Origin of the sequence: Burkholderia sp. BCC1998 (assembly GCF_905339875.1) — a bacterium.
GTDB lineage: Bacteria > Pseudomonadota > Gammaproteobacteria > Burkholderiales > Burkholderiaceae > Burkholderia.
Genome location: NZ_CAJPHE010000006.1, coordinates 1 through 56,730, shown reverse-complemented (window position 1 = coordinate 56,730; position 56,730 = coordinate 1). Strand labels below are relative to the sequence as shown.

Below are 56,730 nucleotides of genomic sequence, written 5' to 3'. Positions count from 1 at the left end.
AAGTGGCTGTTCGAAGTGCAGCCGCAAGGCGCCGATTTCCACTACCCGCGCTTCGCGTTCGAGTACTACTCGGCGCTGCGTTCACTCGGCCTCGACGTCGACATCGTGTCCGCGCACGCGCCGCTCGACGGCTACCGGCTCGTCGTCGTGCCGCCGCTGCCGGTCGTGCCGGACGACTTCGCGGCACGGCTCGCCGCATCCGGCGCGCATGCGGTGTTCGGCCCGCGCACCGGCTCGAAGACCGCCGACCTGCGGATTCCGCCGACGCTGCCGCCCGGCCCGCTCGCGTCGATCCTGCCGATGCGCGTGTGGCGCGTCGAATCGCTGCGGCCGAACGTGACCGAGCGGATCGACGGCACGCTGCGCGACGGCGCGCCGCTCACCGGCGACGCGCGTCACTGGCGCGACCTCGTCGAACTGCGCGACGACGACGCGCGCAGCGTCGTGCGCGCGCGCTTCGCCGACGGTCATCCGGCGTGTGTGTCGCACGGCACGCTGCACTACTGGGCCGCGCTGTTCGACGACGCGACCACCGCGCGCCTGTTCGCCGACGTCGCGGCCGAAGCCGGCCTGACACCGTCGCCGCTCGGCGACGGCGTGCGCGTGAGCCGGCGCGGCGGCCTGACCTACGTATTCAACTACGGCAGCACGCCGCACACGATCGATGCGGTGCCGCCGTCCGCGTTCGTGGTCGGCGCCGCGCAGGTCGAGCCGCAAGGCGTCGCCGTGTATCGAAGCCGTTCGTAGCAGCCGTTCGTAGCAACCGCCCCCGGCGCCGCGATGCGCCGGTCACGCACAACGACAGACAGGAATGGAGACACCCATGACACATCGCCCCCTTCGCGTCGCCGCCCGGTTTGCGACCGCCGCCGCCATCGCAGTCGCTTCGTTCGGCGCCGCGGCGCCGGCCGACGCGGGTACGCTGACGATCAACATCGCGTTCAAGGGCGCCAGCCAGCGCGCGGTCTGGCAGTCGACGATCGAAGCGTTCCACAAGGCTCATCCCGACATCGACGTGAAGCCCACCTTCGTCGACGAGGAAGCGTACAAGGTGCAGCTCCCCGCATGGCTCACGACCGTCGCGCCCGACGTCGTGAACTGGCACGCGGGCGAGCGCATGGCGTACTACGCGAAGCGCGGGCTGTTCGAGGACCTGAGCGGCGACTGGAAGAAGAACGGCTGGGACGCGATGTACGCGTCGACGCGCAGCGCATCGTCGTACAACGGCAAGCAGTATGCGGCGCCGACCGTCTATTACTCGTGGGGGCTGTTCTACCGCAAGGACCTGTTCGGCAAGGTCGGCATCGCCGACGAGCCGAAGACCTGGGACCAGTTTCTCGATGCATGCAAGAAGCTGAAGGCGGCCGGCATCACGCCGATCGCGATCGGCGGCCGCGACGCGTGGACGCTCGCCGGCTGGTTCGACTATCTCGACCTGCGCCTGAACGGCAACGCATTCCACCAGCAGCTGATGGCCGGCGACGTGCCGTACACCGATCCACGCGTGAAGAAGGTCTACACGACGTGGAAATCGCTGATCGACTCGGGCTACTTCATCGACAACGCGCTGTCCTACGATCTCGACGGCGCGCAACCGTTCCTGTTCCAGGGCAAGGCCGCGATGATGCTGATGGGCACCTTCATCGCCGCGGGCTTTCCGCCGAACGTGAAGCAGGAAATGGGCTATTACCGCTTCCCCGTCATCGACCCGAAGGTGCCGACCGCCGAGGACGGCCCGGTCGAATCGCTGCACATCCCGACCAAGGCGAAGAACAAGGCCGACGCGCATACCTTCCTCGCGTTCGTCGAAACGCCCGAGATGGGCGCGAAGCTCGCCGAAGGGCTCGGTTCGCTGTCGGCCAACGGCAAGTCGCCGGAGCCGGCCGATCCGATCTCACGCATCGGCTTCCGGATCCTCGCCGACACCCGGGGCGGCGTCGCGCAGTTCTACGACCGCGACATGACGAAGGAAATGGCCGACGAAGGGATGAAGGGGATGCAGCAGTTCGTCGCGAATCCCGCGCAGCTCGACACCGTGCTCGCGCAACTCGAACAGACCCGCAAGCGGATCTACAAGAAGTAACCGCGTGACCCCTGCGGCGGCCGAGTGCCGCCGCGTCCGCCCAGGAGGCTTGCCGTGTCCAGTCCGATCACGTCCAGACCCGTTGCAACGCCGGCTACCCCGGCCGCACCGCCCGCCGCCGCGCCGCCGGCCCGCAGCTCGCCTGTCGCGCTGCGCGCGCGCCGGCCGTCGCCGGCCGTGCGGCGACAACGGCGCGCCGCGTGGCTCTTTCTCGCGCCCGCGTGCGCAATGGTTGCCGTCTATGTGATCTGGCCGATCCTCTCGACGCTGTGGCTGAGCCTCTGCAACTGGGACGGGATGACCGAGCGCACGTTCGTCGGCCTCGCGAACTACGCCGAGCTGCTGCAAGCGCCGACGTTCTATACCGCGCTGCGCAACAACGTGATCTGGCTCGCGCTGTTCATGCTCGCGCCGCCGCTCGGCCTCGCGCTCGCGCTGTACCTGAACCAGGCGGTCGCCGGCATCCGGCTCGTGAAGTCGCTGTTCTTCGCGCCGTTCGTGCTGTCCGGCGTGGTCGTCGGCCTGATCTTCTCGTGGTTCTACGATCCGACCTTCGGGCTGCTCGCGCTGATCGCCGGGCACGGGATCCCGGTGCTCGGCGATGCGCGCTATGCGACCTTCGGCATCGTGTTCGCCGCGCTGTGGCCGCAGACCGCGTACTGCATGATCCTGTACCTGACCGGCCTCACGTCGGTGAACCCGGAGCAGATCGAAGCGGCACGGATGGAAGGCGCGCGCGGCTTCGCGCTGCTGTGGCACGTCGTGCTGCCGCAATTGCGGCCGACCACGTTCATGGCGATCGTCGTCACGGTGATCGGCGCGCTGCGCAGCTTCGACCTGATTTCGGTGATGACGGGCGGCGGCCCGTTCGAGAGCTCGACCGTGCTCGCGTATTACATGTACGACCAGGCGATCAAGTATTACCGGCTCGGCTATTCCGCGTCGATCGCGGTCGTGCTGTTCGCGATCATGCTCGTCTACATCGTGTTCCAGTTGCGCCGCATGCTGCGCAACGAGCAGTGACCTGACCTTCCGGGGAACCATTCATCATGTTTCCGACACCCGTTGCCCACTGGAAGCCGGTATCGCGCCGGCTGTACAAGCTGTCGCTGCCCGTCGCGCTCGTGATCTGGCTGCTGCCGATGATCGCGGTGTTCGTCACGTCGGTGCGCTCGACCGAGGAACTGGTCGAAGGTCACTACTGGGGCTGGCCGCGGCACTTCTCGATGATCGAGAACTATCGCGACGCGCTGACCACGTCGCCGATGCTGCATTACTTCTGGAACAGCGTGCAGATCACGGTGCCGTCGGTGCTCGGGTCGATCGCGCTCGCGGCGATGGCCGGGTTCGCGCTGGCGACTTACCGGTTTCGCGGGAATGCCGCGCTGTTCGGGACCTTCGTCGCGGGGAATTTCGTGCCGGTGCAGGTGCTGATGATTCCGGTTCGCGACTTGTCGCTCAGGCTCGGCGTGTTCAATACGGTCGAGGCGTTGATTCTCTTTCACGTCGCGTTTCAGACGGGGTTCTGTACGCTGTTTCTGCGGAACTTCATCAAGCAGCTGCCGTTCGAGCTGATCGAGGCGGCGCGGATCGAAGGCGCGGGCGAGTGGACGGTGTTCTGGCGGATCGTGTTGCCGTTGATCCGGCCGGCGCTGGCCGCGCTCGCGATTCTCGTGTTTACGTTCGTGTGGAACGATTACTTCTGGGCGCTGTGTCTCACGCAAGGTGACGAGGCCGCGCCGATTACCGCGGGTGTGGCGGCGCTGAAGGGGCAATGGACGACTTCCTGGAACCTTGTTTCGGCCGGGTCGATTCTCGCAGCGTTGCCGTCGGTCGCGATGTTCTTCGCGATGCAGAAGCATTTCGTCGCGGGGCTCACGTTTGGGGCGACGAAAGGTTGAACTCGCCCTGACCGCCGATTGCGGATTCGGATCTCCCCCTCTTCATCGAGAGGATTGCCCGCTTCGGCGGGCTTTTTTGCGCGTTTCGGGTACGAACTACACCCCAATTTCGCCCGATTCAACCGCCTGAGCGCATGTCGCGCAGCGGCTAAACAGGTCGTGTCGGGCCACGCATCGAATAGGCCGCATCGTCAACTCAACATGCTTGACACACGTCCTGACGTCATCGGCCACGCTGGTTCAAGTGACTCAAGTCCACCCTTCGAGCCGCAACGTCGAGCGCACGAGCCGCTGCTCCTCCTCTTCGATCTCGCGCAGATACTCGACGCACTGCCGGATATGCTCGCTCGCCGCCTTGCGGGCCTGGTCGGGCAACCGCCCCGTCACCGCGTTGTAGAGCCGCGCGTGCTGGCGGTCGATCTGCTTCTTCAGCGGCTCGCGGTGATAGAGGTTGTTCACCGACGCGAACACGGAGCTGAGCAGCAGGTCGGTCAGCGACTGCAGCGTGTTGACGAGCACCGGATTGTGCGACGCCTCGCAGATCGCGAGATGGAACGCATGGTCGAGCTTCGCGCGCGCGGCCGGATCGAGATCCTGCGCATCGGCCGCCGTCATCTCTTCGTAGCGGCGCTTGATCAGGATGAAGTCGGCGGGTGTGCCGCGCAGCGCGGCGAGCCGCGCGGCTTCGGTCTCGAGCATGCCGCGCACCTCGAACAGGTCGTACAGCGTGCGCGGCTGCGAGCCGAGTAGATGCATCATCGGCGAGACTTCGCGCTGCGGGGTCAGGCTTGCGACGAACGAGCCCTTGCCGTGCGTCGTGTCGATGATCCCGCGCGCGCGCAGCAGCTTCATCCCTTCGCGCACGGCCGTGCGCGACACGCCGAGCTTCTCGGTCAGCCGCCGCTCGGACGGCAGCGCCTGCCCGGCCTTCAACACGCCGTCGACGATCAGCTGCTCGATCCGCTCGGCGACGACATCGGCGACATTGCGCGCCGGCGCTTGTCGATTCTGCATTTCCATACTGGTATGACCACTTCGGACGGATGTCGCCGATTTTCGCACAAACCCTTGTTCTGATTGCGTTTTACGTCACATCCAGCCGCCCCTCAAAGGCACTCGAACAAAAACTGGTATGACCACGGCGGCGGCATCTGGACATGCCCCCGCCGCCCGCCAAGAATGCCGTCCATCGGCGTGCCGCGCGTCCTGCGGCCGCCTGCACGATGAAGATGGTGGAGACGGAGACACACGATGAGTTTCACCTACGACGAACGGATCGACGGCCCGCTGGCGACCGTCGACCGCGACACGCTCGTCGCCGCGCTCGGCGCGGCGGCGCCCGGCCTCGACGTGCTGCACGAGCGCGAGGCGCTGAAGCCGTTCGAATGCGACGGACTCGCCGCGTACCGCACGGTGCCGCTCGCGGTCGTGCTGCCCGACACGGTCGAGCAGGTGCGCGCGGTGCTGCGCGTCGCGGCCGCGCACGGCGTGCCGGTCGTCGCGCGCGGCGCGGGCACCGGGCTGTCGGGCGGCGCGATGCCGCTCGAAAAAGGCATCCTGCTCGTGATGTCGAAGTTCAACCGGATCCTGGAAATCGACGCCGACGCCGGCATCGCGCGCGTGCAGCCGGGCGTGCGCAACCTCGCGATCTCGCAGGCCGCGGCACCCTACGGCCTCTACTACGCGCCCGATCCGTCGTCGCAGATCGCCTGCTCGATCGGCGGCAACGTCGCCGAAAACGCGGGCGGCGTGCACTGCCTGAAATACGGGCTGACGGTGCACAACATCCTGAAGGTCGAGATCCTGACGATCGACGGCGACACGCTGACGCTCGGCGCCGACGCGCTCGACGCCCCCGGCTTCGACCTGCTCGCGCTGTTCACCGGCTCCGAGGGGATGCTCGGCATCGTCACCGAGGTGACGGTGAAGCTGCTGCCGAAACCGTCGAGCGTGAAGGTGCTGATGGCGAGCTTCGACGACGTGGCCGAAGCCGGCGCGGCGGTCGCGCGGATCATCGGCGCGGGCGTGATCCCCGGCGGGCTCGAGATGATGGACAACCTCGCGATCCGCGCGGCCGAGGACTTCATCCACGCCGGCTACCCGGTCGACGCGCAGGCGATCCTGCTGTGCGAACTCGACGGCGCCGCGACCGATGTCGACGAAGACGCCGAACGCGTGGCCGCGCTGCTGCGCGACGCCGGCGCGTCGGAGATCCGCGTCGCGCGCGACGAAGCGGAGCGGCAACGCTTCTGGGCCGGCCGCAAGAACGCGTTCCCGGCGGTCGGCCGCATGTCGCCCGACTACTACTGCATGGACGGCACGATCCCGCGCCGCGAGCTGCCGCGCGTGCTCGAAGGGATCGCCGCGCTGTCCGCGCAATACGCGCTGCCGGTCGCGAACGTGTTCCATGCGGGCGACGGCAACATGCATCCGCTGATCCTGTTCGACGCGAACCGTCCCGGCGAGCTCGACCGCGCGGAAGCGCTCGGCGGCAAGATCCTCGAACTGTGCGTCGCGGCAGGCGGCAGCATCACCGGCGAACACGGTGTCGGGCGCGAGAAGATCAACCAGATGTGCGTGCAGTTCAACGCCGACGAAATCACGTTCTTCCATGCGGTGAAGGCCGCCTTCGATCCGCAGCGCCTGCTCAACCCCGGCAAAAACATCCCGACGCTGCACCGCTGCGCCGAGTTCGGCGCGATGCACGTCCATCACGGCAAGCTGCCGTTTCCCGAACTGGAGCGCTTCTGATGCGACGCGAACGCGAAATCGAATCGATCGACGACAGCGCGGCGCTCGTCGCGCAGGTCGACGCCGCGATCCACGCGCGCCAGCCGCTGCACATCCGCGGCGCGGGCACGAAGGCGTTCGTCGGCCGCGCGGTCGAAGGCCGCACGCTCGACGTGCGCACGCACCGCGGCATCGTCGCGTACGACCCGACCGAACTCGTCATCACCGCACGCGCGGGCACGCCGCTCGCCGAACTGGAAGCGATGCTCGACGCGGCCGGCCAGATGCTGCCGTGCGAGCCGCCCACGTTCGGCGGCACGGCAACGGTCGGCGGCATGTTCGCGGCGGCGCTGTCGGGGCCGCGCCGCCCGTGGGCCGGCGCGGTGCGCGACTTCGTGCTCGGCTGTCGCGTGATCACCGGCCATGCGAAACACCTGCGCTTCGGCGGCGAGGTGATGAAGAACGTCGCGGGCTACGACGTGTCGCGGCTGCTCGCGGGCAGTTTCGGCTGCCTCGGCGTCGTGACGGAAGTGTCGCTGAAGGTGCTGCCGAAGCCGCGCGCGACCGGCGATCTCGCGCTGACGCTCGGTGCCGGCGAAGCCGTGCAGCGCGTCGCGGCATGGCGTCGCGCGGGGCTGCCGCTCGCGGGTGCGTGCCACGCGGACGGCGTGCTGCGCGTGCGGCTCGAAGGCGGCGAGGGCTCGGTGAAGGCCGCGCGCGACACGATCGGCGGCGAGCGGATGGACGATCGCGACGACGGGTTCTGGGCGCGGCTGCGCGACCTGTCGCTGCCGTTCTTCGACGATCCGCGCCCGCTGTGGCGCGTATCGGTGCCGGCGGCCGCGCCGCTCGATGCGCTGCCCGGCGCGCTGCTCGTCGACTGGGGCGGCGCGCAGCGCTGGCTGAAAAGCGACGCCGCGCCGGCCGACGTGCAGCACTTCGCCGCGCAGTGGGGCGGCCACGCGAGCTGCTTCACGCCCGGCACGACGCCCGAGCCGTTCCAGCCGCTGCCGCCCGCGCTGCTGCGCGTGCATCGGCAGCTGAAGGCGCAGCTCGATCCGCATGCGATCTTCAATCCCGGCCGCCTGTACGCGAACGTCTGACGCCAACCCGACTTCGAACCGCCGATATGCAAACCAATCTCAGCGAAGCCAGCAAGGCCCTCGACCGGGCCGACGAAGCGGAAGCGATCCTGCGCGCGTGCGTGCACTGCGGCTTCTGCAATGCGACCTGCCCGACCTATCAAGTGCTCGGCAATGAGCTCGACGGGCCGCGCGGACGCATCTACCTGATCAAGCAGATGCTCGAAGGCGAGCCGTGCGGCGAGCGCACGCAGCAGCATCTCGACCGCTGCCTGACGTGCCGCAACTGCGAGACGACCTGCCCGTCCGGCGTGCGTTATCACACGCTGCTCGACATCGGCCGCGCGGAAGCCGAGAAGCGCGCGCGGCGGCCTGCGCGCGAGCGCCTGCTGCGCGCGGGCCTGCGTCACGTGGTGCCGCGGCCGGCAACCTTCGCCGCGCTGCTGAAGGCCGGCCGCGCGCTGCGCCCGCTGCTGCCCGGCACGCTGCAGGACAAGATTCCGGCCGCCGTGCCCGCCGCCATGCCGCGCCCGCCGGTACGCCATGCGCGGCGCGTGCTGATGCTGGAAGGCTGCGTGCAACCTTCGCTGTCGCCGAACACGAACGCGGCCGCCGCGCGCGTGCTCGACCGGCTCGGCATCAGCGTGACGCCCGCGCGCGAAGCCGGCTGCTGCGGCGCGACCGAATATCACCTGAACGCGCAGGATGCCGGGCTCGCGCGCGCACGCCGCAACATCGACGCGTGGTGGCCCGCGATCGAAGCCGGCGCGGAGGCGATCGTGCTGACGGCGAGCGGCTGCGGCGCGTTCGTGAAGGAATACGGCGACCTGCTGCGCTCCGACCCCGTCTATGCGGACAAGGCGCGGCGCGTCAGCGCACTCGCGCGCGACCTCGCGGAAGTGATCGCGGCCGAGCCGCTCGACGCGCTGGCCGAATCGACGCGACGCCGCGTCGCGGTCCACTGCCCGTGCACGCTGCAGCACGCGCAGCGGCTCGGCGGCGCGGTGGAAAGCATCCTGACGCGGCTCGGCTTCGATCTGACGAATGTCGCCGACGGCCATCTCTGCTGCGGCTCGGCCGGCACCTATGCGCTGACGCAGCCCGAGCTGGCCACCCAGCTACGCGACAACAAGCTCGACGCGCTCGAAGCCGCGCGGCCGGACCTGATTGTCACGGCCAACGTCGGCTGCCAGACTCACCTGAACGGCGCGGGCCGCACGCGCGTGCGCCACTGGATCGAGCTCGTCGACGACCGACGGGTCGACTGATTCCACCGACCGCTGATTCCGGAGGAACATGATGCAAACCAAACCCGAACTCCAGCTCGCCGACGCCGAACGCATGCTCGCGGCCGCCCGCGTGGAGGCCGCACGGCACGGCTGGGCCGTATCGATCGCCATCGTCGACGACGGCGGCCACCTGCTCGCGTTCGCGCGCCTGGACGGCGCGTCGCCGGCCAGCGCCGTCATCGCGCAGGACAAGGCGCGTGCGGCGGCGCTCGGCCGGCGCGAGACGAAAGCGTATGAGGATATGATCAACGGTGGCCGCACCGCGTTTCTCAGCGTGCCGCTGACGGGCTTGCTCGAAGGCGGCGTGCCGGTAGCGTTCGATGGCCGGATTGCGGGCGCGATCGGCGTGTCTGGCGTAAAGTCCGAGCAGGACGCGCTGATCGCCCGCGCCGGCGTACAAAGCGTCGCGACATGAGTCAGCCAAGCCGCGCGCGAATTTTTTCCCCGGGAGGAATCACGATGATCGACCAAGCAGGACTGCAAGTCGCGCCAGCGCTGAGCCAGTTCATTGAAAACGAAGCACTGCCGGGCACCGGTATCGACAAGGCCGCGTTCTGGAGCGGTTTCTCGGCCCTGGTACACGACCTCGCGCCGCGCAACCGCGAGCTGCTCGCGGAACGCGACCGCCTGCAGCAGGAACTCGATACGTGGCATCGCGCGCACCCCGGCCCGGTGCGCGACCACGCCGCGTTTCGCGCATTTCTCGAAGAGATCGGCTACCTCGTGCCGGTCCCGTCGAACGTCGCGGCAGCCACCGCGAACGTCGACAGCGAGATCGCGACGCAGGCCGGCCCGCAGCTCGTCGTGCCGCTGTCGAACGCGCGCTATGCGCTGAACGCCGCGAACGCACGCTGGGGCAGCCTGTACGACGCGCTGTACGGCACCGATGCGCTGCCGGAAGACGGCGGCGCCGAGCGCACCACGGCATACAACCCGACGCGCGGCCAGCGCGTGATCGACTACGCGCGCGGCGTGCTCGACAACGCGGCGCCGCTCGCGAGCGGCTCGCACCGCGACGCGCTGCGCTATCGCGTGGAAGACGGCCAGCTCGCCGTCGAAACCGGCAAGGGCGTCGTGCACCTCGCGCAGCCGGCGCAGTTCGTCGGCTACCAGGGCGCGGCCGGCGCGCCGTCCGCGATCCTGCTGAAGCACAACGGCCTGCACCTCGAGATCCAGATCGACGCGTCGACCCCCATCGGCCGCGCCGATCTCGCGAACGTGAAGGACGTCGTGCTCGAAGCCGCGGTAAGCACGATCATCGACTGCGAGGATTCGGTCGCGGCGGTCGACGCCGACGACAAGGTCCAGCTCTACCGCAACTGGCTCGGCCTGATGCAGGGCACGCTGGTCGAGGAGGTCGCGAAGGGCGGCAAGACCTTCACGCGCCGCCTGAACGCCGATCGCGAGTACACCACGCCGGCCGGCGGCACGCTGGTGCTCCACGGCCGCTCGCTGCTGTTCGTGCGCAACGTCGGCCACCTGATGACCAACGGCGCGGTGCTGGACCGCGACGGCAACGAGATTCCGGAAGGCATCCTCGACGGTGTCGTCACGACGCTGTGCGCGCTGCACGACCTGAAGGCCAAGCGCAACTCGCGCACCGGCTCGATCTACATCGTGAAGCCGAAGATGCACGGCCCGGTCGAAGTCGCGTTCGCCGACACGCTGTTCGCGCGCATCGAGGATCTGTACGGCCTGCCGCGCAACACGCTGAAGATGGGCATCATGGACGAGGAGCGCCGCACCAGCGTGAACCTCGCCGCCTGTATCGCGGCGGCGGCCGCGCGCGTCGCGTTCATCAACACCGGCTTCCTCGACCGCACCGGCGACGAGATGCACACCGCGATGGAAGCGGGCCCGATGATCCGCAAGGGCGACATGAAGTCGTCGGCGTGGATCCAGGCGTACGAGCGCAACAACGTGCTCGCTGGCCTGTCGGCCGGCCTGCGCGGCCGCGCGCAGATCGGCAAGGGCATGTGGGCGATGCCGGACCTGATGCACGCGATGCTCGAGCAGAAGATCGCGCATCCGCGCGCCGGCGCGAACACCGCGTGGGTGCCGTCGCCGACCGCCGCGACGCTGCACGCGCTGCACTACCATCTCGTCGACGTGCAGGCCATCCAGCAGGAACTCGAGAAGACGCCGTACGCAAGCGAGCGCGACACGCTGCTCGAAGGGCTGCTGACCGTGCCGGTCGTCGAGCGCGCCGCGTGGAGCGAGAGCGAAATCCTGAGCGAGGTCGAGAACAACGCGCAGGGCATTCTCGGCTACGTCGTGCGCTGGGTCGAACAGGGTGTCGGCTGCTCGAAGGTGCCGGACATCCACGACGTCGGCCTGATGGAAGACCGCGCGACGCTGCGCATCTCGAGCCAGCACATCGCGAACTGGCTGCGCCACGGCGTGATCACCGAGGCCTTCGTGCTCGACGTGTTCAAGCGGATGGCGCGCGTCGTCGACCAGCAGAACGCCGGCGACCCGAACTATCGCCCGATGGCGCCCGGCTACGACCAGTCGACCGCGTTCAAGGCCGCATGCGCACTGGCGCTGCAGGGCACGTCGCAGCCGAGCGGTTATACCGAGCCGCTGCTGCATCGGTTCCGGCTCGCGTACAAGGCGCAACAGCACGGCGCGTAAGCCTTCGCATGCGGGCTTTCCCGCATGCGGTTTTCACGAAGCGGGCAGCCATTACGGCTGCCCGTTTTTACATTCGAATTCATGCAAACGCTGAAACGGATAATCGATCCGAATCGCACGATTTAAGGTTCCGCGTCCGCCTGCCGTTAAAGCATGTAAATCGGCGACGCCGGTATGCGCGCTGCCCCCTCCTGGCGCAAAGCCTTGCGCTGCAACGTTCCGCACCCGACTGGCAAGTCTCTGCCAGAGCGATAATTTGATCCGGATCAACGGTCCGCAACATTTTCCGCGTGCACGAATGCGCGCGTTATACTCGGACCAATCCGCGCCGCCCGATTCGTCGGATCGTCGAATCGCGGCAATTCTTGCCGGTCGGCAGGTGATGCAGCGGTTTATCAGGCCGCCATCGCCGATCATCGGCACCGTGTTCCAGGTCGGTCGGGCGGAATGCGCACCGGGGGGTGCATTCCGGATCATCGCCGGCAAATCATACGAACAATCGCATCGGCCTGCCGCCCCGGCGACGATGCCCATCGATCCACGGACCATGGCAGAAACCGACTACGCAATGCCCAGCGAATCCGGCCTGACAAGCCGCGTCGCCGCCCAATTGCGCCGGTTCCTGCTGCCGCACCTGATCTTCTATTCAGGGCTGCTGATCGCACTGATCCTGTTGTTGCTGTGCGGCATCCTGCTGTACGAAGGCCGGATCGACGCACGCGATCGCGCGCGCACCACCCAGCAGAACATCGCGCTGATGGCGTCGTGGGACATCGAGCGCAACATCGAGTTCTATGCGCTGTCGCTGCAGGCGGTCGTCGAAGGCGAGAACGATCCCGCCGTCCTCGCGCTGCCGATGCCGCTGCGCCGCCAGGTGCTGTTCGATCGCGCGACGACGGCCAAGTATCTCGGCGGCATCTACGTGCTCGACTCGAACGGCGACATCGCGGTCGACGGCAAGAGCGACGTGCCGCGCAAGGCCAACTTCGGCAACGAATCGTTCTTCACGGTGCACCGCGACAGCCCGGACGTCGGCCTGTACGTCAGCGACCCGTACCGCTCGCGCTTGCGCGGCGGCTCGCCGAGCATCGCGCTCAGCCGGCGGATCACGCGGCCCGACGGGTCGTTCGGCGGCGTCGCCGTGATGTCGATCCGGCTCGAATATTTCCAGGACCTGTTCTCGCGCCTCTCGCTCGGCGATCGCGGGTCGATGGCGCTGATCAATACGAAGGGCCTGATGCTCGCGCGCCAGCCTTACGATCCGGCGATCGTCGGCCGCAACATCAGCAAGGCCAGCACGTTCCGCCGGTTCATGACCGCCAACGAAGGGAGCTTCGCCGATACCGCGTCGATCGACGGCGTGCGGCGCCTGTACGTGTTCCGGCACCTCGACCACCTGCCGCTGATCATCATGGTCGCGCGCTCGGAGGCGGACACCTACGCCGCCTGGTACGACCGCGCGATCCCGATCGGCTCGGCGATGGCCTTGCTCTCGCTCGGCTTCGTCGGCCTGTCGATGCTGCTCGACATCCAGCTGCGCAAGCGTCACCGCGCGGAAACCGAGCTGGAAGCGCTCGCGCGCACCGACGGCCTCACGGGCCTCGACAACCGCCGGATGCTCGACGTCACGCTCGCGCGCGAATGGCGCCGCGCGGCGCGCTCGCAGCACGCGCTGTCGCTGCTGTTCGTCGACGTCGATCACTTCAAGCGCTACAACGACACGCAAGGCCACCAGGCCGGCGACGATGCGCTCGCCGCGGTCGGCCGCTGCATCGCCGGATGCCTGCGCCGCCCGGCCGACTATGCAGCGCGCTACGGCGGCGAGGAGTTCGTCGTGGTGCTGCCGGACGTCGACACGCCCGGCGCCGTGACGATCGCCGAATCGATCCGCACCGCCATCCTCGATCTCGGCATCCTGCACGACACGGATGCGTCGGACCGCCTGACCGCGAGCATCGGCGTGACGACCTGCTATCCGGAACTCGACGACAGCATCCAGGCCGCACTGAAGCTCGCCGACGACGCGCTGTACCGCGCGAAGGAAGGCGGGCGCAACCAGGTCGTCGTGCAGACGGCCCCGTCCGCCGAGCGCACGCTGCGGCGCGCCTGAGCCACGGCTGGCCGCCCGGCCGCCACAGCGCCGGCCGCGGGCGAAATCGCCGACAATGTCGGCTCGCCCGGCCGCCGCGCGACACGCGCGCCCGCTTCACACCACCATGAGACTCAAGGCAAAGATTTTCCTTCTGGCCATCGTGCCGTTCCTGCTCGCGATCGCCGGCATCGGCTTCGGCGTGCGCCAGCAGGCGACGTCGCTCGCGCGCACGCAGCACGCGACGATCCAGGCCGCCTACCTGTCGAGCAAGGAAGTCGAGCTGAAGCATTACGTCGAACTCGCGACGAGCGCGATCATGCCGCTGTACGACGCGAGCGGCCGCAATGCGCGCGACGACGGACTGCTGCGCACGCAGGCGCTCGCGATGCTGCAGAAGATGGATTTCGGCCCCGACGGCTATTTCTTCGTGTACGACCTGCACGGCAATGCGCTGATGCATCCGCGCGAGCCCGAGCGCGTCGGCCACAACTACTGGTCGATGCGCGACCCGCAGGGCGCGCTGACGATCCAGCAGCTGATCGGCGCCGCGTCGCACGGCGGCGGCTACGTGCGCTACACGTGGCAGCGGCCGTCGACGGGCAAGCCCGCGCCGAAGCTCGGCTACGTCGTCGCGCTCGAACGCTGGGGCTGGATGGTCGGCACCGGCATCTATCTCGACGACGTCGACACCGCGCTGCAGCGCATCGACGCGCGCGCGTCCGCGAACATCGAGCGCACGATGAGCTGGCTCACCGCGATCGCGCTGACCGGCGCGGCGGCGATCGCCGTCTGTGCGCTGGTGCTGAACGTCAGCGAGTCGCGCAGCGCCGACGCGAAGCTCAAGCAGCTCGCGCAGCGCGTCGTCGAATCGCAGGAGCAGGAGCGCGAGCGGCTGTCGCGCGAGCTGCATGACGGGATCAGCCAGATGATGGTGTCCGCGAAGCTGATGCTCGAATCCGCGCTCGCGCGCTTCGAGCGCGGCACCGCGCGCATGCCCGAGGCCGAGCAGGCGCTCGCGTCGGGCGTCGGGCGGCTCGGCGACACGCTGCGCGAAGTGCGGCGCATCTCGCACGCGCTGCGCCCGGCGATGCTCGACGATCTCGGCCTCGCCGCCGCGCTCGAACAGCTCGTGCGCGAGCTCGGTGCGGAAAGCGGCATCGACATCGGCTATACGCAGGTGGCGCACAGCGGCGCGCGGCCGCTGCCCGCGCCGGTCAACACGGCGCTGTTCCGGATCGCTCAGGAGGCGCTCAGCAACATCGTGCATCATGCGCAGGCGTCGCGCGCGGCCGTCACGCTCGACGTCGGCGCGCATGCCGTCACGCTGACCATCGCCGACAACGGCTGCGGCTTCGACGCCGAGCGTACGCAGACCGACGCGCGCCGCGGCATCGGGCTGCGCAACATGCGCGAGCGGCTCGACGCGCTGGGCGGCATGCTGACGATCACGTCGCAGGTCGGCCACACCGTCGTGGCCGCGCGCGTGCCGCTGCGCGCCGCCTGAACACGATCCCCATAACCGGAGACCTTGCCCATGAGCGCCCCCGACACCGCCCGGCCCGCTGCCCGCCTTCTGCTGGTCGACGATCATCCGCTGGTGCGCGACGGCCTGCGGATGCGGCTCGAGGCGGCCGACCTGTCGGTGGTCGGCGAAGCCGGCAACGCGGACGAGGCACTTGCGCTCGCCGCGTCGCTCGAGCCCGATCTCGCGCTGATGGACGTCGGCATGAACGGGATGAACGGCATCACGCTCGCCGGCGTGTTCCACGAGCGCTTTCCCGGGATTCGCGTGCTCATGCTGTCGATGCACGACAACATCGAATACGTGACGCAGGCCGTGCGCGCCGGCGCGAGCGGCTACCTGCTGAAGGATTCGCCCGCGAGCGAGATCGTGCGCGCGATCGGCTCGGTGCTGGCCGGGCAGACGTTCTTCAGCGAAGGGCTCGCCGCGCGGATGATCCAGGCAAGCGCGACCGCGTCGCCGCTCGACCGGTTGACGCCGCGCGAGCGCGACATCCTCGACGCACTGGCCGAGGGGCTGTCGAGCAAGCAGATCGCGCAGCAGACGGGGCTGTCGGTGCGCACGGTGGAAACGCATCGGCTCAATCTGAAGCGCAAGCTCGAGATCGAAGGGCAGGCGGAGCTGATCAAGTTCGCGGTCGAGCATCGGCGGCGGTAGGGCGGCGACGTGCGGCGCCGCAAAAGGCACTCGCCTCGGTCACATTGATTAGCCCTACGATGCTGTTTTTTCTCGCTTCGCATGTGATTCGCCGAGTCGGCATCGCGCAGTGGAATCACCGCTCGACCGCTCGACTGACCACGAACGAAAAAGGCGCCCGGAGGCGCCTTTCACTCATCCAAAATCCTGACTGCGCGCAGCGACGCTCAATTCGTCCGCGAATTGTGCTTCTGCAGATACGCGATCAGGCCGTCGATCCCGCCCGACGCGAGCTGGCTCTTGAACTGCCCCTGGTAGACCTGGATCAGCCACGCACCCGACATGTCGATGTCGTAGATCTTCCAGTCGCTGCCGACCTTGCCGAGCCGGTAGCCGACCGACTGGCTGTCGCCCGGCGTCGTGACCGTCGACTGCACCAGCGCATCGGCACCCGACGCGCCGCCGGCCTTGAACGAGAACTTCGCGTCCTGGCTGCCGAGCTGCGCGAGCGACGCGGCATAGGTACGCGTCATCAGCAGCTTGAACTGCTTGTACAGCTCCTGCTGCTGTTGCGGCGTCGCCTGCTTCCAGGCATCGCCGACCGCGATGCGGGTCGTGCGCTCGAAGTTCGTCGCGGGCAGGAAGCGCTGCTCGACGACTTGCGTGACTTTTGCCATGTCGCCGCCGCGCGCACCCGGATCGGCCTTCATCGCGTTGACGGTGCCTTCGACCGCATTACGGACGATGTCGACCGGCGCGCTCTGCGCGAAAGCGGAAACCGACACGGCGGCCGCCGCGACGAAAGCAAACAGATGACGTTTCATACGGATATTCGCACTCGGTGAAAAAAACGGACGGCGGATTGCATCGATCGCATCGGCCGGTGGGTCGAAGTATAGCGGCCCGGCGGCCCGCCTGCCGCGCGGTGACCGACTGTTACCTTTCAGCCCCTTTTGTCACAGGGTGCCGGCCGCTGCGCGATCGGCGCCGATTATGTCAATTTCTGCCGCCCATTCGTCCGACGATTCGCGGCGATTCCCTCCCGGCGCAGCAAATATCCTTCCCGCCCCTTTACGCTCCAACGTGGCGACCGACGTCACGTGGCGCCGGTATACTCTTTGCCTTGTCCTTGCCAGCCCCTCCCCACCGCCACATGGTGACTTCTCTCATCGTCCGACTCGTCGCATTGTCGGTACGCCGCCCCGTCTGGGTCGTCGTGCTGTCGCTCGTCATCGCCGTCTTCAGCGGCGTCTACGTCGCGCAGCACTTCAAGATCAACACGGACATCAGCAAGCTCGTCGACGCGGAACCGCAGTGGGCCGCGCTCGGCCAGGCCGTCGACAAGGCCTTCCCGCAACGCAACGGCACGATCCTCGCGGTGGTCGAGGCACCGGCCCCCGAATTCGCGACGGCCGCCGCGCACACGCTCACCGAAGCCCTGCGCAAGCAGGCCGACGCCGGCCGCATCGGCCAGGTCGCCGAACCCGGCGGCGGCCCGTTCTTCGAGCACAACGGGCTGCTGTTCCTGTCGCCGCAGGAAGTGTCGGATACGACGTCGCAGCTCGCGAGCGCGCGGCCGCTCGTCAACGAACTCGCGAAGAACCCGAGCCTGACCGGGCTCGCGACCACGCTGTCCACCACGCTCGGCCAGCCGCTCCTGACCGGCCAGGTGAAGCTGCCCGCGATGGCGAAGCTGCTCGCGCGCAGCGCCGCGACGGTCGACGACGTGCTGGCCGGCAGGCCCGCCGCGTTCTCGTGGCGCGGGCTGGTCGACAGCGATGCCGCACGCCAGCCGGCACGCGCGTTCGTCACGGTGCAGCCGGTCGTCGACTATGGCGCGCTGAAGGCCGGTGCCGAAACGACCCGGGTGATCCGCGACACGGCGAAAGCGCTCGGCCTCGAGCAACGCTACGGCGCGGTCGTGCGCCTGACCGGCGAACAGCCGCTCGCCGACGACGAATTCGCGTCGGTGCAAGACGGCGCCGCGCTCAACGGCGTGCTCACGCTGCTCGCGGTGCTCGTGATCCTGTGGCTCGCGCTGCGCTCGAAGCGGATGATCGGCTCGGTGCTCGTCACGCTGTTCGTCGGGCTCGTCGTGACGGCCGCGCTCGGCCTCGCGATGGTCGGTTCGCTGAACATGATCTCGGTCGCGTTCATGGTGCTGTTCGTCGGCCTCGGCGTCGACTTCTCGATCCAGTACGGCGTGAAGTACCGCGAGGAACGCTTCCGCGATCCGCGCATCGATCACGCGCTGATCGGCGCCGCGCACTCGATGGGCATGCCGCTCGCGCTCGCCACCGCGGCGGTTGCGGCGAGCTTCTTCTCGTTCATTCCCACGGCCTATCGCGGCGTGTCCGAGCTCGGCCTGATCGCGGGCGTCGGGATGTTCGTCGCGCTGCTGACCACGCTCACGCTGCTGCCCGCGCTGCTGCGCCTGTTCGCGCCGCCGGGCGAATCGAAGACGCCGGGCTTTCCGTGGCTCGCCCCCGTCGACGACTTCCTCGATCGCCATCGCAAGCCGATCCTGATCGGCACGCTCGCGGTCGTGATCGGCGCGCTGCCGCTGCTCGCGTTCCTGCACTTCGATTTCAACCCGCTGCACCTGAAGGATCCGAACAGCGAATCGATGGCGACGCTGCTCGCGCTGAAGGATTCGCCCGAAGCGGCCGTCAACGACGTCACGCTGCTCGCGCCGTCGCTCGCCGAGGCCGACGCGGCCGCGAAGCGCCTCGACGCGCTGCCGGAAGTCGGCCGCACGACGACGCTCACGACCTTCGTGCCGGCCGACCAGCCGGCCAAGCGCGCGGCGATCGCCGCGGCCGCGAGCGAGCTGCTGCCCGCGCTGACGCAGCCGGCCGCGCCGGCCGCGACCGATGCGCAGCGCGTCGCCGCGCTCAAGCGCGTGTCGGACCTGCTCGGCTACGCGGCGGAAGATCACCCGGGCCCGGGTGCCGCCGCCGCGCAGCATCTGTCGGCATCGCTCGCGAAGCTGGCCGCCGCCGACAGCGCGGCGCGCGATCGAGCCGAACGCGCGTTCTCCGACGCGCTGCGCATCGCGCTCAACCAGCTCGCGACGCTGCTGCAGCCGCAGGACATCACGCGCGAATCGCTGCCGCCGCAGATCGTGCGCGACTGGGTCGCGCCGGACGGCCACGCGCTCGTGCAGATTTCGCCGAAGGTGCCGAAGGGCGTCGACCCGAACGACGACACGATGCTGCGCCGCTTCGCGAAGACGGTGAAGGCGGCGGAACCCGGCGCGACCGGCGGGCCGATCTCGATCCTGCATTCGGCCGACACGATCATCAACGCGTTCCTGCACGCGGCGCTGTGGTCGATCCTGTCGATCACGATCCTGCTGTGGATCACGCTGCGCCGCTTCGGCGACGTGCTGCGCACGCTGGTGCCGCTGCTCGTGTCGGGGCTCGTCACGCTCGAGATGTGCGTCGTGCTCGGCATGTCGCTGAACTTCGCGAACATCATCGCGCTGCCGCTGATGCTCGGCGTCGGCGTCGCGTTCAAGGTGTACTTCGTGATGGCGTGGCGCGCGGGCCAGACGGGCCTGCTGCATTCGAGCCTCACGCACGCGGTGCTGTTCAGCGCCGCGACGACCGCAACCGCCTTCGGCAGCCTGTGGCTGTCGCATCATCCGGGCACGTCGAGCATGGGCAAGCTGCTCGCGCTGGCGTTGACCTGCACCCTGATCGGCGCCGTGGTGTTTCAGCCCGTCCTGATGGGCAAACCGCGCGTCAAACGCGCCAAGAACCAATTGCAAGGAAACAATGAATAAGGTGCGAATCATTGCGGCGACCGTCGCTGCCAGCGCAGTGCTGAGCGGCTGCGCGACGGGCCCGAACCGCAACCCCAACGACCCGCTCGAGCCGATGAACCGGGCGATGTACAAGTTCAACGACACGGTCGACACGAACATCGCCGTGCCGATCGCGAAGGGTTACCAGAAGATCACGCCGACGCCCGTGCGTACCGCGATCAGCAACTTCTTCTCGAACCTCGGCGATCTCGGCAACATGGCGAACAACCTGTTGCAGCTGCGCATCACCGATGCAACGCAGGACCTGATGCGCGTGGCGATGAACTCGGTGTTCGGCGTCGCCGGCCTGATCGACATCGCGACGCCGGCCGGGCTGCCGAAGCACCACCAGGATTTCGGGCTGACGATGGCGCGCTGGGGCATGCCGTCCGGCCCGTACCTCGTGCTGCCCGTGTTCGGGCCGAGCACGATCCGCGACGGCGTCGGCCGCGCGGTGGACGTCCGCTTCAACCTGCTCAACTACATCGAGCCGGCCGTGCGCAATCCGATGTACATCGCGCAATTCATCAGCGCGCGTTCGGATCTGCTCGGCGCGACCGATCTGCTGAAGCAGGCGGCACTCGATCCGTACTCGTTCGTCCGCGATGCGTATCTGCAGCAGCGCAAGTCGCTGACGTATCACGGCCAGTCGGCGTCGGCCGCGCCGCCGAACTACACGGAGCCGGGTGAAGCGGGAGCGGTGCCGGCGGCCACGCCGGCCGTGCCGGGCTTGCCGAACTACGAGGATCCGGGCGAGTCGGGCGGCGCGCCGAACAACGCGCCGGCGGCGCCGGGCTTGCCGCAGTACGACGATCCGGGTGCGGACGGCGCGATGCCCGCGAGCGCGCCTGCCGCGGCCTCGGCCGCTGCGCCCGTGACGGCGCCGAGCGGGGCGACGACGGCGCCGGCCTCCAACGGCGCGCCGATCGCGCCAGCGATGCCGACCCTGCCCGCGAGCGCACCGGCCGCGCAGTAACGCGGCACGGAACCCGCCGACAAGCCGAAGCGCGCTGCATCACGCAGCGCGCTTTTTTTGTGCGTCCGGAAAACGGGAACGGAAGGGGGAGAGGAGAAGCGGCGAACGCCGCTCAGACGATCCGCATCGCGCCCGCACGCTCGAATGCGTGCCGCGCCTGGATCAGCGTCGTGCGTGCCGCGCGCGCGTCGCCTGCGACCTGCAGCAGCGGGCCGAGCTGCGACGGCTGCTTCAGCAGTTCGCGCAGGATCGGCAGGATGGCCGTGCTGCCGTCGTCGCGCAGGCCGGCCGTCGCCGCGCGCGGCAGCGTGCGCCACGCCGGGTCGACGATCGCGCGGCACACCGCGAACGGTACGCCGCGCGACGCCGCGAAGGCCGCGGCGATATGCGATTCCATGTCGACGGCGAGCGCGCCCTTCGCGCGATGCAGCGACGTCTTTTCCTGTTCGCTGACCACCGGCGCGCCGACCGCCGCCATCGTGCCGCGCGTGACGCGTGCCCATACCGGCGTGTCGTGCAGTGCGGCGACGAGCCGCGCGCTCCAGCCCGGATCGGTCTGCACGCGGCCGAACGGCCCGTCGATCGCGTCCGCGATCACGAGCGCGCCGGGCGCGAGATCGGGCGCGAGCCCGCCTGCCGTGCCGAAGCTCACGATGCCCGCGCAACCGCGCGCGGTCGCCTCGGCCAGCGCGCGCTCGAGGCGGTCGGCCCGCGCGGCGAACACGGCCTCGACGCCCTGACCGCGCGCGATGCGCGCCTCGAACGCCATTCCCGTGACGGCGATGACGGGCAACGTGCCGTTGTGCTGCGTCGGCGCCACGCGTTACATCCCGACCGTCACGCGCGTCGCGTTGGCGCGCTTCAGGTTGCGATAGCGCGCGAGCGCCCACAGCGGAAAGAACTTGCGATAGCCGTGATAGCGCAGATAGAACACGCGCGGGAAGCCGGTTGCCGTGAAGCGCGTTTCGTCCCACAGGCCTTCTTCGTTCTGCTGAGCGATCAGGTAGTCGACGCCGCGTGCAACGGCCGGGTTGTTCACTTCGCCGGCCGCCATCAGGCCGAGCAACGCCCAGGCCGTCTGCGACGCGGTGCTCGGCGCCTGCTCGAAACCGCGGTAATTCAGCTTGTAGCTGTCGCCGTCCTCGCCCCAGCCGCCGTCCTTGTTCTGGATCGACAGCAGCCACTGCGCGCCGCGCTTCATGCGCGGATCGTCCGGCGTCAGGCCGGCCGCGTTCAGCGAGCACAGGGCCGTCCACGTGCCGTACACGTAGTTCATCCCCCAGCGGCCGTACCAGCTGCCGTCCGGCTCCTGCTCCTTCAGCATGTAGTCGAGCGCGCGACGGGCCGGCTCGCTGTTCAGCGGCGTCTCGCCGAGCTGCGACAGCATCGACAGGCAGCGGCCCGACACGTCGGCGGTCGGCGGATCGAGCAGCGCACCGTGATCGGAGAACGGAATGTTGTTCAGGTAGTACTGCGTGTTTTCCGGTTCGAACGCGCCCCAGCCGCCGTCGCTGCTCTGCATGCCGACGACCCATTCGCGCGCGCGCGCCATCGAGTCGCGATACGTGTCCGTCTGCCTGAGCTTCTGCGCGCGGTCCATCGCCATCACGACCACAGCCGTGTCGTCGACGTCAGGGTAGTGCGCGTTCGCGTACTGGAACGCCCAGCCGCCGGGACGCACGTGCGGGCGGCGCGAGATCCAGTCGCCGCGCACGTCGAGGATCTGCAGCGGGCGCAGCCAGTCGAGGCCGCGCAGCACGGCTTCCTCGGCACGCGCGTCACCGGTCTCGAGCAGCGCATGCGCGGCGAGCGACGTGTCCCACACCGGCGACAGGCACGGCTGGCAATACGCTTCGTCCTCGTGCACGACGAGCAGCTTCTCGAGCGCCTTGCGCGCGATCGCGCGGTTCGGATGATCTTCCGCATAGCCGAGCACGTCGTACATCATCACCGCGTTGGCCATCGCCGGATAGATCGCGCCGAGGCCGTCCTCGCCGTTCAGGCGCTCGTCGACGAACGACACGGCCTGGCGGATCGCGCGTTCGCGCGTGTAGTTCGGGAACAGGCCGTCGACCGCGCGCAGCGCGTGGTCGACCACACGGAAGAACGCGAACCAGCCGGGGCTCTGGTGGCCCTGGCGCGGCAGCAGGCCGGCGTTGACGGGCGGGTCGATGAACAGCTCGTCGATGCGCACGCCGCGCGGGTTCTTCGCGATCGGGCGCTTCGCGTTCAGCACCAGCAGCGGCACGATCACGGTCCGCGCCCAGTACGACACCTTCGACAGGTGGAACGGGAACCACTGCGGCAGCAGCATGATCTCGACCGGCATCATCGGCACCGCGCGCCACGGAATCGCACCGTACAGCGCGAGCTGGATGCGCGTGAACACGTTCGACATCTCGGCGCCGCCCATCGCGTGGATCGCACGGCGCGCACGCTGCATGTGCTCGGCGTTCTCGTCGTCGCCGATCACCTTCAGCGCGAAATACGCCTTCACGCTCGCGCTGATGTTCGGCGCGCCGTCGGTGAACAGCGGCCAGCCGCCGTCGGCCTGCTGGATGCGGCGCAGATACTTGCCGATCTTCCGTTCGAGCTCGAGGTTCGGCGTCTCGCCGAGATAGTGGACGAGCAGCACGTATTCGGCGGGAATCGTCGAATCGGCCTCGAGTTCGTAGACCCAGTGTCCGTCCGCGTTCTGCGCGGCCAGCAGCGCGTCGGTCGCGCCGGCGACGGCCGCGTCGAGCCCGGCCGGCACGGTGCCGGCGGACAGGGTGGCCATTTCGGTGAGATCGTTCATCGGTCCCTCTGTTGCTTACTGTGTCTGGAGCACGTCCGCGGCCAGCTGGCCGGAACGGATCGCGCCCTCGATCGTGGCGGGCAAGCCGGTGGCAATCCAGTCGCCCGCCAGCACGAGATTGGTCCAGCGCGTACGCACGGCCGGACGTTTCATTTCCTGCGACGGCACCGCCGCAAACCCCGCGCGCGGCTCGACCACGAGCTGCCACGCGGGCATGGTTTCCGGGTTCGCGCCGGTCACGCGCGCGACGTCTTCCCAGATGCGCCGCGCGAGCGCATCGCGCGGCATGTCGAGCCAGCGGCCCGCGTCGCGGATGGTCGCCGCGAGCGGACCGCCGCCGGTGCGCACCGCGTCGACGACGCCGTTGACGACGGTCGTCTGCAGCGGGCCGTCGGCCGGTGCATCGACCGCGAAATACGCGGTCACGACCGCACTGAACGTGTCGGGTGCGGTGAGATCCGGGACGAGCGGCTGCGCGACCTCGGGCGGCACGGCCAGCACGACCGCGTCGCCCGGTGCGAGATCGACGCGCTCGCCGCCGATCGCGACCGCATCGACCGCGTTGCCGTGCGCGCCGAATTCGAACGCATCGAGCCGCGAATTCAGCCGGATCTGCGCGCCGCCGTGCTGCAGCATCCGCAGCGCCGGTTCGACGAATGCGCTGCCGAGCCCGTGGCGCGCGACGAGCGGGCGCCATCCGGGGCCGCCCGCGGCAAACGTGCCGCACAGCGCCGCGCGCGCGAGCTCGGCGCTCGCGTGGCGCGGCTCGACGTTCAGCACCCCGAGGAAATACGGCCGCAGCCAACGGTCCCACAGCACGCCGTCGCAGCGCATCGTCTGTGCGAGTGAGCGGCCGGTGCGCGCGAACGCGAGCGAGGCCAGCGCAAGATAATCGAGCGGCGTGGTGCCCGGCGCGCGCGATGCGGCGTCGAACAGCCACGACGGCCAGCGCCCGTTGCCGAAACGCAGCGTCCAGCGCTGCTGCGACGCGACGTCGACCACCGGACATTCAGGCAGCGCGGGCCCCGTGAGCCGATCGGCGGCGCCGATCGCGCGCAGGTAGCGCTGGGTCGCGGATTGCCCCGCGAAAACCTGATGCAGCCCGCTGTCGAGCGTCGTGTTCAGCACGCCGTCGAACCACGAGCGGCAGCGGCCGCCCGCATGCGCATGCGCGTCGTGCAGCACGATGCGCCGCCCGCGGCGTTGCAGCTCGACGGCGGCCGACAGGCCCGCGAGTCCTGCACCGATCACGTGGACGGTTCTGGGCATCGGCTCAGAACAGCGCGTAGCGCGCGGCGATCATCAGCATGCGCGCCTTCGGCTTGCGCAGCGGCGCGCGCGGGGCGGCGAAGCCGCGCGCGATCGCGGCGTCCAGGATGCAGCGATACGCGCCCGACATGATGCGCGGCGCCTTCACCTGCGCACGCGTGCACGTATCCATCACGGCGTCCGCTTCGCGGAAGTGCTCGAGCGCGCGCTCGACGAGCGTCGCGCACACGCGCGGCAGCGCCGGGTCGCGCACGATCGTCGCCGGATCGGTGATCGCGATGCCTTCGCGCGCGAGCAGCTCGCGCGGCAGGTAGCAGCGGTTGATCGCCGCGTCGTCGTCGATGTCGCGCAGGATGTTCGTCAGCTGCAGCGCGCGGCCGAGGTGGTGCGACAGCTTGATGCCTGCCGCCTCCGGGATCCCGAAAATCCTCACCGACAGCCGGCCGGCCGCGCTCGCCACGCGATCGCAGAACAGGTCGAGCGTCGGTTCGTCCGGCGCGCAGATGTCCTCGGCGGCGTCCATCGCCATCCCGTCGATCATCGCGTGGAAGTCCTCGCGCTTCAGGTCGAACGCGCGGATCTCGCGCTCGAGCGCGACCAGATGGCGCGGCGGCTGGCCGGCGAAGCACGCGTCGATGTCCGCGCGCCAGCGATCGAGGCCCGCGTTGCGCTCGGCGCGCGGCAGGTCGCTGTCGGCGATGTCGTCGACCGCACGGCAGAATGCGTAGACCTGGAACATCGCATCGCGCTGCACGGCCGGCAGGATGCGCATCGCCAGATAGAAAGAACTGCCCGATGTGACGGCAGCGGCGTCGGTTTCTTGTTCGTCCACGACGAGATTGGAAACGGCCAAGACGAGCTCCACGGAGACACCCACGCGGGGCGATTGAAGAAGCCATGCCCGGCTGGGTTGGTCAGGGCGTCAAATGCGTGCGAGATATGCGAACGATCGACGCAGACAGGCACAAATTACCGGCCGGAAGCCGGAATTGGGCGAAAGTATAGCAATCTTTGACGTTCGATGGCGGACACGCGCCGCGCCCGGCGGGCCGCGCGGGGCCTGGCGGGCCGGCGTGGCCCGCCGCGGCGGGGAGCGGCACCGCGCCGCCCGTCAGCCGTAGACGATGTCGCGCTGCAGGTCGAGCGCGATGAGCCCCATTTCGCGGGTCAGCTGCAGCATCGAGCGGCGTTCGAGCCGCGAGCCCATGAAGCTCGTCACGCGCCCGTCGGGCTCCGCCGTGAACTGGAACGACGGGCCGCCGGTGCCGAACCACGCGCCCGGCACGTCGGGCGATTCCTGCCAGTCGATCTGCTCGAACACGCGCGCGATCCCCGCGCGCACCATGTCGCTCGGGCCGATCGGCGGCGCGGTCTCGCCCAGGTCGTCGAGGGAATAGGGGCCTGGTTTGTCCGGCCGCCGGTAGAAGAGGTAATCGACGTTCATGGGGCGCAATCGGGAGCAAAGCGTCAAATTAGCGCGCTTCGGCGCAAATTCAAATCAGATCGAGACGAAATGTGGCCTGTACGAGACAAAAGCGCCGCATCCCGACAGCCGGTGCGAGCCCGCGCACGCTCTGGCCGTGCGTTCATGCCGGGGCGCGCAGCTTCGTCCACGCGGCTTCGTCTAAGATGAACATCTTTCTCGAAAAAACACACGGACACCATGGAGACGAACGTAACCGCCACCGCGCCATCCGACCATCCCGTTTTCGTGCTGGTGCACGGCGCGTGGCACGGTGCGTGGTGCTACGCGCACGTCGCGGCCGCGCTCGCCGCGCGCGGCTACCTGTCGATCGCGCGCGACCTGCCCGCGCACGGCATCAACGCCCGCTTTCCCGCATCCTATCTCGAACGGCCGCTCGACAAGGACGCCTTCGGCGCCGAGCCGTCGCCGGTCGCGAACACCACGCTCGATGATTACGCGACGCAGGTGATGCAGGCCGTCGACGACGCGTACGCGCTCGGCCGCGGCAAGGTCGTGCTCGTCGGGCACAGCATGGGCGGCCTCGCGATCACCGCCGCGGCGGAGCGTGCGCCGGAGAAGATCGCGAAGATCGTCTATCTCGCGGCGTTCATGCCCGCGTCGGGCGTGCCGGGCCTCGACTACGTGCGTGCACCCGAGAACAAGGGCGAAATGCTGGGCCCGCTGATGCTCGCGAGCCCGCGCGTCGCGGGCGCGCTGCGGATCGATCCGCACAGCGGCGATGCCGCGTATCGCGGGCTCGTGAAGCGCGCACTGTATGACGACGTGCCGCAGGCCGACTTCGAGGCGGTGGCGAACCTGATGACCTGCGACGTGCCGGCCGCGCCGTTCGCGACCGCGATCCCGACGACCGCCGCGCGCTGGGGCGCGATCGACCGTCACTACATCAAGTGCCTGGCGGATCGCGTGATCCTGCCCGCGCTGCAGCAGCGCTTCATCGACGAAGCCGACGCGTTCGTGCCCGGCAATCCGACGCACGTGCACCAGCTCGACAGCAGCCATTCGCCGTTCGTGTCGCAGCCGGCCGTGCTGGCCGGCGTGCTGGCGGATATCGCGAAAAGCTGACGGGGGCGCGGCACGCGCGGTGTGCGGTGTGCGGTGTGCGGTGTGCGGTGTGCGGTGTGCGGCACGTAGCCGCGGCACGCCGCGCTTACGCGTACGCGATCGACCGGTCGCGCCCGAGCCGCTTCGCGCGATAGAGCGCGGTGTCGGCCTCGTTCACGAGCACGTCGCACGCCAGCGCGCCGGCCGTCGCGCACGCGCCGCCGACGCTCGCCGTCACCGGCACGCTGACGCCTTCCGCGTCGACCGGCGTGCTGCCGATCGCGTGGCGCACCTTGTCCGCGACCCGCATCGCTTCGTCGAGATTCGTGCACGGCAGCAGCAGCGCGAATTCCTCGCCGCCGAAGCGGCCGAACGTATCCTGCGCGCGCACGATCGACGCGACGCGGCGCGCCGTCTCGCGCAATACCGCATCGCCGGCCGCATGCCCGAACCGGTCGTTGATCGTCTTGAAGTGGTCGAGGTCGAACAGCAGCACCGACAGGTCGCCGCCGTAGCGCTGCCAGCGCGCGAACTCGTCACTGAGCCGCGCCTCGAAGAAGCGCCGGTTCGCGATGCCGGTGAGGCCGTCGAGATTCGCATGCTCGCGCAGTTTCGCGACCGCCTCCTCGCGCTCGCGCTGCATCACGCTCACGTGCGTGACGTCCGAGATCGTCACGCACACGGCCTCGACTTCCCGGCCGCGCGTGAGCGGCATGAACGTGCAATCCTGCTGCATGTAGTCGACGCCGCCCGTGATCGGCCGGTCGTGCTCGAAGCGAAACAGGTAGGGCCGCTGCTCCCAGGAGCTGAACGCGAAGCTGCCGAGCTGGAACACGCTCTCGAGCTTGCGCTCGAGCCACGCGCGCGGCAGCGCCGGAAAGCAGTCGAACAGGTTGCGGCCGATCACGTCGGCGGCCGGGATGCCGCTGTGGTCCTGCATGAAGCGATTCCACATCAGCACGGTCATCGCGCGGTCGAGCACGAACAGGCCGAAGCCCACCCGTTCGATCACGAGGTCGCTCAGCGACGCGGCAGTGGCGGTGGCGGCGGGGGTCGCGTTCATAGCGCGGACAGCAACGCGTCGAGCGCGTCGCCCATCAGCCGGATCGAGTCCTCGGCCATCAGCATCACGAAATGTGCGCGGAACGCGTGATCCTCGAGGCCGAAGTTCACTTCGAGCAGCAGCGCGACGCTCCAGGCGAGCGCGGTCGGCTGGAACACGTCGTCGAACGACACGTTCGCGCCGAGCAGCCCCGGCGGGAAAAACACGGGCTTGCGGCCGAGCTCGTCGAGGATCGACGCGACGCATGCGCTCATCAGCACGTTCGAGACATCGAACACGAGTTCGTCCTGCGTCGCCATGCCGGCATACAGGCCGTCGCCGAACGTGCGCTCCATCAGCGACATGAGCCGCGCGACGCCCGCGCTGCGGCACAGCACGATCGCCTCGCCCTTGATGTCGGAACGGAATCCCTGGCGCACGGCCGTCACGTTCTCGTGGATGCCCGTCATCTCGCGCAGCGCGTCGCCCGCATCGGCGGCCTTCACGACGCGCACGCGCGGTACCGACAGCTCGATGAAGTGCCCGAGCAGCAGCGCAAGCCGTGCGGCGGCACGGCCCATCGCGAGGTTGGCGATTTCCTGCAACGCGTCGCGTTGCTCCGCCGTGAACACCGATTCAGGCATACAACCCATACTCCTTGAGAATGGGCAGCAACGCCTCCGACGTCACGGGCTTGGCAACGAATGCGATCGCACCCAACTCGCGCACGCGTGCTTGCGCCTGCGGCTGGATATCGGCGGATACCACGATCACGAACGTGTTCAGGTCTTCGTGGCGCAGTGTCTCGAGCACCTGATAGCCGTTCATGTCGGGCATCGTCAGGTCCAGAAACATCACGGAAGCCTTGCCGTCACGATAGAGCGCCAGGGCCTCACGACCATTCGCCGCATACGCGACGTCGACGTCCCAGTCCCCCGGGAGTGCCTTTGTCAGAAGTTTGCGAGCGAGCAAGGAGTCGTCGGCGATCACGATCGGCAAAGGCATGGCGGCGAAGCGGTATACGGAATGGTCTCTCTCGCGTTAACGACCGCGCGGCGCGCTTCTTTAGGCGCCATGCGATCAAGCGCGGCCACCGCCGTGCGGCCGCGCGCGGGCGCCGCGGCGCGAGGCACGCGACACACCGCGCCGCAAACGCCGGCGGGCGCATATATCTGTCATGGGGAAAGCAAGGCGCGATTCTCTGAGTAAACCGAAGGCGGTGCAACTCGCCATTTTCACCATTTCGAACAAAATCGATTCATTCGCCCTGCATTCTGAAAACAGCCGCGACCATTTTCGAGATAAGCACGCAAAATTTTTCTTTGTGTACGTTTGCGCTGCCGGATTCATAGCGTTTTCAAACTTTCACCGTGCCCCTGTCGGAATCACCAGGTTGCACATCGGTGCGGCGGTACGGCGCACGTGCGCAACTCGTTTATGATGGAACACCTCCGCTTCACCCGCTTTCTTCGATGACGTCCGAACGTCCCGCCGACTCCCGCACGCACACCGCACCGCCCGCCGACGACTGGCAGGACGACGGCAACTATGCGTCCGGCGCGCCCGAGCACGATTTCGCGGTCCGGCGCGTGACGCTGATCGTGCTGCTGGTCGCGGCGATCGTGCTGCCGTGCATCTACGTGTCGGTCATGGCGTACAACGACCTGAAGGCCCGCGAAGCCGCGGCGAGCGACGTGACGATGCGCACCGTGCGCGTCGCCGAGGAACATGCGCTCAAGGTGTTCGACCTGAGCGAGACGCTCGATGCGCGCATCGTCGACCTCGTGCAGGACATGGACGACGCCACCGTGCGCCGCCACGAATCCGACATCCACGAAGCGCTGAATACGATCGGCGGCGGCTATCCGCAGGTGGCCGCGGTGTCGATCTTCGGTGCGAGCGGGATGCTGCTCGCCAACAGCCTCTACTATCCGGCGCCCTATGCGTCGATCGCGAACCGCGACGACTTCGCCGGCATCCGCGACGGCCGCGTGATCGAACACATCTCGAAGCTGATGATGGGGCCGCTCAAGCTCGAGAACATCCCCGTGTTCAACACGGGCGTCGCGCGACGCCATAGCGACGGTTCGTTCGCCGGCATGGTGTCGATCGCGCTGAAGTCGTCGTATTTCAACGCGTTCTACCGCGACCTGCTCGGCGGCGCGGCCACCCCGATGACGATGGCGCTCGCGCGTTCCGACGGCGCGGTGATCGCGTCGTATCCGCCGCCGCCGTCGCTCGCGCACACCGATCTCACGGCCACCTTCGGCAACGCGCAAAGCGATCCGCGCGCGGGCGTCGTGCGGGTGCGCCACGACGGCGCCAGCAGCGAGATCGTCGCGTACCGCCAGGTCGGCAGCTACCCCGTGTACGTGACCTGCGCGTACCGCACGTCGGCGATCTGGCGTGAATGGTACGAACACCTGAGCGTGCTGTTCATCTCGATGTTCGCGCCGTCGATCGCGCTGTGGTCGGTGATCTGGCTGTCGCTGAAGCGGCTGAAGGCGGAAGAGGAGGCCTGGGACCGCTGGCAGGCCGAAGCGTCGATGCGGCGCTCGATCGAATCCGCGTACCGGCAGTCGCGCAAGATGCAGGCGCTCGGCAACCTAGTCGGCAGCGTCGCGCACGACTTCAACAACCTGCTGATGATCATCTCCAGCAACGTGCAGATCGCGCGGCGACGCGGCGTCCAGCATCTCGACAAGGAACTCGGCGCGATCGAACGCGCGCTGAAGAACGGCCAGTCGCTCACGCGCCAGCTGCTCGGCGTCGCGCGCAAGCAGCCGCTGCACAGCGAGACGATCGACGTCGGTCAATGGCTCGGCACGTGCCGCGAACTGCTGAAGACGTCGCTCGGTTCGAAATCGCTGCTGGTCGTCGCGATCGAGCCCGGCGTATGGCCGATCCGGGTCGATGTCGCGGAGCTCGAGCTCGCGGTGATCAATCTCGCCGTCAACGCGCGCGATGCGATGACGGTCGGCGGCCGCTTCACGGTCGGCGCGCGCAACGTGACGCTGCGCCGCGAGGACGGCTTTCCGCTGACCGGCGACTTCGTGCAGATCTCGCTCGACGATACGGGCTCGGGCATGCCGCCCGACGTGCTCGCGCGCGCGTTCGAGCCGCTCTTCACGACGAAGGCGCAGGGGATGGGAACGGGGCTCGGGCTGCCGCAGGTGTTCGCGTTCTGCGAGCGCTCGGGCGGACTCGCGACGATCGACAGCGCGGTCGGCGCCGGGACGTCGGTGCGCCTCTACCTGCCGCGCGCACGCGTCGAGGACATCGTCGCGCGACCGCAGGCCGCCGTGCACGACGCGGGCGGGCTTGCCGGCCTGCACGTGCTGCTGGTCGAGGACAACAGCGAAGTCGCGGCCGGCACCGAGGCGCTGCTCACGCTGCTCGGGCACCGCGTCACCTATGCGCCCACCGCCGACGACGCACTGCGCCTGATCGAAGGCGCGGCCGCGAACGACGCATTCGACCTGGTGATCTCGGATATCCACATGCCGGGCCGCCTGAACGGCATCGATCTCGCCGAAGCGATCGACAAGCGGCCGGGGAAGCTGCCCGTGATCCTCGTCACGGGTTACGCGGAGGAACTCGACCGTACGCGTACCGTCGACGTGCGCGTGCTGTCGAAGCCGTTCGACATCGCGCTGCTCGACGAGATCCTGCTCGGCATCCGGGAAGCGCGCGACGCACGGCACGCCGGCGCCTGACCCGCGGCATGCGGGCCGGTGCCGGCGGCGGCAAGGAAACGGCGATCAGGCCGCCTTCAGCACGCGCACCCAGTCGACGTAGCGGTCGACGAAACCCTGCAGGAACTTGCGGGTGTCTTCGCTGACGATCTGGCCCTCGTCGTCGATACGCGCCGGGTCGTGCTTGATGAACATTTCCGGCTGGCCGAGCGTCTTTACGTCGAGATACGCAAGCACGTTGCGCAGGTGCTGCTGCGCGAGCGCGGTACCGGTCGCACCCGGCGACGTGCCGAGCACCGCACCCGGCTTGCCGGACCACGAGTTGTGCCCCCACGGGCGCGAGCCCCAGTCGAGCGCGTTCTTCAGCACGCCCGGGATCGAGCGGTTGTACTCGGGCGTCACGAACAGCAGCGCGTCGGCCGCCTCGATCGACTGCTTGAAGCGCTTCGCGACTTCCGGAAAGTCCGCGTCGTAGTCCTGGCTGTAGAGCGGCAGTTCGCCGATCTCGACGAATTCGAACGAGAAATCGGCGGGGGCGAGCGAGATCACGGCTTGCGCGAGCGCGCGGTTCCAGGAACCGCGACGCAGGCTGCCGACGACGACTGCAACACGATAGGACATGGCTTTCTCCTTCCGGTGAGTAAGGAATCGGGTCGATTGATTCTGGACAGGCGACAAAGGTCTGTTTATAGGCAAGCCAGCCCGCGAGCCGTCCCACGGGGCCGACCGGCCGACTTTCCACAAGGTTTTCCACAGAAATTGTGGATAACTTGACCGTTATGGTCTGATGTTACAGACCGCCCGCGTCGCGATTTCGCGGCGCGCGACGCCAGGCTTCGGCAAGCATAGCGCAGCGCGCCGGCCGGCTTCGTGAATTCGCGACGGAACATGCGTTGCAGCGCAGCGTCTCGCCCAGTAAGCTGCTCGCACACCGCGATGCGCCCGCCCGGTGGCGCGCACGCGAGCGCTTTCGCTTCGTAAGGCTCCCGACCTGCCATGCTGTCCGCGTACGACGATCCTGCCTATCTCGCGCAACTGCGGCGCGACCTGCTGCGCTTCGCGCGACTCCAGCTCCGCGACACCGATGCGGCCGAGGATGCCGTGCAGGAAGCGCTGACCGCCGCGTGGTCGCACGCGGGCGAGTTCGCGGGACGGTCCGCCCACAAGACCTGGGTCTTCGGCATCCTGCGCAACAAGCTGATCGACATCCTGCGCGCGCGGCAGCGGACGGTGAGCCTGTCCGCGCTCGATGCGGAACTCGACGGCGAATCCGCGCTCGATCGCGAACTCTTCAAGGAAAACGGGCATTGGGCGCCGCACACGAAGCCGCGGCCGTGGCCGCGGCCCGAAACGCTATTGCAGCAACAGCAGTTCTGGATGCTGTTCCAGGTCTGCCTCGACCACTTGCCGGAACACATCGGACGCGTGTTCATGATGCGCGAATTCCTCGACGTCGAGATTGCCGACATCTGCAGCGAACTGACGTTGACGACGAATCATTGCAGCGTGCTGCTGTATCGGGCGCGTACGCGCCTGCGCACCTGCCTCAGCGAAAAAGGAATGACGACCGAAGATGCTGCCGGGGAAATGTAGGGACGTGACGCGACTGCTGTCGGATGCGCTCGACCGGTCCTTGACGCTTCATGAGCGCATGCAGGTGCATGTGCATCTGCCGACTTGCAGCGGATGCCGCGTGTATCGCGGGCAGATCGCGCTGCTGCGGACGGCAGCGCATGCGGCGGCGGGGCGGGGGACGGGGGATGAAGCGGGTGGCGATCGGGATGAGTCGTCGGGCGACGGGCAGGGCTGAGTTGCTGCCTTGTGATTTCTGCTACGAGCGGTTCATTTGATGACGGCTGGGAGCGTAGCCACGGTGGATGGGTGCGGTATACGAATTCAGTCGGTCGATCCGGCGCGTCTCGTGATTGCTGCTGCGAGTGGTTCGTTTGATGACGGCTGGCAGCGTAGCCACGGTAGACGGTTGCGGTATTCGAATTGAGTCGGCCAATCCGGCACGTCTCGTGATTGCTGCTGTGAGTGGTTCCATCGATGACTGCTGGCAGGGCAGCCACGGTGGACGGTTGTGCTACTCGAATTCAAGCGGTCGATCCGATGCGTCTCGTGATTTCCGCGACGCGCGGCTCATTTGATGACCATCGGCAGCGTAGCCACGGTGGTCGATTGCGGCTCGCGAATTCAGCCGCTTATTCCCGGCGCGCTCGCGCCGGGATCATGCGATAAGAAAAATACGCCGAACAACAATTATTCGAACAGCGCGCGCACCAACTCGGGCGGACGGCCGATGGCCGCCTTGCCTCGATACACGACGATCGGACGCTGCAGCAGAATCGGATGAGCCGCAATCGCTTCATAGGCCTCCGCGTCGGTCAGGCTCGCACGGGCCAGATCCAGCGTCTTGTACGGCTCTTCGCCGTCGCGAAGCATGTCGCGCACCGGGCGCCCGAGCTGACGATGCAACGCTTCCAGTTCCTCGACCGTCGGCGGCGTCTTCAGATACTCGACGACATTCACCTGCGTGCCGGCGGTGTTCAACGTCTCGACCAATGCGAGCGTCTCGCGGGACTTTGAGCAGCGGGGGTTGTGGTAGATCGTGATCATCATTCGGACCTGGATAGGAAAGGCACGTATTGTAGCCAGTCTGGTTGCGTGCGTTTCGGCGGGGACCGGCGCGCGGGCGAAAGGGGAGTTGGAGTACGGTGCGGCGTGCAGGGGGAATCGTTCGCGCCGACGAGCGGGCAGAGCGCGTGATGCCTTTATGCGCATAAAGTGCGTTGTATGGACCATCGCCACGGCCGTCTGCGGTGGCGAGCGCAGATGAACGACGACTCATCGCTATGGCGTGTTGCAGGTTCTCACGCGAGGGCCACCGTACGGTTTTATCCGTCGCCGGGTTTATGCGCATAAAGCTGTCGCTTCGCGAGGTGGGGAGGTCCACTGATATCGCGACTGGCCCGGACACTTCGATGCCTCGAACGATCAGCGGGGCGATACGCGATTGCGTCCATCCGGGGCGTTGTCTCGGGGCATATTGATGCGCGCTTGCCGACGTGGGGCCGCCGATCGCTGCCGAGCCTCTCGATGGTTTATGCGCATAAACGCTGGGGGCGGCCAGCGCTTCACCGCTTCACCGCTTCACCGCTTCACCGCTTCACCGCTTCACCGCTTCACCGCTTCACCGCTTCACCGCTTCACCGCTTCACCACTGCACGGTGCACGGTGCACGGCACACGGCGCGAGTATCGCGCCGGCCTGAGCCGCGCCGCGTTCGTCATCCAGGCTCGTGCTCAAGCGAGGACGCCGACTCGCAGATGCTCTCCAGCACCGCCGAAGTTTATGCGCACAAACTCCTCCGTCACCAAGGCCCCGTGCGTTCGGCTATCGAGAGGGTAGGCGCCAACACATTGCGCCGATCAGCTTCTCGAATGACGGGCAGAAACGCCTGTCGTCACGACGATCCATCGGCTCATCATCCACCGCAGCAATCTCGCCGCCATCCGCTGCAGTCAGCCAGCGTCCCCATTCGTTTATGCGCATAAACCGATAGCCCGAATGGCTAACGCGTAGTTGGCAAACGACAATTTCATTGAAATATAAATATCGTCCTGTAAAATTCCAACGACCAAAAACAGGAGTGAAAATTGGCCGCGGAAATCATTGCAGTCACTCAACAAAAAGGTGGCGTCGGCAAAAGCACGATTGCCATGCACCTCGGCGCGGCATTCCATGAGAAAGGGAAGCGCGTCCTCGTCATCGACGCCGACGGTCAAAACACACTGGTTCACTGGTCGAGCGCATCCGGTGACAGCGACGCCGGCATCCCGTTCCCGGTCGTCAATCTCGCCGAAGCCGGCGGCCAGATCCATCGCGAGATCAAGAAGTTCATCAACGACTACGACATCATCGTCGTCGATTGCCCGCCGTCGATCACCGAGAAAGTCTCCGGCGTCGTGCTGCTGGCCGCATCGATCGCCGTGATTCCGACTTCGTCGTCGCCAGCCGATTACTGGTCGAGCGTCGGGCTGGTCAAGCTGATCCAGCAGGCGCAGGTGATGAACGAAGACCTCCGTGCCGTCTTCCTGCTGAACAAGACCGAAGAGAAGCGCATGCTGACCCGCGAGCTCAAGCGTGCGCTCGAGGAACTCGGCTTCCCGTTGCTGAAGACGCAAATCCCGACCCGGGAAGCGTACAAGCAGGCAATGGCGCTCGGTCAGACCGTGCTGCAGATGAACGATCGCGGCGCCAAGCTGGCCGCCGCGGAAATTCGCGCATGTGCCGACGAAATCGTCGCCATGCTGCCCTGACTTTATGCGCATAAAGGAGTCACATGAAACCCTCCCAATTTGCAAAAGGATTCCAAGCGCGCCCGGATATCACGACGAGCGAGAAGCGCACGGCGCTTGATCGGCTGAATGCCATCGACGGCATCGTCAAATCCGAGACGGCCACGCCGGCCCCGACGAAGTCCGCCAAGAAGGACATCACGCCGCCACCGTCTCCGGACGTCCTGCTCGATCCGTCGATCGACGAGTCGCCGCAATATCGCGCGTGGCGCCTCGAGAACCGCTATGCGCCCGGCCAGGTAATCGAACTGCCGTTGAAGGCGATCAAGCATAGCCCGTTCAACCCGCGGCACTTCTATCTGAAGTCGTCGATTGCCGAACTCGCGGTCAACCTCGCGAAGCAGGGGCAGCAGCAGGCGATCCACGTGATTCCGGACTACGACAATCCGGGCTCGTATTTCGTCAGCGACGGCGGCCGCCGCGTGCGCGCGCTGAAGGAAGCGAACAAGGAGTCGGTGAAGGCGATCGTGATCGACGTGCCGATCGGGATCCAGAGCTACAAGCTCGGCTACGACCTGAACGTGCAACGCGATTCGCAGACGGTGTTCGACAACGCCGTCGTATGGCGCCGCTTCCTCGACGACAAGCACTTCCTGAGTCAGAAGGAACTGTCCGAGCATCTCGGCCTCGACGAGTCGACGGTCGCGGTCGCGCTGTCGATCGGCAAGCTGCCGGAAAGCGTGATGCAGGAGATGGTCGCGCGTCCCGATCGTTTCGGTTCGAACATGGCGTATCAGGTCGGCCGTTATCACGGCGCGCGCGGCACCGAGGCGACGCTGCGCCTGATCAACAAGATCGTGTCCGACGATCTCAGCACGCGTCAGGTGTCGGACATCGTCAAGGGCCGCGTCGCGGCGCAGGAAACGCCGAAGCCGGCGGGCCGCCAGCGCTATGCGCAGCGTCTCGAGATCAAGCTCGGCGGAAAGTCGGTCGGCGACCTGAAGTCGTATGGCGAAGACCGCATCGAACTGCGCCTGCGCGGCCTCCCGAAGGACAAGCGCGACGCGATCCTCGAGCAGCTCGAGCGGATGCTGTTGTCGGACTGATGGAAACGGCCGGCAGGGCCTGGCGATGCGCCGGGCTCGCCGGTTGGGCGGGCAACCGGCGGCGGCCCGTCAGAGGGGCCTGAACAGGCCTCAGGCGGCCCGCGATTGATTCAGGGTGAATGACAGCAGGTCGCCGTCGGTCGGCTCGCCCCAGGTCTTCTGGGCCAGCCAGTCGAAAAACGCCGTCTCGGCCAGCTTCGAATCGAGGCCGCGCTTGCGCCAGTCGTCACGCAGGTGCGAGCCCATCGTCGGCAGCACTTCCGACTCGAACGACTCGCGCGCCACTTCGCGCTCCGCGTCGCCCTGCTCCTCGTACAACACCTTCGCTTCCTTGCGGCGGAACGCCGCGAATTCGCTCAACAGACGCGCCTTCAGATCGTCCGGCTGCGCCGCGACGACCTTCGCGGCAGGCGTGCCCGACGGCAGCGCGTCGACGGACTCGACCGGCGGCGCATAACCCTTCTTCAGCGCATCCTTGAACAACGCGGGCGCGCTGCGCACCGGCGGCAGCGTCGTGCTGCGCATCCGTTGCTCGGTCATCTGCAGCGCGGCGCGAATCCGGTTTTCCTCGCTGTCCGCATAGAGCGTCTGCGCTTCCTTGAGCGGAATCCCGAGCTTCACCATCCGGTCGACCAGCGTGCTGTCGAACACGTTCGGATGCTCGTCGAGCGCGAGCATCGGCTGCTTGCGCTCGGTCACGCGGAACTGGATCTCCGCGACCCGGCGCCCTTCGCGATGTTCGATCAGTTCGACGAAGATGTTGGTGACCGCATTGACCTCGGCGATCGCCGGACGCAGGTAGTCGCGCTTGAAGTACTTGTACTCGCGCTTCGCCTCGTCGCCGGCTTCCGTATCGGGCGTGCCCGACAGGATCGGCCGCCACCATTCCCACGGCTCGCGCATCGTCAGGTGGCTCGGGTTCGTCAGGTAGCGCACGCAGATCTCGTAGAGCGCGAGACCGGCGCTGCTGCGCAGCTGGCTCTGGAACTGCAGGCTCAGACGCGCGTACTGGACCGGGTCGAGCAACTTCTTCTTGATCTTAGGTGCGAACGAGAATTCGACCCACACGCGGCGGGTAGCCGGATCCTCGAGAATTTCGGCATCGGCGATCAGCGTCGAGATCCCCCACTTGCGGCCCGGCTTCTGGCTCGACGTCCCCGTGCTCCATTCAACCTGGACCGACACCATGCGGCGCAGGTGTTCCTTCACCAGCGCGGTGTCGTTCGAATCGAAGGCGGAGTTGGCGACGATATCCGACAGCAGCGCGCGATACGTATCGCCCGAGTCGTCGGCCTGCTGCGCGACGGCGAGCAGGACGTTGAACAGCTTGCGGGTCAGGAGCGTGATCTTGCCGCTCTTCGGCTGAATTGCGATCGCCTCGACGGCCTTACGCAATTCGGCTGAACTGGCACTCACCACATCCACATCGGTTTTCTTGGCGCGCTTCGTGGCCATGCGTCGGGTCGGAGGAGAAGTTTCACGGAAGGATAGCGCCTGTGGTGATGTGCGTCCAGAACGACATGCTCACCATAGCGGGTGAAGTGCGCGTGTGAAACGGCACTCACCCCAACCCTCTCCCGAAAACCCTCACCGGTCCGGATTTACAGCGTTTCGGACTCGTCCAGACGTGTCGCGGGATGCGCGGATTCACAGATTTTTGCCTGTGCTCGACACGTGCGAAACTTGCTCCCGTATCGGCTCACCTTTCGATTTGTCGTAATTTTGCGACTGCGCTTCCGGGTCCTCGTCACAGGGTCGCCACTGGACGTCGCGACATCGAGTGGACAGGCCCGCACCGGCCTGTATGCATGTACAGGCGCGGCTGACCGGGGCGACCGCAACCACGCCCGGGACCCGGAAACCGCGCCAAAAAGGATGCGCCGCGAGGCCATCGAAGCCGATTCACAGGCCCGGGCGCGCATTGTACAGCGCACAGAAACCGTTCGGTCCCGAAAATTCTCACCTCAACGGCTCGGAATTCTGTGCCCCGGATCCAGACGAGTCCCCGGCACACGCGGGATCGCCAGCCAGGACCTCCCGAAAAGCCTCACCTTATTGAAAAAAGCGGCGCTCCAACGGATGCGGATACGGCTCCCGAAAAACCTCACCGTAACCGCCGCGGTATCAAAAATGTCAATGCCGTCCGATACTTATGTGCAGCAGGCGTTCCGCTGTGTCCGGCGATCGTCCCCCGAAAAGCCTCACCTTTGCGGCAGGCGAACGTCGGCGGCAGCTGTGTATCGACTCCTGAAAACTCTCACCTGTGCCAAAAAGTGGCACAGCAAAAATCAGATTTCTGCCAGTCCCGGCGGGCTTTTCAGCGAATTCGCCCCGTTATGGGTCCCGAAAAGCCTCACTTTTGCCCTATTTTCGAGCAAATGGCGCTCCCGAAAAGGCTCACCTATCAGGCAAACGGCAGCCGTGATCGATGTCCCGAAAAAGCTCACCTCAACGGGATCCGGGCAGGAAAACCCGGATTTCGCTCCCGAAAAGCCTCACCTTTCAGGCTTCACAGGCCCCACAGGGCACTTTTGCTGTGCAAAATGACCGTTGTTTCCCGGAAATCCTCACAGCAAATCCCTGTGGAGTCCCGTGAAACCTCACCTTTAATGAAAACTGCCCAAAAGATGGGCAGAATAGGGGCGCGACTAAGGTCCCGCAAATTCTCACCTATGTCTGCACAGGCAGAAAACTGTGCGCGCAGGCACAGCGCGGGTTCCATGGCTGTGCAGCCCCGAAAAACCTCACCTTTGGGAAATCTCGCATTTCACTGTGATCCCGAATCCGCTCACGACCTTTCCTGCATCGGCTCACGCAGATCCCCGAACCCCATCACTTCAGCTCCCGCAGAAGATCACCTTGGTTCCCGTAAAACTTCACCTTCTCGGCCGGAAAGCCTTGCTACATAAGGCTGTGCCGTGGCGTTAACGTTTTTAACTAAGGGTTCAAGGGTGTTTACTTCTAATACTCTCAAGACATCGGTCGTCGAGTTTTCCACAGAGACCCCAACCCCTGAACACCGACAGCGAGCGTGACGCCCATCATGTGAAACAAATGCCCTTTTTCGGGGCTTGCTAAAAAACGCTTTCAGCACAAGTACTTGGCCCGCTTTCTTCGCTTTGTTTCACGGAATCGGGACGTTGGCTCATCCAGATCGGCTCACAGCGCCGATTTCTGTGCACGACGACGTAAATTCACCGCGGCCGACAAAAACAGGTATCAAAAAATACGTATTCCGTTATGATCACAACATTTCAATGTCTGTGAGTCCTGCCATGACGCTGGATGAAATACGTGAAGCCATCCGGGAAGAACTCGAATCGCTACGCGCGAGCGGCGCGCGCCGCCAGGAGTTGTCGCTGCATGCCTGCAAGCGCCTGTTTTTCGATCTCGGCATCCGGCCGTCGGCCGCCAATGTCCGCGATCTGACCCAGACCGGCAGTGCCAGCGACATTCCGAAGGACATCGATCATTTCTGGGAACGGATCCGTGCCGCGTCGAAGGTTCGGCTCGACGGTGCGGCGATTCCGAAAGCGGTCGAGGAAAAGGCCGGCGCATTGCTCGGCGCGCTATATGAAGAGGCGTTGAAAGCGGCCAGGGAAAGTCTCGATGTCGACCGCGAGCAGATCCGCGCCGGCGTGACCGATGCGGAACAGCGGCTGCGCGACGCCACGGTTCGCCAGGAAACCCTCGAAGGCGCGCTGACGCGCAGCGAAGCCCGCAACGAGCAGCTGCAGGCGCGTGTGACCGAGCTCGAGGTACAACTGGCCTCGCAATCGACGCACGGTTCGGCAAACGAGGCGACGCTGCTCACCACAGTCGCCCGACTCGAAAAGGAACTGGCCGCCATGGCCGGCCGCGTCGATGCCGAACAGACGCAGAACGCGGCGCTGCGCGACCGTATCGACACGCTGCAAGCCGAATTGCAGCAGCGCACCGAACACTATGCGCAGCAGATCAAGGATGCGGTGGCCGAAGCCGAGCGCCGCGTCAAACCGATGCTGGTCGAGCTGGACTCGCTGCGCAGCATGGCCTCGACCTATCAGAGCGGTTTGCGCGACGTGCAACGCAAGGAATTCGATTTCCTTCAGCAACTGAGTGCGACCAAGGCCCGCGCGGACCGGCTCGAGGAACAGCTTCGCAGCCAGGGCGACGAGTTGGAGCGCGCGACGCGCGAGGTGAATACGCTGCGCGCGAGCCGCGGGATGAACCCCGAGATTTCCGCGCTGATCCGGCGCCTGGCCGATGCCGGTCAGCTGGATGCCGATGCGTTTTCCGCGATCGGGACGTCACTGGACCATGAAATTCCGGTGCCGACCCAGTGCCCGCATTGCGACGGCGAACCGGAGTTGTCGCACGGCGACGACGGGTTCGAAGTATCGTGCCCCGAATGCGAACATGCATCGGGGCCCTGGCCTTCACGATTCGAAGCGATCGCACGCTTTGCACGCGATTGACGCGCGGGTCGGCACAGCGATCGCACAGGTGAGGTGATTCGGGACGCGTGAGGTGAGGTTTTTCGGGGGCCGCGAAATGGTGAGGCTACGCCACACAAGGCTGCTCACGGATCACGTCGCGTGAGCAGCCGGTTCGGCATCAGTGAGTTTCGTCCTGGTCGGAAGCGTCACCATTCGCGAGATCGTCACGCCAGTTTTTCCACGCGCGGTGCAGCCGGTTCGACGAGATCGGCCGCACGAAGCCGAGCCATTTGCCGACCCGCTCGGGCGGTACGTCGTGTTCGAACAGCTCGGCCGCATAGGTGTTGCGCAGCGTTTGCGGACTCGCGCGCGCGGTGCGCGACGACGTCAGCCCCGCGGATTCGACGATCGCGTCGATCGCGCGCAGCATCGTCGCCTTGTGCATCGGCCGCCCGGCATGCGATGCGGGAAACACGAGCTCGCCGGGAATCTCCTGGCGCTTGCGCTCCACGAGCCATGCTTCGAGCAACGCGATCGCGAACGACGCCAGATGGGTTTCGCGCGCGAAATCGGGATGCGTCGACGGGATCTGCAGCGACGTTCCGCTCGTATCGATGCAACTAATCGTGAGCACGCGTGCTTCGCCGGTCTTCACGCCGGCGCCGAGAAACGCGGCGACGAGCGCGCGGTCGCGCCGCTCTTTCCAGTATGCTGAGCCCGACACGCCGATCGGCGAAAACAGGTAGGCCAGCAACTTTGCGCGTTCGGCCGGCGTCAGGAAACCGGTTGGCTCGTTGTCGCGTGCCTGACGCCAGTTCGCTTCGCCATCCTGAGCAATGAAGCGGGCCGGGTTGGTGGACGCGAACTCGGTGCGCCGGATGTGGTCGAGCACGCGTTCGATCAGCCGCAAATAACGCATTCGCTGCGTTTTCCGGATCGGAAGCTCGCCGACGAAGTTCGCGATCGTTGCGGTATCGACGGTGGCCAGGTTTTTCTGGTTTGCACGCAGCCACGCAAGAAAGGCGCCCCATTGCGCGCGGTAGACGTCGGCCGACGAACGGCGGTAGTCCTGCATGGCAAGCCACGCGTCGAACGCGGCTTCGGGCGAGATGATCCAGTCGGACGCGCCGCGGTCGAACAGATCCTTTTCTTCCGGGCGTGCCGGGGTGTCGGAGGGCGTGGGAAGGGACATGTCATTTATTCCGTTAGTTGCGTATATGGTAGCCCTTTCCGCAACGTCGCGGACAGCAGGATGCGGGAGCCGCCCACCGTGTCGGACGCTCGGGGCCTGACGTCAGTCGCCCCACGCCTTTGACGGGCGGTGAACGCGCTCGCGGGGCGCCGCTTCCTGCGATTTGGCCGCGGCTTCATACGCGAGGACCGCGAACGAGAACACGGCGGGCAGCGCGTTCGATCGGCCGAAGTCGATCGGATCGTCCGTTTCGGGAAAGGTCATGTCCGACGGCCGTTCGAACAGTTGACGCATGCCGGCCTCGTGCCGGCTGGCAAAACCGAGATCGGCGAGCGCCTCGGCTTCGATCGCGTGCAGCAGGCGCCACGACAGCGGGACGCGCTGACGGATGTAGCGCCCGGCTATATGGCGAACGATCAGTTCGAGGTCGTGCGCGGCAGCCTTGAAGCTGAGCGCGGCCAAATCTTGTTCTTCTGTCATCGCAGGCTCCTGTCGACCGGCGCGGCGCCTCGGTGCGCCGCCCCGGCCATGCATGGCGGAATGTCCGTATACTGTACAAATATACAGTGTCTTCCGCAACTGGCCTTTCGGCCAGCTACCCGCATCGTCAGCGATGAATCACGATCAGCAGTGCGCGTGCCTCGGCCTTGCCGGGGTTGCGGATCGCATGCGGCGTGTCGGCCGGGTAGCGCGCGGTGTCGCCCGCCTTCAGGCGTCGGCTCGCCGCCGCGGCTTCGATTTCCATCGCGCCCTGCAGCACGGTGAGGTGCTCGCGCGTGCCGGGTTCGTGCGCGTTCGACACGAGCGCGCCGCCGCTCGGCAGCGTCAGTTCGTACCACTCGAACTTGCCGGCCAGGTCGATCGGGCCCCATACGCGCAATTGATAGCGGCCGTCGTGGCCGGCGAGCGTCGGGATGTCGTGCGGGCCGTCCACGCGGATCGTCTCCGGCGCTTTCGGCTGAGAGAACAGCTCGTCGAGCGTGATGCCGAGCGCATTCGTGAGCCGCCATGCGACCGCGATCGTCGGATTGGCCTTGTCGCGCTCGATCTCGGAGAGCATCGACTTCGATACGCCAGCCGCACGCGACAGGTCGTCGAGCGTCAGCTTGCGCTCGTTGCGCAGGCGCTGGATTTGCTCGCCGACGCGCGGCGGCGTCACGCCCGGCGCTTGCGGTGCGGCGCTGGCAGGCGTGCGCCGCGACGCGGAGGAACTTGCCATTTGGTTTCCGTTCGCTTAGAGTTGTTCGGTATTTCGAATTCTAGTTCGGAATATCGGATAAATGCGGTCAACCGAACGACCGACTATAACAGTAGCAGGCCGTTGCGCCGCCGCCACGAGTGGCGCGCGACGGGATGCGAATCCCTGTCAGGAGCTTTGCGATGCGTGATGCCTTTCTCGCCCAGGTGCGCGGGACGCTCGACCAGATCCGCGCGGACGGTTTTTACAAGACCGAGCGCGAGATCGCGAGTCCCCAGGCGGCGGCCGTGCGGCTCGCCGGCGGTGCCGGCGTGCTGAATTTCTGCGCGAACAACTATCTCGGTCTGGCGAACGATCCGCGCCTGATCGCCGCGGCGCAGGCCGGTCTCGACCAGGACGGCTTCGGCATGGCGTCGGTGCGCTTCATCTGCGGCACGCAAACCGTGCACAAGCAGCTCGAAAGCGCGCTGGCATCGTTTCTCGGCACCGAGGACAGCATCCTCTATTCGAGCTGCTTCGATGCGAACGGCGGCCTGTTCGAGACGCTGCTCGACGAGAACGACGCGGTGATCAGCGACGAGCTGAACCACGCAAGCATCATCGACGGCATCCGCCTCTGCAAGGCGAAGCGTTTCCGCTACAAGAACAACGACCTGTCCGACCTCGAGGCGAAGCTGAAGGAAGCCGACGCCGCGGGCGCGCGCAACAAGCTGATCGCGACCGACGGCGTGTTCTCGATGGACGGCATCATCGCCGACCTGAAAGGCATCTGCGACCTCGCCGATCGTTACGGCGCGCTCGTGATGGTCGACGATTCGCACGCGGTCGGCTTCATCGGCGCGCATGGCCGCGGTACGCCCGAGCACTGCGGCGTCGACGGTCGCGTCGACATCATCACCGGCACGCTTGGCAAGGCGTTGGGCGGCGCATCGGGCGGCTACGTCGCGGCCCGCCGCGAGATCGTCGAATTGCTGCGCCAGCGTTCGCGCCCGTACCTGTTCTCGAACACGCTGACGCCGAGCATTGCCGCGGCGTCGCTGAAGGTGCTGGAACTGCTCGGCAGCGACGAAGGGGCGAAGCTGCGCGAACGCGTGCGCGAGAACGGCGCGCGTTTCCGCGAGCAGATGACGGCCGCGGGTTTCACGCTCGTGCCGGGCGCGCATCCGATCATCCCGGTGATGCTCGGCGACGCGCAGCTTGCGACCAACATGGCGGACAAGCTGCTGGCCGAAGGCGTCTACGTGATCGGCTTCTCGTTCCCGGTCGTGCCGCGCGGTCGCGCGCGCATCCGTACGCAGATGAGCGCCGCGCATACGCCCGAACAGATCGATCAGACGGTCGCCGCGTTCGTGCGCGTCGGCAAGTCGCTCGGCATCGTCTGACGGAGGCGCGACCATGAAAGCACTGGCAAAGCTCGAACGCGGCCCGGGCCTCACGCTCACGCGCGTGAAGCGCCCCGAAGTCGGACACAACGACGTGCTGATCAAGATTCGCCGCACGGCGATCTGCGGCACCGACATCCATATCTGGAAGTGGGACGACTGGGCGCAGAAGACGATTCCCGTGCCGATGCACGTCGGTCACGAATACGTCGGCGAGATCGTCGAGATGGGGCAGGAAGTGCGCGGCTTCGCGATCGGCGATCGCGTGTCCGGAGAAGGCCACATCACGTGCGGCTTCTGTCGCAACTGTCGCGCGGGGCGCCGGCATCTGTGCCGCAACACCGTCGGCGTCGGCGTGAATCGTGAAGGCGCATTCGCCGAGTACCTGGCGATTCCCGCGTTCAACGCGTTCAAGATTCCGCCCGAGATCTCCGACGATCTCGCGTCGATCTTCGATCCGTTCGGCAACGCGACGCATACGGCGCTGTCGTTCAATCTCGTCGGCGAGGACGTGCTGATCACCGGCGCGGGCCCGATCGGGATCATGGCCGTCGCGATCGCGAAGCACGTTGGCGCGCGCAACGTCGTGATCACCGATATCAACGACTACCGGCTCGAACTTGCGCGCAAGATGGGCGCGACGCGCGCGGTCAACGTCGCGCGCGAGTCGCTGCGCGACGTGATGGCCGACCTGCGCATGACGGAAGGCTTCGACGTCGGTCTCGAGATGTCGGGCGTACCGAGCGCGTTCACGAGCCTGCTCGAGGCGATGAATCACGGCGGCAAGGTCGCGCTGCTCGGCATTCCGCCCGCGCAGACGGCGATCGACTGGAACCAGGTGATCTTCAAGGGGCTCGAGATCAAGGGCATCTACGGTCGCGAGATGTTCGAGACCTGGTACAAGATGGTCGCGATGCTGCAAAGCGGTCTCGATCTGTCGCCGATCATCACGCATCGCTTTGCGGCGGACGATTACGAGAAAGGCTTCGCCGCGATGCTGTCGGGTGAAAGCGGCAAGGTGATTCTCGACTGGACGGTCTGAGTGCCGGCGGGGCGGTTCGGTACGTTTGCCGGCTGCCCCGCTCGTGCGGGCATGAGCGTTTGTCGGGGCTGGGCCGCTTCGACAAACGCGTAAGGTGAGAATATTCGGGAGCTGTATTTGCGTACCGAACGGCGGCTCGATCATGCTGCCGCGTGTCGCGCAGGCGTGGAATTCAACGGGCTGCACGTCGTTTCCCGTCAGCGATACGAGGGCGATCGCACTTCGATTCCGCAGCACTCATCGGTGACATGCAATCGCGCATGCACCTCACCCATCAGCGCCGCTCCGCTGCCCACTCCGTCGCGTCGCTCGGCGCGTGCCTTTCTTCCTGCCCTTCCGTTTTCGCTTGTCGTGCCTGAATAGCGGGCCCTTGCCGCATCATCGCGTGTCATGGTTTTGCCCTGCGTCAGCGCCAGCACGTCACCACGCAACCCGGTCACGGCTCGGCCGCGAGGCGTGAGCCGATCACCGCCGTGCAACTCACCCATCAGCCCGCCAGCCGGCATCGATCGGTGCGCTGCCTGCTATTCGATCCGCTCACCATTCGACCGTCGCGGCTCGAGTTGCAGACTCAACACGACGAGCCAGCGTTTCGGGCATTGCGGTGCGATTTCGATCAGATCGCCATGCGCGCCGGACACCGTCACGAGTCCGTGTTGCGCTGCATGCCGATACGCGCGCGATGCGTCCGCCTGAAGCCAGAAGCTGACCAGCGCGCACGTGACGAAGCGGAACAGCAGCAATGTCGCGGCTTCCGGCGTGTCGCCCAGCAACACGAGCAGGCCGTCGAACGCGAGCGTCAGCATCTGCGTGACCGCGATCGTGATGACCGTCAGCTTCGCCAGCCCGCGCATGCGCAGTGCTGCCCGCGTGCGGGCGTGACGTAGTGCGAGCCGCGCGCGATCGTCGTCGCTTTCGCGTCTCACGACGCCGCTCCGGCGCGCTGCGCGACGTCGATCGATGTCGTGTCGGATACAGGCATCGGCTCGCCTGCTACGCCAACCGCCTTGCACAGGATCGCGCTGTCGTAGCTGTGTCCTGCAAACCGCATCACGTCGATCAACCGAAACCCTTCGCGACGATAGAAGTCGACGAGCCGGACAGCCGCATGCGGCGCATCGAGCGCGATGTGCGTCGCGCCACGCGCGGCAGCCCGCCGTTGTGCGAACGCGAGCAGCGCACGGCCGATTCCGCGGTCCTGCCAGACCGGATCGACGGCCAGCTGGCCGAGCGTCGCGACGCGTCGGCTGCGATACGGATCGCAACGTGAATCGGGATCGTGCGCTTGCATCGTGATCGTCGCGACCAGATGCGCGTTGCCGAGCGCGACGAAACACTCGCTGGTGAGCATGCGTTCGCGCGTCGCCGACGCCGGCTGGTCGACCCCCGGACAGTTGAAGCCCGCGGCGCCGAGTGGCGCGTACGCACGATGCAGCAACGCGGTCAGCGACTCATACGAATCGCTGCGCGGATCGAAACGCCTTACCACCACGCGGCCGTCGAGCCGCTTCGCATAAGCCGCATAGGCACGCGCGGAGCGTGCGGATTCCGGTCGCTGCATGATGTCCTTTCGGCCAGACAGGGTGACCGAAGTGTAGTGAGCACCCCGCGCCAGCTTCAAGAAAAAATGTCGTAAACGCCGGCTGCAATGCGCCGCTCGCCATCGAGACCATGCGGCGATCGGCCCTTCCGACGGCAGGGCCTTTTCACGCGGCTGTTGACGAGGGAGAACGATCGTTCTACCGTAAACCCATGAACACACATGATGACCTCTCCGGCGAACCGGCCGTTCGCGACCGGCTGCTCGACGCGGCCGAAGCGCTGATCTACTCGGGCGGCATCCATGCCACGGGTGTCGACGCGATCGTGAAGCGATCCGGTGCCGCGCGAAAGAGCTTTTATTCGCATTTCGAATCGAAGGAGGCGCTGGTCGTGGCCGCCCTCGAGCGCCGTGACGTACGCTGGATGCGCTGGTTCGTCGACGCGACGCTGGCGCGCGGCAAGTCGCCGCGTGCGCAGTTGCTCGGCATGTTCGATGTGCTGCGCGACTGGTTCGTGGAACCCGATTTTCACGGCTGCGCATTCCTGAACGCGTCCGGTGAAATTGCCGACGCCGACGATCCGGTGCGCATCGTCGCGCGCATGCACAAGGCGCGCTTGCTCGCGTTCGTGCGCGAGCGGTTCGACGCGTATGCCGACGCAGCCGGGATCGAGCGCCGCGGGCTGGCCCGCCTCGCACGTCAATGGCTGGTGCTGATCGACGGCGCGATCGCCGTGGCGCTCGTCAGCGGCGATGCCGTCGCGGCGCGCGATGCGCGCGCAGCCGCCGAATGCTTGCTCGATACGGTGTCTCGAGCGTCGCAGTAACGCGTCCCAACCGGCTGCGTTCGTGCGCAGCCCAACCTTGAACAGGAGCATCCCATGTCCGCTTCCCCGGAAGTTCGTCCGCCCGTTCCGCCCTTCACGCTCGACACGGCGCGCCAGAAAGTGCGCGCCGCGGAGGATGCGTGGAACACGCGCGACCCGCAGCGCGTGTCGCTCGCCTATACGCCGCAGAGCCGGTGGCGCAATCGCGCGGAGTTCGTGACGGGCCGCGACGAGATCGTCGGCCTGCTGCAGCGGAAATGGACGCGCGAGCTCGACTACCGGCTGATCAAGGAGCTGTGGGCGTTCGGCGGCAATCGCATCGCGGTGCGATTCGCGTACGAATGGCATGACGACGCCGGCAACTGGTTCCGCTCATACGGGAATGAAAACTGGGAGTTCGACGAAAACGGCTTGATGGCGCATCGCCACGCGAGCATCAACGATCTGCCGATTCGCGAAGCGGATCGCCTGTACCACTGGCCGCTCGGCCGCCGTCCGGACGATCATCCCGGCCTGTCCGATCTCGGGCTGTGACGCAGCACGATGACGACGCGTGAACGCGTTCGATCACGCATCGAGCGTGCCGCCTGTGCTCAACGGTGAGGAAATTCGGGAGCCGTGTATTGAGGTGAGAGTTTTCGGGAGAACGAGCGATTCCGTGCGGGACGGTGTGATTCTTCACGTCCCGCGTCTCACCGATCATTCTTCGCAGGAAACGGCGCGATTGCGCTGACGGAAGCGCCGTGCGCATTGCAGTGCTCGCGCTTTCGTTGCGTTGCCCGCGCGCGAATCGAATGCGACATCGACACTGGCGGGATTCGATCGGTGTGTAGCGATGCGTGATGCAACTCACCGCTCGACTTCGACGTGATGCCGGTTACGGCGATGGATCGACACGTGACCGTGCGTGTCACCGCATCGCGTTGCTCACCGTTCGAAATCGACATCGATACCGACACGCGCGCATCCAGGCCCGCGTATCGGAATCAACCAAGGTGCGCGGCAGCCGGTCGTGTTGCTCACCCCTGAACACGCATTCATCGACCACCTGCGCGCACCCTGCGCATCGTTCCGTCAGCCGGCGATCCGCGCCGCGATCGCTTCACCCACTTCCTGCGTCCCTGCCTGGCCGCCGAGATCGCGCGTGCGCGGCCCGGTGCGCAGCACGTCCTCGATCGCCGCGACGATCGCATCGTGCGCTTCGCGTTCGCGGCCCGCGCCGTTGCCGAGGAAGTCGAGCATCATCGCCGCCGACCAGATCATCGCGATCGGGTTCGCGACGTACTGGCCCGCGATGTCCGGCGCGGAGCCGTGCACCGGTTCGAACAGCGACGGAAACGTGCGATCCGGGTTCAGGTTCGCCGACGGCGCGATGCCGATCGTGCCCGTGCAGGCCGGCCCGAGGTCGGACAGGATGTCGCCGAACAGGTTCGACGCGACCACGACGTCGAAGCGGTCGGGCTGCAGCACGAAGCGCGCGCACAGGATGTCGATGTGCTGCTTGTCGACGGCGATCTCGGGATAGCGCTCGCCCATCTCGGCCGCGCGCGCGTCCCACCACGGCATGCTGATCGCGATGCCGTTGCTCTTCGTCGCGACGGTCAGGCGCTTCGCGCGGCGCTGCGCGAGCTCGAACGCGAACTTCAGCACGCGCTCGGTGCCGTGACGCGTGAAGATCGACTGCTGCATGACCACTTCGCGCTCGGTGCCTTCGAACATCGTGCCGCCGACCGACGAATATTCGCCTTCGGTGTTCTCGCGCACGATCATGAAGTCGATATCGCCCGCGTTGCGGCCGGCGAGCGGCGACGGCACGCCGTCGAACAGGCGCGCGGGCCGCAGGTTGATGTACTGGTCGAACTCGCGGCGGAATTTCAGCAGCGAACCCCACAGCGAAATGTGGTCGGGCACCGTCGCGGGCCAGCCGACCGCACCGAACAGGATCGCGTCCATGTCCGACAGCTGGGCCTTCCAGTCGTCCGGCATCATCTTGCCGTGCTGCGCGTAGTAGTCGCAGCTCGCCCAGTCGATCTGTTCGAACTGGAAACGGATGCCGAAGCGCGCCGTCACGGCGTCGAGCGCGCGCAGGCCCTCGGGCATCACTTCACGGCCGATGCCGTCACCGGGGATGACGGCAATCCTGTACGTCTTGTCGCTCATGCAAGCCTCCTTGGCTGTTCGGGCCGCCGGCAGCGTGCGCAGCGGAACGTGACGCCATTTTATTTATTTCCATTCAGATTAAAATCGTGCGAAAGGTTAATCGACTTTCCACGAATCGTGAACAAATCGCCGAATCTCGACGACCTGCGCGTCTTCAGCCTGGTCGTCCGCCTGACGAGCTTCAGCGCGGCCGCCGAGCAGCTCGCGGTGTCGCCCGCGTACGTGAGCAAGCGCATCGCGCTGCTCGAGGCGCAGCTCGGCACGCGGCTGCTGCATCGGTCGACGCGCCGCGTGACGGTCACCGAGGCCGGCGAACGCGTGTTCGCGCGTGCCGAGAAGATTCTCGACGACGTCGATCATCTCGTCGAGGATGTCTCGACCACGCGCACGGTGCCGCGCGGCACGCTGCGCATTTCGAGCAGCTTCGGCTTCGGCCGCCATGTCGTCGCGCCGGCGTTGCTCGACTTCTCCGCGCGCTATCCGCAGCTGAACGTGCGGCTCGATCTGTTCGACCGGCTCGTCGACGTCGCGGGCGAAGGCTACGACCTCGACGTGCGCATCGGCGACGAGATCGCCGATCACCTGATCGCGCGCCGCCTTGCCGCGAACTATCGCGTGCTGTGTGCATCGCCCGACTATCTCGCACGACGCGGCACGCCGCGCACGCTCGCGGATCTCGCGTCGCACGACTGCCTCGCGATCAAGGAGCGCGACCATCCGCTCGGCGTGTGGCGGCTGAACCTGCGCGGAGAAACGGCAACGGTGAAGGTCGGCGGCGCGCTGTCGACGAACCACGGCGAGGTGGCCGTGCAATGGGCGCTGGCCGGGCGCGGGATCGTGCTGCGCTCGATCTGGGAGGCGGGGCCGCTGATCGAACGCGGCGCGCTGCGGCGCGTGCTGCCGGACGTGATTCAGCCGGCGAACATCTGGGCGGTCTATCCGGAACGCGTCGCGGCTTCGGCGAAGGTGCGCGTGTGCGTCGATTTTCTGGCGGAGGCGCTCGCCGGGTTGAATGCCGCGGCGAGCGACGATGCGGGCTGAAATCGGCGAAAGGTGAGCTTTTACGGGGGCATGTCTGCGACGTCGGCACATGCCCGTTTTGGGCTTGCCATCGCGTCATGGGCCGACACGATGCAACAGGCAGCGATACGTCGATGGCCGCGAGGCACGGGCCCGACCGACGATGATGCCCGCACCCGCACCCGCACCCGCACCCGCACCCGCACCCGCACCCGCACCCGCACCCGCACCCGCACCCGCACCCGCACCCGCACCCGCACCCGCACCCGCACCCGCACCCGCACCCGCACCCGCACCCAAACCGCGGCTCACACCCGCGGCTCCGGCGTTCAAGCCGCTTGCGCAGCGCTCGCCGCGCCGAGCATCAGGTCGAGATTCTGCACGGCCGCGCCGGATGCCCCTTTGCCGAGATTGTCGAACACGGCGGACAGCAGCACCTGACCGTGATCGTCATTGACGAACACGCTCAGCCGCAGGTCGTTCGTACCGTTCAGCGCCTGCGGATCGAGATGCGTGATCGTGCGCGTATCCGCGAGCGGCGTCACCTCGACATGGCGCGCGCCGGCGTAATGGTGCGCGAGACACGTGTGCAGCAACTCACCGGTCACGCCGGCCGGAAGAAGGCGCAGCTCGATCGGCACCGTCAGCACGATGCCTTGCCGATAGGCGCCGTAAGCCGGCACGAACAGCGGACGATGCGCGAGCCCGGCATGCAGCTGGATCTCGGGCGCATGCTTGTGCGCGAGCGCGAGGCCGTAGACCTGCAGCGGTTTCGCGCGCGCGGCGTCGTTCGATTCGAATGCGTCGACGGCGGCGCGGCCGCCGCCCGAGTAACCGGACACCGCATGGATGCTCACCGGGTAGTCGCGCGGCAGCAGGCCGGCCTGTTGCAGCGGCCGCAGCAGCCCGACCGCGCCTGTCGGATAGCAGCCCGGATTGGTGACGCGCCGTGCACGTGCGATGGTCTGCGCGTGCCCGTCGGCCATCTCGGGGAAACCGTAGACCCATTCCGGTTCGGTGCGATGGGCCGAGCTCGCATCGATCACGCGTACCGCCGGATTCCGGATGAAGCCGACCGCTTCGCGCGCGGCGGCGTCGGGCAGGCACAGAATCGCGATATCGGACGCGTTGATCGCTTCGCCGCGCCGCGCGGGGTCCTTGCGCTCGGCATCCGGCAGCGTGACGAGCCGCAGGTCGGTGCGATCCCGCAGGCGCTCGTGGATCTGCAGTCCGGTCGTACCTTGGTCGCCGTCGATATAGACAGTAGGGAGGCTCATGATGGTCGCGTTCCTCGTTTCGGGCATCGGGAAAGCCGTATCGTCCATCGAACGCCTAGAATAGGAAAAGTTGAATTTCCTGATGACCGGATTCAGTTTTCCTGAACGAGAGGTGGGCATGCGCGAGATCAGTCTGGACCGGCTGCGTACGCTGGTCGCAATCGCCGACCAGGGATCCTTCGTGGCCGCCGCGCAGCTGCTGCATCTTGCGCCGCCGACGGTCAGCCTTCATGTCGCCGAACTCGAAAGCCGCATCGGTGCGCCATTGCTGTCGCGCACGCGCGGCAACGTGCAGCCGTCGACGATCGGTGCGGTGCTGGTGGAGCGGGCACGCCGTCTGCTGGCCGAGGTCGAGTCGACCCTCGACGACGTCGAGCGGCAGGTGCAGGGGCTGACCGGGCGCGTGCGCCTCGGCGCGTCGACCGGGGCGATCGCCCATCTGCTGCCGCAGGCGGTGGCCCGGCTGCGCGAGCAGCATCCGGACATCGATGTCCAGATCGCGGTGCTCACGTCGCACGACACACTGGCGCGGCTTGCGCAGGGCTCGCTCGACGTCGGGCTGGTCGCCCTGCCGCAGGCGGCGGTCGCGGGGCTGTCGATCCGCGCGTGGCGGCGCGATCCGGTGCTGGCCTTTCTGCCCGCGGACTGGCGGTTGCCGGCACGCGTGACGCCGGCCTATCTGGCCGCGCGCCCGCTGATTCTCAACGATGCGACCACCCGCCTGTCGCGGCTCACGACGGAATGGTTCGCGCTCGGCGGCCACCGGCCCGAGCCGCGCATCGAACTCAACTACAACGATGCGATCAAGAGCCTGGTCGCCGCGGGTTACGGCGCGACGCTGCTGCCGCACGAGGCGGGCGCCCCGTTGCCCGACCCACGCATCGTCATGCGGCCGCTGCGTCCGGCGTTGTGGCGCGAACTGGGCATCGCCCATCGGGCCGGCCCGGTCGAGCGGTCGACCCAGCACGTGCTCGACGCGTTGTGGGCGCTCGGCGCGCGCTAGGGCGCTCAGGGAACCGCGCCGCCGTCCTACAGCCGGTTGTCCTTCGCGAGCATCAGCACGCGCGCCCAGCGCTGCGCATCGCGCTTGTCCATCATCGGCAGTTTCCATTCGCCGCGCACCGTGTCGCGCACGCGCACGACGAGATGCCAGCGGCCGCCGATCGGCGCCGCCTCGCAGCCGTCGAGCTGCGACAACGTATAGCGGCCGTCCGCGCCGTCATGCGACAGCCACAGCAGCCCCTGCGTCGCGGACACGCGCAGCTCGCCCCACGCGCGATGCACGATGTGGGTCCAGCCTTGTTCCTTCGTGTTCGGTGCGATGTCGCGGCGGCGCTTGATCCACCATGCGATCAGCGCGATCAGGATCGCGGCGGCGAGCACGGCGGCCGCGATCGCGACCGGCTGGCCGAACTGCGCGGCGATGACGTGAAACAGGTGGACGGCGCCCCATCCCAGGGCGATGAGCGCGAACAGCGCAATGAAGATCGGCATGTCGAATCGGAACAAAGGACGGACCGGCGCAGCCTGCGCGCCGGTCCGTCGCATACGGCATCACCGGCGGCGGTGAATGTCGTGCGTGACGAAGCCCGCGTCGTTGGTGGGCAGCGCGAGGCCGTCCTTGACCGCGAGCGTCTTGCGGATGTCGTCGAGACCCGCGCACCAGTGGTCGCGCATCGTCGACAGACCGAACTGATAGTCCTTGTAGTGGTGCTCGTACGCCTTCTGCTGATAGATCAGGTGCTGGATGTTGTATTTCTTCCCGCTCGACATCGCTTCGGCCTCGATGCACCACGGGTCGTTCTTGCGCTGCTCTTCCGGCACCTGCTCGAGCACGTGGCGCAGCACGTTGCGGTAGCGCTGTTCGCGCTGCAGCGTATCGGTGACGAAACGCGTGCGGCTCGAATACTGCACGTCCTTCGTGCGTTCCGCGACGTCGGCCATCGTGCGCGGCAGCGGCCCGCGTGCGCTCCACAGATCGACCTGGAACGCGAGCGTGTCGCGCCGCGGACGCGCGCGCAGCACTTCCATCAGCGGCGTGTTCGACACGACGCCGCCGTCCCAGTAATACTCGCCGTCGATTTCGACCGGCGGAAACGCGGGCGGCAGTGCGCCGGACGCCATGAAGTGCTCGGGTTCGAGGCGGATGCGCGAGTTGTCGAAGTACACGAAGTTGCCGGTGCCGACGTTGACCGCGCCGACCGACACGCGCGTCTCGCCCGAGTTGATCCGGTCGAAATCGCACAGCTTGAGCAGCGTCGCGCGCAGTGCCGACGTGTCGTACCAGCTGATCTTTTCCGGATGATCGGACACGCCCGGCAGCGGCGGCGGGAAGCGCGGCGAGAAGAAGCCCTGCTGGCCCTGCATCATCGCGCTTGCGGCCTGCGATGCGGTGAAGAACGTGCGGACCTGGTCGATGCTGTTGAACAGCGCGAATTCGAACGCGGCCGGAATCGCGGGAAAGAACGCCGGCTGGCAGATCGTTTCCCAGAATTGGCGCAGCCGCTCGACGCGATGTTCGGGCGCATTGCCGGCGATCAGCGCGGTGTTGAGCGCGCCGATCGAGATGCCTGCGATCCAGTCGAGCGGAACGCCCGCTTCGTGCAGCCCTTCGAACACGCCGGCCTGATACGCGCCGAGCGCGCCGCCGCCCTGCAGGACGAGCGCGATGGTTTCGTACGGCAGCGACCGCGCAGCGGCCGGCGCGCCGGCTTCGTGATGCAGGTCCGCCGCATCGACGGCCTGCTTTTCTGTACGCGCGTGCGGTTTCATCAGTTGCTCCGAGAAATCCCGCCGTGGACGGCGGAGACGGATGGCGTGGCGTCGACCGACGGCACGCCGTCCTTGGTATGGATGGTGGTGTGGAAGTCGCCTCCCGTTACAGAGGCGAGGACCTTACTGCATGAACCAGCCGTGGCTGACGACGAACGACTGGCCCGTGAGCGCGGCGCTCGGGAACGCCGACAGGAACAGCACCGTCTGCGCGACGTCCTGCACCGTCGTGAACACGCCGTCGACCGTGTTGCCGAGCATCACCTTCTTCACCACTTCCTCTTCGCTGATGCCGAGCTCCTTCGCCTGCTCCGGAATCTGCTTGTCGACCAGCGGCGTGCGCACGAAGCCCGGACACACGACGTGCGAACGCACGTTGTGCTTCGCGCCTTCCTTCGCCAGCACGCGCGCC

The 56,730-nt window shown here is 67.0% G+C and carries 52 protein-coding genes (1 of these 52 only partly in view); 27 read left to right on the top strand and 25 right to left on the bottom strand.

The window, feature by feature from the left end:
• From U5A56_RS12955 to U5A56_RS12940, 4 genes are all read left to right on the top strand, one after another.
• Positions 1-747: the final stretch of a beta-galactosidase gene (locus tag U5A56_RS12955; protein ID WP_321922689.1), read on the top strand. The gene continues 1,248 nt to the left of window position 1, outside the view; the window shows 747 of its 1,995 coding nt (coding positions 1,249-1,995); its start codon lies off the left edge, out of view; the stop codon is at positions 745-747.
• A gap of 76 nt (positions 748-823) precedes the next feature.
• Positions 824-2,083: an ABC transporter substrate-binding protein gene (locus U5A56_RS12950; RefSeq protein WP_321922687.1), complete on the top strand. Its 1,260-nt coding sequence runs from the start codon at positions 824-826 to the stop codon at positions 2,081-2,083.
• Between the two features lie 54 nt (positions 2,084-2,137).
• Positions 2,138-3,106, top strand: a complete 969-nt coding sequence (locus U5A56_RS12945) for a carbohydrate ABC transporter permease (RefSeq protein WP_415749128.1) — start codon at positions 2,138-2,140, stop codon at positions 3,104-3,106.
• Positions 3,107-3,132: 26 nt separating this feature from the next.
• Positions 3,133-3,984 carry a carbohydrate ABC transporter permease gene (locus tag U5A56_RS12940; protein WP_039318652.1) on the top strand — a complete coding sequence of 284 codons (852 nt, stop codon included), beginning with the start codon at positions 3,133-3,135 and terminating at the stop codon, positions 3,982-3,984.
• 249 nt (positions 3,985-4,233) lie between these two features.
• On the opposite strand, the gene glcC is transcribed toward U5A56_RS12940, so the two are convergent.
• Complete coding sequence (gene glcC, locus U5A56_RS12935; RefSeq protein ID WP_044848878.1) at positions 4,234-5,004, bottom strand: transcriptional regulator GlcC; 771 nt, start codon at positions 5,002-5,004, stop codon at positions 4,234-4,236.
• Between the two features lie 231 nt (positions 5,005-5,235).
• Here glcC and glcD point away from each other — a divergent pair, with 231 nt between their 5' ends.
• Genes glcD through U5A56_RS12910 form a run of 5 tightly spaced genes read left to right on the top strand, consistent with a single transcriptional unit; the run spans position 5,236 to position 11,719 of the window.
• Positions 5,236-6,735, top strand: coding sequence for a glycolate oxidase subunit GlcD (gene glcD / locus U5A56_RS12930; RefSeq protein WP_321922686.1), 1,500 nt, complete (start codon positions 5,236-5,238; stop codon positions 6,733-6,735).
• The gene (gene glcE / locus U5A56_RS12925; protein WP_321922684.1) at positions 6,735-7,817 is read left to right on the top strand and encodes a glycolate oxidase subunit GlcE; all 1,083 of its coding nucleotides are present in this window, start codon (positions 6,735-6,737) and stop codon (positions 7,815-7,817) included. The genes glcD and glcE overlap by 1 nt, the downstream gene beginning before the upstream one ends.
• A 26-nt stretch (positions 7,818-7,843) precedes the next feature.
• Positions 7,844-9,064, top strand: coding sequence for a glycolate oxidase subunit GlcF (glcF, locus tag U5A56_RS12920; RefSeq protein ID WP_321922682.1), 1,221 nt, complete (start codon positions 7,844-7,846; stop codon positions 9,062-9,064).
• 31 nt (positions 9,065-9,095) lie between these two features.
• The gene (locus U5A56_RS12915; RefSeq protein ID WP_044848880.1) at positions 9,096-9,500 is read left to right on the top strand and encodes a GlcG/HbpS family heme-binding protein; all 405 of its coding nucleotides are present in this window, start codon (positions 9,096-9,098) and stop codon (positions 9,498-9,500) included.
• 44 nt (positions 9,501-9,544) lie between these two features.
• Positions 9,545-11,719 carry a malate synthase G gene (locus tag U5A56_RS12910; RefSeq protein WP_124520162.1) on the top strand — a complete coding sequence of 725 codons (2,175 nt, stop codon included), beginning with the start codon at positions 9,545-9,547 and terminating at the stop codon, positions 11,717-11,719.
• 51 nt (positions 11,720-11,770) lie between these two features.
• Here U5A56_RS12910 and U5A56_RS12905 read toward each other — a convergent pair whose 3' ends face one another.
• Positions 11,771-12,253 (bottom strand): hypothetical protein, encoded by a 483-nt coding sequence (locus U5A56_RS12905; RefSeq protein ID WP_321922680.1) that lies wholly within the window; start codon positions 12,251-12,253, stop codon positions 11,771-11,773.
• Between the two features lie 13 nt (positions 12,254-12,266).
• On the opposite strand from U5A56_RS12905, the gene U5A56_RS12900 reads away from it, so the two are divergent.
• The 3 genes from U5A56_RS12900 (at position 12,267) to U5A56_RS12890 (ending at position 15,990) form a co-directional block, all read left to right on the top strand.
• On the top strand, positions 12,267-13,829 hold the full coding sequence (locus tag U5A56_RS12900; RefSeq protein WP_321922679.1) for a sensor domain-containing diguanylate cyclase: 1,563 nt from the start codon (positions 12,267-12,269) through the stop codon (positions 13,827-13,829).
• Positions 13,830-13,935: 106 nt separating this feature from the next.
• Entirely contained in the window at positions 13,936-15,315 is a 1,380-nt protein-coding gene (locus U5A56_RS12895) for a cache domain-containing protein (RefSeq protein ID WP_044848872.1), read from the top strand.
• Between the two features lie 30 nt (positions 15,316-15,345).
• Positions 15,346-15,990, top strand: coding sequence for a response regulator (locus U5A56_RS12890; protein ID WP_044848871.1), 645 nt, complete (start codon positions 15,346-15,348; stop codon positions 15,988-15,990).
• A gap of 206 nt (positions 15,991-16,196) precedes the next feature.
• Here U5A56_RS12890 and U5A56_RS12885 read toward each other — a convergent pair whose 3' ends face one another.
• Positions 16,197-16,793: a phospholipid-binding protein MlaC gene (locus U5A56_RS12885; protein ID WP_124485984.1), complete on the bottom strand. Its 597-nt coding sequence runs from the start codon at positions 16,791-16,793 to the stop codon at positions 16,197-16,199.
• Positions 16,794-17,122: 329 nt separating this feature from the next.
• Here U5A56_RS12885 and U5A56_RS12880 point away from each other — a divergent pair, with 329 nt between their 5' ends.
• Both U5A56_RS12880 and U5A56_RS12875 read left to right on the top strand, forming a co-directional pair.
• Entirely contained in the window at positions 17,123-19,756 is a 2,634-nt protein-coding gene (locus U5A56_RS12880; RefSeq protein ID WP_321922676.1) for an MMPL family transporter, read from the top strand.
• Positions 19,749-20,753 (top strand): VacJ family lipoprotein, encoded by a 1,005-nt coding sequence (locus U5A56_RS12875; RefSeq protein ID WP_044848868.1) that lies wholly within the window; start codon positions 19,749-19,751, stop codon positions 20,751-20,753. The genes U5A56_RS12880 and U5A56_RS12875 overlap by 8 nt, the downstream gene beginning before the upstream one ends.
• A gap of 112 nt (positions 20,754-20,865) precedes the next feature.
• Here the strand turns inward: U5A56_RS12875 and U5A56_RS12870 are convergent, their stop codons facing one another.
• The 5 genes from U5A56_RS12870 to U5A56_RS12850 form a co-directional block, all read right to left on the bottom strand.
• Entirely contained in the window at positions 20,866-21,573 is a 708-nt protein-coding gene (locus tag U5A56_RS12870; protein ID WP_082088758.1) for a phosphorylase, read from the bottom strand.
• Positions 21,574-21,576: 3 nt separating this feature from the next.
• A complete protein-coding gene (gene shc, locus U5A56_RS12865) occupies positions 21,577-23,550 on the bottom strand; it encodes a squalene--hopene cyclase (RefSeq protein ID WP_044848866.1) in 1,974 nt (657 codons plus the stop codon).
• A 15-nt stretch (positions 23,551-23,565) separates the two neighbouring features.
• Positions 23,566-24,819 (bottom strand): hydroxysqualene dehydroxylase HpnE, encoded by a 1,254-nt coding sequence (gene hpnE, locus U5A56_RS12860; protein WP_321922674.1) that lies wholly within the window; start codon positions 24,817-24,819, stop codon positions 23,566-23,568.
• 4 nt (positions 24,820-24,823) lie between these two features.
• On the bottom strand, positions 24,824-25,672 hold the full coding sequence (gene hpnD / locus U5A56_RS12855) for a presqualene diphosphate synthase HpnD (RefSeq protein ID WP_321922671.1): 849 nt from the start codon (positions 25,670-25,672) through the stop codon (positions 24,824-24,826).
• A 258-nt stretch (positions 25,673-25,930) separates the two neighbouring features.
• On the bottom strand, positions 25,931-26,263 hold the full coding sequence (locus U5A56_RS12850) for a hypothetical protein (protein ID WP_044848863.1): 333 nt from the start codon (positions 26,261-26,263) through the stop codon (positions 25,931-25,933).
• 219 nt (positions 26,264-26,482) lie between these two features.
• Here U5A56_RS12850 and U5A56_RS12845 point away from each other — a divergent pair, with 219 nt between their 5' ends.
• Positions 26,483-27,367 carry an alpha/beta fold hydrolase gene (locus tag U5A56_RS12845; protein ID WP_321922670.1) on the top strand — a complete coding sequence of 295 codons (885 nt, stop codon included), beginning with the start codon at positions 26,483-26,485 and terminating at the stop codon, positions 27,365-27,367.
• An 85-nt stretch (positions 27,368-27,452) separates the two neighbouring features.
• On the opposite strand, the gene U5A56_RS12840 is transcribed toward U5A56_RS12845, so the two are convergent.
• Genes U5A56_RS12840 through U5A56_RS12830 form a run of 3 tightly spaced genes read right to left on the bottom strand, consistent with a single transcriptional unit; the run spans position 27,453 to position 29,393 of the window.
• Positions 27,453-28,409: a GGDEF domain-containing protein gene (locus U5A56_RS12840; RefSeq protein ID WP_044848768.1), complete on the bottom strand. Its 957-nt coding sequence runs from the start codon at positions 28,407-28,409 to the stop codon at positions 27,453-27,455.
• Positions 28,406-29,032, bottom strand: a complete 627-nt coding sequence (locus U5A56_RS12835) for a chemotaxis protein CheC (RefSeq protein WP_321922668.1) — start codon at positions 29,030-29,032, stop codon at positions 28,406-28,408. Before U5A56_RS12835 ends, U5A56_RS12840 begins: the two co-directional genes overlap by 4 nt.
• On the bottom strand, positions 29,025-29,393 hold the full coding sequence (locus U5A56_RS12830) for a response regulator (protein ID WP_040138947.1): 369 nt from the start codon (positions 29,391-29,393) through the stop codon (positions 29,025-29,027). The genes U5A56_RS12835 and U5A56_RS12830 overlap by 8 nt, the downstream gene beginning before the upstream one ends.
• Before the next feature lie 467 nt (positions 29,394-29,860).
• Here U5A56_RS12830 and U5A56_RS12825 point away from each other — a divergent pair, with 467 nt between their 5' ends.
• Positions 29,861-32,104 carry a hybrid sensor histidine kinase/response regulator gene (locus U5A56_RS12825; RefSeq protein ID WP_044848765.1) on the top strand — a complete coding sequence of 748 codons (2,244 nt, stop codon included), beginning with the start codon at positions 29,861-29,863 and terminating at the stop codon, positions 32,102-32,104.
• Positions 32,105-32,149: 45 nt separating this feature from the next.
• Here the strand turns inward: U5A56_RS12825 and U5A56_RS12820 are convergent, their stop codons facing one another.
• Positions 32,150-32,704: an NADPH-dependent FMN reductase gene (locus tag U5A56_RS12820; RefSeq protein ID WP_044848764.1), complete on the bottom strand. Its 555-nt coding sequence runs from the start codon at positions 32,702-32,704 to the stop codon at positions 32,150-32,152.
• Positions 32,705-33,079: 375 nt separating this feature from the next.
• Here U5A56_RS12820 and U5A56_RS12815 point away from each other — a divergent pair, with 375 nt between their 5' ends.
• Both U5A56_RS12815 and U5A56_RS12810 read left to right on the top strand, forming a co-directional pair.
• Positions 33,080-33,676 carry an RNA polymerase factor sigma-70 gene (locus tag U5A56_RS12815; RefSeq protein ID WP_124485974.1) on the top strand — a complete coding sequence of 199 codons (597 nt, stop codon included), beginning with the start codon at positions 33,080-33,082 and terminating at the stop codon, positions 33,674-33,676.
• Positions 33,657-33,893: a zf-HC2 domain-containing protein gene (locus U5A56_RS12810; protein WP_124666278.1), complete on the top strand. Its 237-nt coding sequence runs from the start codon at positions 33,657-33,659 to the stop codon at positions 33,891-33,893. Before U5A56_RS12815 ends, U5A56_RS12810 begins: the two co-directional genes overlap by 20 nt.
• A 452-nt stretch (positions 33,894-34,345) precedes the next feature.
• Here U5A56_RS12810 and arsC read toward each other — a convergent pair whose 3' ends face one another.
• Positions 34,346-34,702 (bottom strand): arsenate reductase (glutaredoxin), encoded by a 357-nt coding sequence (arsC, locus tag U5A56_RS12805; protein WP_321922941.1) that lies wholly within the window; start codon positions 34,700-34,702, stop codon positions 34,346-34,348.
• Between the two features lie 1,040 nt (positions 34,703-35,742).
• Here arsC and parA point away from each other — a divergent pair.
• Positions 35,743-36,405 (top strand): ParA family partition ATPase, encoded by a 663-nt coding sequence (gene parA, locus U5A56_RS12800; RefSeq protein WP_040138954.1) that lies wholly within the window; start codon positions 35,743-35,745, stop codon positions 36,403-36,405.
• A gap of 23 nt (positions 36,406-36,428) precedes the next feature.
• Entirely contained in the window at positions 36,429-37,490 is a 1,062-nt protein-coding gene (locus U5A56_RS12795) for a ParB/RepB/Spo0J family partition protein (protein ID WP_321922664.1), read from the top strand.
• 90 nt (positions 37,491-37,580) lie between these two features.
• Here the strand turns inward: U5A56_RS12795 and U5A56_RS12790 are convergent, their stop codons facing one another.
• Positions 37,581-38,945, bottom strand: a complete 1,365-nt coding sequence (locus tag U5A56_RS12790; protein ID WP_057925458.1) for a replication initiation protein — start codon at positions 38,943-38,945, stop codon at positions 37,581-37,583.
• A 1,820-nt stretch (positions 38,946-40,765) separates the two neighbouring features.
• Between U5A56_RS12790 and U5A56_RS12785 the strand changes: the two genes are divergently transcribed.
• Entirely contained in the window at positions 40,766-41,947 is a 1,182-nt protein-coding gene (locus tag U5A56_RS12785) for a DNA-binding protein (RefSeq protein ID WP_321922662.1), read from the top strand.
• A 139-nt stretch (positions 41,948-42,086) separates the two neighbouring features.
• Here U5A56_RS12785 and U5A56_RS12780 read toward each other — a convergent pair whose 3' ends face one another.
• The 3 genes from U5A56_RS12780 to U5A56_RS12770 form a co-directional block, all read right to left on the bottom strand.
• On the bottom strand, positions 42,087-43,100 hold the full coding sequence (locus tag U5A56_RS12780; protein WP_044848758.1) for a tyrosine-type recombinase/integrase: 1,014 nt from the start codon (positions 43,098-43,100) through the stop codon (positions 42,087-42,089).
• Between the two features lie 102 nt (positions 43,101-43,202).
• Complete coding sequence (locus U5A56_RS12775; protein WP_124485970.1) at positions 43,203-43,580, bottom strand: DUF2471 family protein; 378 nt, start codon at positions 43,578-43,580, stop codon at positions 43,203-43,205.
• Between the two features lie 127 nt (positions 43,581-43,707).
• Positions 43,708-44,319 (bottom strand): XRE family transcriptional regulator, encoded by a 612-nt coding sequence (locus tag U5A56_RS12770; protein ID WP_321798109.1) that lies wholly within the window; start codon positions 44,317-44,319, stop codon positions 43,708-43,710.
• Between the two features lie 161 nt (positions 44,320-44,480).
• Here U5A56_RS12770 and U5A56_RS12765 point away from each other — a divergent pair, with 161 nt between their 5' ends.
• Together U5A56_RS12765 and tdh are read left to right on the top strand one after the other, a co-directional pair.
• Positions 44,481-45,680 carry a glycine C-acetyltransferase gene (locus U5A56_RS12765; RefSeq protein WP_321922660.1) on the top strand — a complete coding sequence of 400 codons (1,200 nt, stop codon included), beginning with the start codon at positions 44,481-44,483 and terminating at the stop codon, positions 45,678-45,680.
• A 13-nt stretch (positions 45,681-45,693) separates the two neighbouring features.
• Positions 45,694-46,722: an L-threonine 3-dehydrogenase gene (tdh, locus tag U5A56_RS12760; protein WP_044848754.1), complete on the top strand. Its 1,029-nt coding sequence runs from the start codon at positions 45,694-45,696 to the stop codon at positions 46,720-46,722.
• A gap of 197 nt (positions 46,723-46,919) precedes the next feature.
• Here tdh and U5A56_RS12755 read toward each other — a convergent pair whose 3' ends face one another.
• The 3 genes from U5A56_RS12755 to U5A56_RS12745 are packed head-to-tail and all read right to left on the bottom strand — an operon-like array spanning position 46,920 to position 48,283.
• A complete protein-coding gene (locus U5A56_RS12755) occupies positions 46,920-47,210 on the bottom strand; it encodes a hypothetical protein (protein WP_321922657.1) in 291 nt (96 codons plus the stop codon).
• A 36-nt stretch (positions 47,211-47,246) separates the two neighbouring features.
• Entirely contained in the window at positions 47,247-47,648 is a 402-nt protein-coding gene (locus U5A56_RS12750; RefSeq protein ID WP_321922655.1) for a hypothetical protein, read from the bottom strand.
• Positions 47,645-48,283: a GNAT family N-acetyltransferase gene (locus tag U5A56_RS12745; RefSeq protein ID WP_321820583.1), complete on the bottom strand. Its 639-nt coding sequence runs from the start codon at positions 48,281-48,283 to the stop codon at positions 47,645-47,647. Before U5A56_RS12745 ends, U5A56_RS12750 begins: the two co-directional genes overlap by 4 nt.
• A 191-nt stretch (positions 48,284-48,474) precedes the next feature.
• Between U5A56_RS12745 and U5A56_RS12740 the strand changes: the two genes are divergently transcribed.
• Together U5A56_RS12740 and U5A56_RS12735 are read left to right on the top strand one after the other, a co-directional pair.
• A complete protein-coding gene (locus U5A56_RS12740) occupies positions 48,475-49,089 on the top strand; it encodes a TetR/AcrR family transcriptional regulator (protein ID WP_321922654.1) in 615 nt (204 codons plus the stop codon).
• Positions 49,090-49,143: 54 nt separating this feature from the next.
• Entirely contained in the window at positions 49,144-49,623 is a 480-nt protein-coding gene (locus tag U5A56_RS12735) for a DUF1348 family protein (protein WP_012365039.1), read from the top strand.
• 540 nt (positions 49,624-50,163) lie between these two features.
• On the opposite strand, the gene U5A56_RS12730 is transcribed toward U5A56_RS12735, so the two are convergent.
• Entirely contained in the window at positions 50,164-51,249 is a 1,086-nt protein-coding gene (locus U5A56_RS12730) for a tartrate dehydrogenase (RefSeq protein ID WP_044848750.1), read from the bottom strand.
• Positions 51,250-51,366: 117 nt separating this feature from the next.
• Between U5A56_RS12730 and U5A56_RS12725 the strand changes: the two genes are divergently transcribed.
• Complete coding sequence (locus tag U5A56_RS12725; RefSeq protein ID WP_321798124.1) at positions 51,367-52,290, top strand: LysR substrate-binding domain-containing protein; 924 nt, start codon at positions 51,367-51,369, stop codon at positions 52,288-52,290.
• 308 nt (positions 52,291-52,598) lie between these two features.
• Here U5A56_RS12725 and argC read toward each other — a convergent pair whose 3' ends face one another.
• Complete coding sequence (argC, locus tag U5A56_RS12720; RefSeq protein ID WP_321922939.1) at positions 52,599-53,546, bottom strand: N-acetyl-gamma-glutamyl-phosphate reductase; 948 nt, start codon at positions 53,544-53,546, stop codon at positions 52,599-52,601.
• 118 nt (positions 53,547-53,664) lie between these two features.
• Between argC and U5A56_RS12715 the strand changes: the two genes are divergently transcribed.
• On the top strand, positions 53,665-54,549 hold the full coding sequence (locus tag U5A56_RS12715) for a LysR family transcriptional regulator (protein WP_044849281.1): 885 nt from the start codon (positions 53,665-53,667) through the stop codon (positions 54,547-54,549).
• Positions 54,550-54,575: 26 nt separating this feature from the next.
• Here U5A56_RS12715 and U5A56_RS12710 read toward each other — a convergent pair whose 3' ends face one another.
• From U5A56_RS12710 to U5A56_RS12700, 3 genes are all read right to left on the bottom strand, one after another.
• The gene (locus tag U5A56_RS12710; protein ID WP_321820578.1) at positions 54,576-55,040 is read right to left on the bottom strand and encodes a signal peptide protein; all 465 of its coding nucleotides are present in this window, start codon (positions 55,038-55,040) and stop codon (positions 54,576-54,578) included.
• A 60-nt stretch (positions 55,041-55,100) separates the two neighbouring features.
• Complete coding sequence (locus U5A56_RS12705; RefSeq protein ID WP_044849279.1) at positions 55,101-56,318, bottom strand: DUF3734 domain-containing protein; 1,218 nt, start codon at positions 56,316-56,318, stop codon at positions 55,101-55,103.
• A gap of 123 nt (positions 56,319-56,441) precedes the next feature.
• On the bottom strand, positions 56,442-56,730 hold a 289-nt coding region (locus U5A56_RS12700), incomplete at its 5' end, for an SDR family oxidoreductase (RefSeq protein WP_321922651.1).

Coding starts and splice junctions, on each gene's coding strand:
- U5A56_RS12770 (WP_321798109.1), bottom strand. CDS start 44,319: ATGGCAAGTTCCTCCGCGTCGCGGCGCACGCCTGCCAGCGCCGCACCG.
- U5A56_RS12910 (WP_124520162.1), top strand. CDS start 9,545: ATGATCGACCAAGCAGGACTGCAAGTCGCGCCAGCGCTGAGCCAGTTC.
- U5A56_RS12890 (WP_044848871.1), top strand. CDS start 15,346: ATGAGCGCCCCCGACACCGCCCGGCCCGCTGCCCGCCTTCTGCTGGTC.
- arsC (WP_321922941.1), bottom strand. CDS start 34,702: ATGATCACGATCTACCACAACCCCCGCTGCTCAAAGTCCCGCGAGACG.
- U5A56_RS12795 (WP_321922664.1), top strand. CDS start 36,429: ATGAAACCCTCCCAATTTGCAAAAGGATTCCAAGCGCGCCCGGATATC.
- U5A56_RS12885 (WP_124485984.1), bottom strand. CDS start 16,793: ATGAAACGTCATCTGTTTGCTTTCGTCGCGGCGGCCGCCGTGTCGGTT.
- U5A56_RS12735 (WP_012365039.1), top strand. CDS start 49,144: ATGTCCGCTTCCCCGGAAGTTCGTCCGCCCGTTCCGCCCTTCACGCTC.
- U5A56_RS12820 (WP_044848764.1), bottom strand. CDS start 32,704: ATGTCCTATCGTGTTGCAGTCGTCGTCGGCAGCCTGCGTCGCGGTTCC.
- U5A56_RS12710 (WP_321820578.1), bottom strand. CDS start 55,040: ATGCCGATCTTCATTGCGCTGTTCGCGCTCATCGCCCTGGGATGGGGC.
- U5A56_RS12745 (WP_321820583.1), bottom strand. CDS start 48,283: ATGCAGCGACCGGAATCCGCACGCTCCGCGCGTGCCTATGCGGCTTAT.
- U5A56_RS12730 (WP_044848750.1), bottom strand. CDS start 51,249: ATGAGCGACAAGACGTACAGGATTGCCGTCATCCCCGGTGACGGCATC.
- U5A56_RS12790 (WP_057925458.1), bottom strand. CDS start 38,945: ATGGCCACGAAGCGCGCCAAGAAAACCGATGTGGATGTGGTGAGTGCC.
- U5A56_RS12765 (WP_321922660.1), top strand. CDS start 44,481: ATGCGTGATGCCTTTCTCGCCCAGGTGCGCGGGACGCTCGACCAGATC.
- U5A56_RS12775 (WP_124485970.1), bottom strand. CDS start 43,580: ATGACAGAAGAACAAGATTTGGCCGCGCTCAGCTTCAAGGCTGCCGCG.
- U5A56_RS12715 (WP_044849281.1), top strand. CDS start 53,665: ATGCGCGAGATCAGTCTGGACCGGCTGCGTACGCTGGTCGCAATCGCC.
- shc (WP_044848866.1), bottom strand. CDS start 23,550: ATGAACGATCTCACCGAAATGGCCACCCTGTCCGCCGGCACCGTGCCG.
- glcE (WP_321922684.1), top strand. CDS start 6,735: ATGCGACGCGAACGCGAAATCGAATCGATCGACGACAGCGCGGCGCTC.
- U5A56_RS12810 (WP_124666278.1), top strand. CDS start 33,657: ATGCTGCCGGGGAAATGTAGGGACGTGACGCGACTGCTGTCGGATGCG.
- U5A56_RS12905 (WP_321922680.1), bottom strand. CDS start 12,253: ATGGGCATCGTCGCCGGGGCGGCAGGCCGATGCGATTGTTCGTATGAT.
- U5A56_RS12785 (WP_321922662.1), top strand. CDS start 40,766: ATGACGCTGGATGAAATACGTGAAGCCATCCGGGAAGAACTCGAATCG.
- glcF (WP_321922682.1), top strand. CDS start 7,844: ATGCAAACCAATCTCAGCGAAGCCAGCAAGGCCCTCGACCGGGCCGAC.
- U5A56_RS12835 (WP_321922668.1), bottom strand. CDS start 29,032: ATGCCTGAATCGGTGTTCACGGCGGAGCAACGCGACGCGTTGCAGGAA.
- hpnE (WP_321922674.1), bottom strand. CDS start 24,819: ATGCCCAGAACCGTCCACGTGATCGGTGCAGGACTCGCGGGCCTGTCG.
- U5A56_RS12830 (WP_040138947.1), bottom strand. CDS start 29,393: ATGCCTTTGCCGATCGTGATCGCCGACGACTCCTTGCTCGCTCGCAAA.
- U5A56_RS12880 (WP_321922676.1), top strand. CDS start 17,123: ATGGTGACTTCTCTCATCGTCCGACTCGTCGCATTGTCGGTACGCCGC.
- U5A56_RS12705 (WP_044849279.1), bottom strand. CDS start 56,318: ATGAAACCGCACGCGCGTACAGAAAAGCAGGCCGTCGATGCGGCGGAC.
- U5A56_RS12900 (WP_321922679.1), top strand. CDS start 12,267: ATGGCAGAAACCGACTACGCAATGCCCAGCGAATCCGGCCTGACAAGC.
- argC (WP_321922939.1), bottom strand. CDS start 53,546: ATGAGCCTCCCTACTGTCTATATCGACGGCGACCAAGGTACGACCGGA.
- U5A56_RS12950 (WP_321922687.1), top strand. CDS start 824: ATGACACATCGCCCCCTTCGCGTCGCCGCCCGGTTTGCGACCGCCGCC.
- glcC (WP_044848878.1), bottom strand. CDS start 5,004: ATGGAAATGCAGAATCGACAAGCGCCGGCGCGCAATGTCGCCGATGTC.
- tdh (WP_044848754.1), top strand. CDS start 45,694: ATGAAAGCACTGGCAAAGCTCGAACGCGGCCCGGGCCTCACGCTCACG.
- U5A56_RS12815 (WP_124485974.1), top strand. CDS start 33,080: ATGCTGTCCGCGTACGACGATCCTGCCTATCTCGCGCAACTGCGGCGC.
- U5A56_RS12825 (WP_044848765.1), top strand. CDS start 29,861: ATGACGTCCGAACGTCCCGCCGACTCCCGCACGCACACCGCACCGCCC.
- U5A56_RS12915 (WP_044848880.1), top strand. CDS start 9,096: ATGCAAACCAAACCCGAACTCCAGCTCGCCGACGCCGAACGCATGCTC.
- U5A56_RS12895 (WP_044848872.1), top strand. CDS start 13,936: ATGAGACTCAAGGCAAAGATTTTCCTTCTGGCCATCGTGCCGTTCCTG.
- glcD (WP_321922686.1), top strand. CDS start 5,236: ATGAGTTTCACCTACGACGAACGGATCGACGGCCCGCTGGCGACCGTC.
- U5A56_RS12850 (WP_044848863.1), bottom strand. CDS start 26,263: ATGAACGTCGATTACCTCTTCTACCGGCGGCCGGACAAACCAGGCCCC.
- U5A56_RS12875 (WP_044848868.1), top strand. CDS start 19,749: ATGAATAAGGTGCGAATCATTGCGGCGACCGTCGCTGCCAGCGCAGTG.
- U5A56_RS12840 (WP_044848768.1), bottom strand. CDS start 28,409: ATGAACGCGACCCCCGCCGCCACCGCCACTGCCGCGTCGCTGAGCGAC.
- U5A56_RS12845 (WP_321922670.1), top strand. CDS start 26,483: ATGGAGACGAACGTAACCGCCACCGCGCCATCCGACCATCCCGTTTTC.
- U5A56_RS12740 (WP_321922654.1), top strand. CDS start 48,475: ATGAACACACATGATGACCTCTCCGGCGAACCGGCCGTTCGCGACCGG.
- U5A56_RS12755 (WP_321922657.1), bottom strand. CDS start 47,210: ATGGGTGAGTTGCACGGCGGTGATCGGCTCACGCCTCGCGGCCGAGCC.
- U5A56_RS12940 (WP_039318652.1), top strand. CDS start 3,133: ATGTTTCCGACACCCGTTGCCCACTGGAAGCCGGTATCGCGCCGGCTG.
- U5A56_RS12780 (WP_044848758.1), bottom strand. CDS start 43,100: ATGTCCCTTCCCACGCCCTCCGACACCCCGGCACGCCCGGAAGAAAAG.